This window comes from Hoeflea sp. AS60, from assembly GCF_038900115.1.
Taxonomy (GTDB): Bacteria; Pseudomonadota; Alphaproteobacteria; order Rhizobiales; family Rhizobiaceae; genus Hoeflea.
Map to the genome: position 1 here is coordinate 57672 of NZ_JBBMQP010000005.1, position 57671 is coordinate 115342.

The window sequence follows — 57671 nt, forward strand, 5'->3', positions numbered from 1 at the left end:
TGGGCCAGCGTCGCCAGTGCGTTCAGGGTGTTGAAATCGCCCTGGACTGCGCCGAAATCGGTCTCCAGTCCCCAGAATGCGGTGATGACGGCGGCAGGGACGCCGTACTCGGCCTCGGCGCGGGCGAAGGTGTTGGCGTATTGCTTGATCTTCTTGGCACCGACCTGCATGCGGTTGGAGCTGACCGAGCGCTTGGAGAACTCCAGAAATGTCTGGCGGAACACGCCCTGTGCCCGGTCGCGCGAGAGCACCTTGTTATCAATCGAAGCGTTGCGTAACGCGCGGGTTGCGACATCACCGCTGACGCCCAGAGCCATTGCCTCGGCTCTCACACCTTCGAGGAACTGGGCAAAATTGCCGCCGCAAGCGGGCGCCTGGGCCATGGCCGGGGTTGCCGCGAGGCTTGCGAGAAGGATGGCGAGGGGAAGCTTCGATGTCATGGTGGCGTTTACTCCTGATGGGGTGGTGAACGAACCGCAGATTTGTGGCGATGATGAGGTGATTCCGGGGATGCGCCAAGTGCAGCGCAGTTTTCGGGCAATCGTGCATTGTGTAACAGGGAGTCCGCTGAGAAGGATTTGAAACTGATCCGTCCACAACCGGCAGGTTGACCATGTCCGGCGACCTTCACCAAACCAATAGCTTCAGGCCTCTGCAGATCAGCGCGCGTATTTCCTCAGCCACTCCTGCCATTGGGCCTTGGAGCCGGCGAAGGCGTTGATGTCGGTGTCGCCCTTGATGCCGGCCATCATGCCGGTGCCGGTATACTGCCAGAAGCTCCACGGATGGTCGGGATAGATCTCCTGCGGATGGGCGGCGACCGAGCGGAGCCAGAACTGGTAGTTCTGGAAATGGCCATCGAGGTTTTCGCGGTGGAAATCGACTGGCGTGTAGATGATCGGGCGCTTGCCGTAATGGCGGCCGACAATGTCCATCCAGACCTTCATTTCCGCGCGTACTGTTTCCGGGTCGGGGCGCGTGGTGCAGGTCCTTGATGCGTGGTTCCATTCGACATCGAGAACTGGAGGCATCTGTACGGACTCGCGCGGGACATTGGCGATGAACCATTCGGCCTGTTCGCGGGCCGGGCGGCAGAAATAGTAGAAGTGATACGGTGCGTGCGGGATGCCCGCGGCACGGGCGCCGCGCCAGTAATTCGCATAGCGGTTGTCATTGTGGTCGCCGCCTTCAGTCGCCTTCATGAAGACGAAGGCGATGCCTGCCTTGCGGACTTCGCTCCAGTCTATGTCGCCCTGCCATTTGGACACATCGATGCCGTGCACCGGATAGCGGTCAGGGTGATACTTGCCGAAATCCACCGGTTTGCGGTCGCCGTAGCGGCCTTTGCCGGGAGGGTCGAGCTTCTTGACGTCCGGACGGACCGATGCGCCCGACTGTTTAGCGTTGCCGATTGGCTGGAGGCTGTCTTCCAGGCTGGTCGAGCTGCAGCCGGAGAGACCCGTAGCAGTTATCAGAAGCAAAGCCGCAAGCGAGATCTGCCGGTTTTTCGCGCGAATTGATTCCGGCCTCGCCCACAGATGCCGCAACGAGAAACTAAGCGTTGATAGCGTTAATACTGTGTTACGGAGGGGCATCGGGTTGCCTTTTGGCGAATTAGTGTTTGGAAACATTGGCTTAAGCGATCTGGGCATAAGCTCGATTTCCGACTGGAGCATGGCCTGGACGGAATTTTCCATCTTCTTATCGGTAAAAGCTTAAAATTTGAAGAATCCCTGTAATTCAGCGTTTACCACATCATTTCCCCGGTCACTTTTTGTTAAGTCTTGGCTGTGCATCTGGTCTTCGGAACAGGAGATTTTGGCATGATGCTAAATTCGTATGTACCAAACGCATGCAAGCGATATGCAATCGCTGGTTTGGTTATCGCAATAGTTACGCCATTGGCGGCTGTTGCTTATGAAATGCTTTTTGGCGCTGGAATGGCGCATGCGGGCTATGAATTTCTGACCAGCCCGTTCGGGATGGCTGCAGTTGCAGCACCTTTGGGAATCACCGCTCTTGTGGCGAGGTTGGGCCATCGTCACGATCGCCTGGCGCGACAGATCCGCAGCGAGCGGGCAGCGACCGAGCAGCTTCGCCAAGCCGCCTACCATGACAATCTGACCGGGTTGCGCAACCGCCACGCGTTGAGCGAGGATGTCGAGCGGATCATTCGCTGCAAGACCAGACAGTCAGCGCCGATGGCGTTGCTGCTGTTTGATCTGGACCGCTTCAAATACATCAACGATACGATGGGTCACGCCGCCGGCGACCTGGTGCTGAAGCAGCTTGCAGAGCGACTGCAGGCCTATTGCAAGCCGGGGCAACGCGTCTACCGGCTGGGCGGCGACGAGTTCGTTCTTCTGTGGGAAAGCGCACCCGGCACCAAGACAATTTCAAGCTTCTGCGATGGTCTCGCAGCCTTCGTGTTTCGCCCGATCGAGAGCCTTGGCGTCATGATCGATACTGCCGGCAGTATCGGCTTTGCGGTGACAGATGAGAACGTCACCGCACTTTCGGACCTTCTCAAGCGCGCCGATCTTGCCCTCTACCATGCCAAGGAGATGCAGGGTTCAAGCCATAGCTTCTTTACCGACGAGATGGACAGGGATCACAGGCAGCGCCAGCAGCTGGCAGCGGACATGCGCGCCGGGATCGCCGGTGGCGCGTTTCATATCGACTATCTGCCTGTGGTGAAGGCCTCTACGATGTCCGTGTCCGGATTTACCGTGCGGCTGCGCTGGATCCAATCCGAGGCTGACGACCTCTCCGAGGGGGAGCTGATGGCGATGGCTGAAGCCAGCGGTCTGATGTTGCCACTTGGGCACTGGATGCTGGAGCGGGCCCTCAAGGATGCAAGCGGTTGGCTCGAAAAGGCTGAAATCACCTTGCCTGTCGCGGCGGTTCAGCTTCGTGATCAGGCCTTTGCCGGCTCCGTTATCGCGGCCCTCGACAAGAGCGGACTTGAGCCCGAGCGCCTGGTCCTCGACGTCGATCCTCATGCGAGCAGACATGAAGGCGCGATCGTGCTGGGCAATCTCGAGCGTTTGCGGGAAAAGGGCGTCAAGATTTCGGTCAGCGAACTTGCAGCCAGCATTGCCGGTCTTTCGATGGCGCGGTCCTTTCCGGTGGACCGGGTTCGTCTGGATCTCGCCAGCATCAGGTCGATTGCCGGTGAAAAGCGGCTGCTTCAGATGCTGACACTGTTTCTGCAGCTCGCCTCCACCGTCGATACGCCCGTCACACTGACAGGCGTCGACAGTTCAGAAGACCTCGAATGTGCTTGCGACGCGGGTGCGGAGCAGGTGCAGGGCGCTATTGCAGCAACGCGGCTTTGCGCGCTGCAGGCATCGCGGTTTCCCATGTCCATGGATGACCCGGAGTTCATTGACACTGCTGAGAAGCCTGCTCCAGCCAAGTCTGGTCAGCTGAAATTTGCCTGACAGAGGCCACGTCTGTCAGGCAGTTTTCTGAATTCAGCCGCGTCCTGCGCCACCCGCAGTCGGCGTTGTCACTATCACGGATTCGCCCGCTTCGAGTACGGTCTGGTCACAGGCCTTCAGGATCTCGATGCTGCCGTCGCGACGCCGCACCTCGGTCGTTCCAACCTGACCTTCGCCGCCACCATCAATGCCCAAAGGCGGGTGGTTGCGGTGTGAGGACAGGATCGCCAGATCCATCTTTTCCAGAAAACGTATCGTGCGTTTGGTGCCGTTGCCGGCGCTGAATTTTCCCTTGCCGCCGGAGCCGTCGCGGATATGGAAATCCTCAAGCTGCACAGGAAAGCGCATTTCCAGGATTTCCGGGTCGGTCAGGCGTGAGTTGGTCATGTGGGTGTGGACGCCCGAGGTGCCCTCGAAGCCGCGGCCGGAATTCTCATAGCCTGCCGGCGAGCCCGAACAGATGGTCTCGTAGTACTGGTATTTTTCATTGCCGAAGGTGAGGTTGTTCATCGTGCCCTGGCTGTTGGCGAGTGCACCGAGTGCGCCGAAGATGGCGTTGGTCACATGCTGCGAGGTCTCGACATTGCCCGCAACAACGGCGCGCGGATAGGCGGGCTTCAGCATCGAGCCTTCGGGGATGACGATCCGAATGGGGCGCAGACAGCCGGCGTTCATCGGGATCGGTTTTTCGACCATCACCCGGAAGCAGTAGAGCACGGCTGCGCGGGCGACCGGTTCGGGGGCGTTGAAGTTGTTCTCCATCGCGTCCGAGGTTCCAGTGAAATCGACTGTTGCCTCTCGCTTTTCGCGGTCAACCGAGATCTTCACCTTGATCACCTGGCCGGTGTCGGTCGGGTATTCATATTCGCAATCGGACAGCGTTTCGATGACGCGGGCAACGCTTTCGGCGGCGTTGTCCTGGACGTGGCCCATATAGGCCTCGACCACATCGAGCCCGAAGTCGGTGACCATCTTTCTCAGATCCGCCACGCCCTTTTCGTTGGCGGCGATCTGGGCCTTCAGGTCGGCGACGTTCTGGGTGACGTTGCGGACCGGGTAGGGGTGATCGGTCAATAGCTCGACCAGTTCCTTCTCCTGGAAGTGGCCGCGCTCGACGATGCGGAAATTGTCGATCAGCACGCCTTCCTCGTCCACCGTGGTGGCGAGGGGAGTCATCGAGCCGGGGGCTGAGCCGCCGACATCTGCGTGGTGGCCACGCGAGGCCGCCCAGAACAGGATCTCGCTGCCGTCATCGGAGAAAACCGGGGTGACGACTGTAATATCCGGCAGGTGGGTGCCGCCGTTGTAGGGGGCGTTGAGCGCAAACACGTCGCCCGGATTGATGTCGCCTTCGTTGAGCCGGATCACGGTTTCGACTGAACGGTCCATGGATCCCAGATGCACCGGCATGTGCGGCGCGTTGGCGACGAGCGCTCCGGTGCGGTCGAACACGGCGCAGGAGAAGTCGAGGCGTTCCTTGATGTTGACCGAATAGGCGGTGTTCTGCAGCGTCACGCCCATCTGTTCGGCGATCGACATGAACAGGTTGTTGAACACTTCGAGCATGATCGGGTCGGCCTGGTCGGCGCCGATGGCGAGCGCCCGGTCGAGCTTTTCGTAGCGGGTCAGCACAACGTGATCGAGGACGTTGATGCGGGCTTCCCAGCCGGGTTCGATGACGATGGTCTGGTTTGGCTCGATGACCAGCGCCGGACCGGCGATCCGGTGACCCGGGCGCAGGCGGTCGCGGCGGATCACAAGCGCATCGTGCCATTCTCCGTTCGCATAGATCTGGCGGGTTTCGCCGCCGTCTGCTTCGCCGGTGGTCATCTCGTGTTCGGGCTCGACGCGGCCATCCTTGCGGTCATCGATGCCTTCGACAGAAATTGCTTCGATGATCACGGTCTTGTTCTGATAGACGAAGCCGAACTGGGCCTTGTGCGCCTTTTCGAACTCCGTGCGGGCAGCATCGAAATCGAAGTCGGAGAAGGCCACGGGAATGGTGGTGTCGGTGCCGTCGTAGCGCAGCTGCAGAAGTGGGCGCCAGCTGATCGCGTCATCCGGCACGCCCTGGAGTTTCAGTTCCTCGAAGACACCCTTGCAGAGCTGATCAATCAGCAATTTGACGTCAACGCGGCTTTCCTCTGCGAGCGGTTTGATGATCGCCTGCTGGCGGCTGGCAAAGACGCTTGCGAGGCCAATGCCGTAGGCTGAGAGAAGGCCCGAGAAGGGGTGGATCAGGATAGATTCCATGCCCAGCGCATCAGCCACCAGACAGGCATGCTGGCCGCCGGCGCCGCCGAAGCAGTTGAGCAGATAGCGGGTGACATCGTAGCCGCGCTGCACCGAGATCTTCTTGATGGCGTTGGCCATGTTCTCGACTGCAATGGTGATGAAGCCTTCAGCGATCTCCTCGGCGGACTTGCCGGGCTGGTCTTTCGCCAGGCCCTCAAACGCCTCACGCACCGTGTCGACGTCGAGTGGCTGGTCCTGCGCCGGGCCGAAGATGGCAGGGAAGAAGTCGGATTGCAGTTTCCCGAGCATGACATTGGCGTCGGTGACAGTCAGCGGACCGCCGCGGCGATAGCAGGCAGGGCCGGGATTGGCGCCGGCGGAATCGGGGCCTGCGCGAAAACGGCCTTCACCCGAATGCAGGATAGAGCCGCCACCTGCGGCAACAGTGTGAATGCGCATCATCGGTGCGCGGATGCGGACGCCTGCGACTTCGGTGTCAAAGGCGCGTTCATAGTCGCCATGAAAATGGGCGACGTCGGTGGAGGTGCCGCCCATGTCAAAGCCGATGACCTTGTCGAAGCCGGCCAGCTTTGCTGTCTCGACCATGCCGACGACGCCGCCGGCAGGGCCTGACAAGATGGCATCCTTGCCACGGAACATGTCGGCTGCGGTTAGGCCACCTGACGACATCATGAACTGCAGTGTGGGGCCGGGTTCGCCCGAAGGCGTGGCGCCAAGAACGCCTGCAACGCGGTCGACATAGCGTCTGAGGATCGGCGAGAGATAGGCGTCAACCACGGTGGTGTCGCCGCGACCGACCAGCTTGGCAAGCGGGGAGACCTGGCTGCTCACCGAGATCTGGGCAAAGCCCGTGCGCTCGCAGGCGCCTTCGACAATGATCTCGTGGATCGGGTTCTGCCAGGAATGCATCAGCACGATGGCGACGGAATCGATGCCGTCGGCGCGGGCCTTGGCCAGTTCTGGCTCCAACGTCTCGAGGTTGGGGCCGCGCACTGCCTTGCCGTCGGCCATGACGCGCTCGTCGACTTCGATCACCCGCTCATAAAGCTGTTCGGGCAGGATGATTTCCTTAGCGAAAATATCCGGCCGGGCCTGGTAGGCGATGCGCAGCGCATCTCGGAAACCCTTGGTAATGACCAGCAGTGTACGGTCGCCCTTACGCTCCAGCAGCGCATTGGTGGCAACTGTGGTGCCCATCTTGACGTGACCGACGCGCTCCGGCGGGATCGCGGTATCCTGATCGATCTCGAGCAGATCGCGGATGCCCTGGATGGCGGCATCGGGATAGGCTTCCGGGTTTTCGGACAGGAGTTTGCGCTGGTGCAAGGTGCCATCGGGCGCACGTCCAACCACATCGGTGAAGGTGCCGCCGCGGTCGATCCAGAAATCCCAAAACTCCGAGCTTGTCATTGGTGTCTCCCTGCACACAGAATTTGCGGTCCGAATATTCCTGTTGATCTTTTCACAAAACGCTGACAAATTGTCAACGTAACTTTTACATCAAGTTGGCTTGCAGGCGCAGGGTCCAGATAAAAGGGTCCGCTCTGCAACGCAGCCAGAGAGGAACAAACATGAACAAGACCATCGGTTTGACGATCGCCGCAGGCATGCTTGCCGCGACACTGACAAATTCCGCGTATGCCACAGACTGGGATATGCCAACGCCTTACCCGGATGCCACATTCCACACCGCCAACATTGTTCAATTTGCTGATGACATCAAGGCAGCAACGAATGGCGGCCTGAACATCACGGTTCATTCGGCCGGTTCGCTGATCAAGCATGGCGAGATCAAGAATGCGGTTCGCGGCGGACAGGTGCCAATCGGCGAGTTTTTCCTGTCCTTGCTGACAAACGAAGACGCAGCCTATGGCGTGGATTCACAGCCATTCATCGCCACCAGCTATGAAGATGCGAAAAAGCTCTGGGACGCCCAGAAACCGGTCATCACCGAACTGCTGGCCAAGCAGAAGCTGATGCCGCTCTATGCTGTGGCATGGCCGCCGCAGGGGCTTTACACGACCAAGGAAATCAAGACTGTTGCCGATCTCAAAGGCCTGAAGTTCCGGTCCTACAATGCCGCGCTTGAGAAGTTTGCGAGCCTTGCAGGCGCTGCACCGACCCAGGTGGAAGTTCCTGACATTCCGCAGGCATTCTCGACCGGTCAGGTCGAAGCCATGATCACCTCGCCTTCGACAGGTGCGAACGGCAAGGCATGGGATTATGTGTCCTATTACACTCCGATAAACGCCTGGGTGCCGAAGAACATCGTGGTCGTCAACAAGGCTGCCTTTGACGCTCTTGACGAAGCGACCCAAACTGCCGTGCTCGAAGCTGCCGCCGCTGCCGAAACCCGCGGCTGGGAGATGAGCATGAAGGAAACTGATACACAGACCGCGGTGCTGAAGGAAAACGGCATGACGATTGTCGAGCCAAGCGCCGAACTGCTTCAGGGTCTGATGGATATCGGCGCACAGATGCAGGCCGAGTGGCAGGAAACTGCCTCCGATGAAGCCAAGTCGATCATGGCTACTTTCTCGCAATAACATCTCTGACCACTGGCGGATTTACCGCCAGTGGTCACGGCAACTGCAGCTTGCTCCACTGGATGCGAGGCGCGGTTCAGGGTGGCTGATTGCAAAGGAGGGTAGTTTGCGCAAGTTGCTCGACGGTATCTATGATGTGAGCGGACTGATTTCAGCCCTGTTGATCGCCGGCATCTGCCTGCTGGTGACCACCCAGGTGATGCTGAACCTGATCACCAAGACCGGCCTGACTGACATGAACCTGACGATCCCGTCCTACGCGGATTTTGCCGGTTACATGCTCGCGGCTTCGTCTTTTCTGGCGCTTGCCTACACCCTCGTTCGAGGTGGGCACATAAGGGTCAATCTGGTGCTGAGGGTTCTGCCAGCCAAGCTTCGGCTTGCGGCGGAAGTGGTGGCCCATATGCTGGGCGCCGGTGTCGCGGGATATGCGACCTTCTACATGTACCGGCTCACGCTCGAATCCTATGAATTCGGTGATATGTCCTCGGGCATCGTCGCCATTCCCCTCTACATCCCGCAATCAACGCTGCTGACGGGCCTGGTGGTTCTCACGGTTGCGATGATCGATCTCACCGTTCAGATCATCCGTTCCGGCGAGCCGGTGGGTGTCGAACAGATGAACACCGAGTGAGGCGCCCGGTATGAGCGATATTGTCACGATCATACTGCTTTTCGTCACTTTGCTGGTGCTTCTTGGAGCCGGCGTCTGGGTGGCGTTTTCGCTGATGCTGACCGGTGCCTTGGGCATGCTGCTGCTTTCCAATGCGCCGATCGGCCCCATTCTGGCAACGACATTCTGGGGGCACAGTACCTCGTGGGCGCTGGCGGCATTGCCGATGTTCATCCTGATGGGCGAAATCCTGCTGCGGTCAAGGCTGTCCCAAGACATGTTTACCGGCCTTTCGCCCTGGTTGAAACGGCTGCCGGGGCGGCTGTTGCACGTCAACATCTTCGGCTGCGCCATCTTCGCCGCCGTGTCCGGATCGTCAGCCGCGACGGCTGCGACGATCGGCAAGATGTCGGTGCCCGAACTCACCGAGCGCGGTTATCCGACAAACATGGTGCTGGGCACGCTGGCAGGATCCGCCACTCTGGGTCTGCTGATCCCGCCGAGCATCATTCTCATTGTCTATGGAGTGGCGACCGAACAATCGATCGCGCGCCTGTTTGTGGCGGGTGTGTTGCCCGGGCTGATGCTGGTGGCGCTGTTTGCGAGCTATGTGATTATCTATGCCTTGCTCAATCCGTCACGAATTCCCCAGGATGACGATGATGACATGCCGTTTCTCGACAAGCTCAGGGCAACCGGGCGGCTGATCCCGGTGCTTTTGCTGATCGCGGGCGTCATTGGCTCGATCTATATCGGCATTGCCTCGCCGACCGATGCTGCGGCTGTGGGGGTCGTCCTGTCGGTGCTGCTCTCATGGGCCAACAAATCCCTGTCCTGGTCCATGCTTAGGGACAGCCTGATGGGCGCCACCGTGACATCGTGCATGATTGCTTTCATCCTTGTTGGAGCGGCCTTCCTGTCGGTGTCGATGGGCTTTACCGGAATCCCGCGCCATCTGGCGGCGTGGATCGCCGACATGGGGCTGTCGCCCTACGCCTTGCTGGCGGCACTGACCGTGCTGTTTGTGGTTCTGGGATGTTTCCTCGACGGCATCTCGGTTGTGGTTCTGACAACCTCGATCATCATGCCGATGATCCTGGAGGCAGGCATCGATCCGCTGTGGTTCGGCATCTATCTGGTCATCGTTGTCGAGATGTCGCAGATCACGCCGCCGGTCGGTTTCAACCTGTTTGTTATCCAGGGACTGACCGGCATCGATATCTTGCGGATCGCCATGGCGGCGCTGCCGTTTTTCCTGCTGTTGCTTCTGGCAGTGGCGCTGATCACGCTGTTTCCCGGCATCGCGACCTATCTGCCCTCGCTTATGGACGGCTGATCTCGCACGCGGTGTGTTTCGGCGCGGTGTCCGCGCCGAGCGCTCGCTTACAGCGAAGTGGCGGCGCGCGATGCCTGGTCGTAAAGGCCTGAGAGCGTGCGCAGGAAGGCTGCGGTCTCGCGCAGGTCCTCTGGACGGTTTTCAATGTGCTTGAGGTTTTCCACCAGGCATTGCTCCCGGATCTCGCGATACTTTTCGCAGAGCAATTCGCCTTCGCTGGTGACGCTGTAGAACAACTCCTTGCCCATCTTGTCACCCTGGATCAGCTTGGCCTTCTGCAGCTTCTTCAGGGCATAATTGACCGTATGGGTGTCTTCGATATTGAGCAGGAAGCAGATGTCGGAAAGCCTTTTCCTGCGGCCGCGGTGATTGGTGTGATGCAGCACCAGGATTTCCAGCGTCGTCAGGCTATCGTGCCCGGCGGCGACCATGCACCTCCCGATCCAGCGGGCAAATCCGTTGTAGGCGAGGATCAGCCCATATTCGAACTCGGACGACTGCCAGCCGTCTTCGGTCGCCAGATGGCGGGAGGAAACGATCATCCCTTGAGGTTTTGCCGACGTCTTTTGGGGCGTTTCGTTTTCATCCATGATCATAACCTCTCCATTACACTGCCAATTCATAGACAAAACCCAAATGAAATCCAACCTTGTTGCGGGGTTTTGGACGGCGTTTCGCAATCGGCCACCCATTCCGGGACACAGCGGCAAGCTTTGGGCTGCCCCAGCTATTGACCGCTCTCTCGCTCACTGCCTATCGTCGCGTCTCATTCAGTGCATCGTGAGGGGAGTAGGCGCATGGATTATGTCCGGTTGGGGAAAACGGGTCTGAATGTGTCGCAGCTTTGCCTCGGTTGCATGAGTTTCGGCACGCCGGGCGGTCCGACCCACCCCTGGGTTATCACCGAGGAGGAAGCGCAGCCCTTCTTCCGCATGGCGGTGGAGAAGGGTATCAACTTCTTCGACACGGCGAACCATTACAATTACGGGGATTCCGAGACGATCACCGGCAAGGCGCTAAAGCAATATGCCCGGCGCGACGAGATCGTAGTGGCGACCAAGGTCGGTTTGCGCATGAGTGACGGTCGGCCCAATGACCGCGGGCTGTCGCGCAAGCACATTTTCGACCAGATTGACCAGTCGCTCACGCGCCTCGATATGGACTATGTCGATCTTTTGTATATCCACCGCCTCGACCCCGACACGGAATTTGACGAGATGCTCGATGCGCTGGAAGCCGTCATCCAGGCGGGCAAGGTGCGCTATATCGCTGCGTCCTCGATGTGGGCATGGCAGTTTGCCAAGCTGCGCGAGATGCAGAAGGCTAGGGGTTACCAGCCCTTCGTCGCCATGCAGAACTTCTACAATCTGGCCTACCGCGAAGAAGAGCGCGAGATGATGCCCTATTGCGCCTCAGAAGGTGTCGGCGTCGTGCCGTGGTCGCCGATCGCGCGCGGGTTTCTCGCTGGCAACCGGCCCAAGGACGGGCAGGCGACCAACCGTGCCAACACCGACAAGATGGCCCTGGGCTATTTCGGATCGCCGCAGGATTACGCGATCCTGTTGCGGGTGGAGAAGGTGGCCGCAAAGCTCGGCGTCAAGCCGGCGCAGGTGGCCTATACCTGGGTGATGTCGAAGCCGTTCGTGACCGCGCCAATCATTGGCGCCACCAAGATCGGTCAGCTTGAAGAGGCTATCGGCGCGCTTGATGTGAAGCTCGACGCTGCCTCGATCCGCCTGCTGGAGGCAGCCTACAAACCGCGCGAGGTGGCGGGGCACAGCTAAGGGGCTAACCCACCTTGGCCTTCCGGCCGCACCAGACGACGAAACCCACTGCGAGTGCGAAGCCGAGCATCACCGGGGTGACGGCTTCTCCGAGCAGCAGGGCGGACAGGCCTAGCGTGACGAAGCTCTGCATGAGCTGCACCTGGCCGACGCGGGCGATGCCGCCGATCGCCATGCCCCAGTTCCAGAAGATGAAGCCGGCGAACATTGAGCCGAGCGACAGATAGGCGAGCGCCATCAATGCGTGGCTGTCAGGCTGGTGAATGCCGGTTTCGAAGGTCAGGAACGTGCCTGCCATTGACAGCGGCGACACCACCACTAGCGCCCAGCTAATGACTTCCCAGCCGGGCCGGGTGCGCGCGAGCTTGCCGGAAATGACATAGCCACAGGCAGCAGACAGCGCGGCGCAGGCCAGAAACAGATCGCCAATGCCTGGCTCGATGTCGGCGCCCGACAGCGAGAAGATCATCACCAGAGCGGCACCTGCAATGCTCCAGGCCCAGAACGCGAGACCGGGGCGTTCGCCGCCAAACAGGGCGGCAAAGGTGGCGGTCATCAGCGGCAGCACGCCGAGCACAACCCCGCCGTGGGAGGCGGGCACGGTCTGCATGGCGACACTTGAAAACGCCGGGAAGCCATAGACCAGCAGAATTCCGGCGGCGAAGAGTGACATGGCATGCTCGCGGGGAAATCGCTTTCCAAGCAGCAACAGTGTCGTGCCTGCGACCACTGCTGCAATGACCGCACGCGCAAACGTGATGAAAGCGGGGGAAAAGCCTTCGAGCGCAAGCCGCGTGGCGGGCAGGGTGGCGCCAAAAATGACGATGCCGATAAAGCCGATCGCCATGCCGGCGAGCGGGCGTAAGGGAGCCGCGGAAACGGGAGGATTGGGTGTGCCGGTCATGCGATCGGCAGTACGGCGCAACATGGCCGGGGTCCAACGAATTCCCGCGATGGATCTGATTGCTGACGCTGATGGATCGTTCACCGATTGTGCGCCGTGCGATACTCGATTTTTGTGACCAAATCGCGTAATAACAAATCATGTCTTTGTTCAGCCGCCTGTTTGACGTCATCGGCGTAACCGCTTCCACCGCCTTTTCAGGCGTTATGGAAGCCGTGCGCACTGCGTTTGCCGGTGATCCGGAAACGCGGCGCAAGGTGGCTTTTTCGGTCGCGGTGATTGCGCTGTCTGCGAAGATGGCCAAGGCTGACGGCATTGTCGCCCCGGAAGAGGTACAGGCTTTCCAGGAAATATTCGCCATTCCGCAAGCCGAAGCCCAGAATGTGGCGCGGCTCTATAATCTCGCCAAGCAGGATGTGGCCGGATACGAGGCCTATGCCCAGAGGGTCGCCGGCATGTGCGGTTCGGGTGAGGCCAACTGCGCCATGCTCGAGGACGTTCTCGACGGGCTGTTCCATATCGCCAAGGCCGATGGCGTCATCCATCACAAGGAACTCGAGTTCATCGCCAATGTGGCCGATATCTTCAACATCGATGAAGCCTATTTTGACCGCATCATGGCGCGCCATGTCCATCCGGACGGCATCAATCCATATGCTGTCCTCGGACTGGCCGAGACGACGCCGTTCCATGAAGTCAAGAAACGCTACCGGGCACTGGCTTCCGAAAGCCATCCCGACCGCCTTCGGGCCCGCGGCGTGCCTGAAGAATTCCTTACCATTGCCAATGACCGCATGGCAGCCCTCAATGACGCCTTCGCGGTGATCGAGAAAGCCCGTGCCGCCGCATGAGTGAGTTTAAGCCTGATTTCAAGTCCGCTCATGTGCGTTCTTCGCCCAATTATGGCGAACGCAAGGATGGTCGCAAGCCGGATATGCTGATCCTGCATTATACCGGGATGTCCACGGCACAGGCAGCACTTGACTGGCTGTGCACGGAAGAAAGCCAGGTTTCGTCACACTACTTTGTCGATGAGGCGGGGCTCGTGACCCAAATTCTGCCCGAGAGCGTGCGAGGCTGGCATGCCGGACAAAGCTGCTGGAAGGGCGAGACGGACATCAATTCCGCCTCCATCGGTATCGAGATCGCCAATCCGGGGCATGAAGCGGGGTCGCCGCCATTCGAGGATGCGCAGATCAAGTCTGTGGTAGCGCTCTGCCGTGACATTATTGATCGCAATGGAATTGCCGCCGAACGGGTGCTGGCACATTCCGACATTGCTCCGATGCGCAAGCAGGATCCGGGCGAGAGATTTCCCTGGGGCCTGCTCAACGGCGAAGGTATTGGCCATTGGGTCGAGCCTCTGCCGGTCGGCGGCGGGCGGTTTTTCCAGGAAGGTGATGCGGGGCAACCGGTTGAGGCGCTGCAGACGATGCTGGCGCTCTACGGCTATGCCTTGCAGGTTGACGGTATTTACAACGCCGAGACGGCTGCGGCTGTTCGAGCCTTTCAGCGACATTTCCGTCCCGCGCGTGTCGACGGCATCGCCGATGCCTCGACCATCGGGACGTTGCATCAGCTGCTTTCATCGCTGCCGACGGTCGCGTGATTTCGACGTTGTCTGACGAGATCAAACGGCGTTTGTCATGCCCAATGTTACACTCTGACATCTAAATTTATTGCGATGCAGCATTATTCGGGTTGCCTGGCCTTAAATTCGCCAGCCTGCGCCTTGATTGAGTTGGCTTCCACGTACGGAGCGAGCGACGGCAAAAGCCTTCCGCGGTTCCGGGCTGACAAGCAACGCGCCAGGGGTATGTCCCGTCCTCGTCTATGAACGGTTGGGCATGGCGCCATCGGAGTGATTTTACAATATGCGTCTTTTTTTCACGGCTGCCGCGGCGGCCTTGCTCTCTGTTGCGCTTTCGGGCTGCGAAACCAGCGGAACCTCGAAGATGACAACGGGTTCCATTTCGACAAGCAACATCAAAACCGCCGGCATGAGCTTCGGATACTCGACGCGGCCCTATGGAAAATTGATCTCCACCTATGCCAAGACCAACGGTGTTCCCGAAGCTCTGGCCCATGCGGTGATTTCGGTGGAAAGCAATTACCGGCCCAACGCACGCGGATCGGCAGGGGAAATCGGACTTATGCAGATCAAGCCGGCGACTGCACGGATGATGGGCTACCGCGGCTCCGCCAAAGGGCTCTACAATCCCGAGACCAATATCAAATACGGCATGCTGTATCTCGCCAAGGCGCACCAGCTGGGTGGTGGCACGACCTGCGGCACCATCCTGAAATACAATGCCGGACATGCTGCCAAACGGATGAACCCGGTGTCAAAGAGCTACTGCGGCAAGGTGGCCCGCTTGATGAAGTAATCCGGTTTCAGCCTGATCTGGCACTGCCTGACGTTCGAGTATCCAACCCTCAACGTCAGGCAAGCCATTTTGTTCCAGACAATTTTCAAAAAGTTCAGCGAACCAGACGGACGACGCCTCCGGCACCGCCAGAACTGCCAGCGCCGCCTCCATCATAGGGCGACAGTTTCCAGTTTGCCGAGTTCATGATCAGGGTGTTGACGACAAGGGAGATCTTGTTGGTCTGGTTGGTGGTGGAATTGTAGACCGCATCGCGGTTGGGCAAATGCATGATGCCGGTCAGATTTTCGCCCTGCGACCCGTTGAAGACATATTGCTGCTTCTGGGCATTGTTGGCGGCATCGGATGTCTTCTCAAACATCAGAATTCCGGCGTAGGCGCCCGATGTTGGGGCTGATGCGGTGAATTTAAGACCGCCGTTTGCGCGGATTTCGCTGTAAACGTCAGGGAAATAGAAGGTTACGCCTTCGGCCGTAACCGTGGATCCGGAGTTGAGGATCATGCGGCCCTTGATGATGTGCAGGCCTGGCTTGAAGGTGACGTTCGGGCTCCCATTGAAGGTCGTATTGCAATGGACGCCGGGATTGAGCGAGAAGGTGCTGCCGCTCATTGCGCCCTGGGTGACGCAGGCGGAAGGAACGCTGGGCTCAGCGATCTTGCCGGCGTAAGGGTCGTCCGCGGCCTCGCATTTGACCTTGAGGTTGGTCAAGGTACCGCCATTCTTGATGTAATTTGTTCCCTTGACGCAGAATTTTGCGGTTTCAATGGTCGAGCCGCCGTTCATGATGAAGGCAGGGGACGAGGTGGAGTGAACGTGAACCTCGCATTCCTTTGCATCGAGATTGGCGCCGCTGTTGATCAGCACGGCCTGGCTCTTGTTTCCAAGCACGTAGATGCAACCTGCCGCAGCCGGGCTTGCGCCGCCGGTTTTTATGGCCGTCGAGGTGACACTAATGGGAATATTGTCGAGATTGATGATGCTGAGGAAGGCGGTCGGATGCGGCATCCGCAGCGTCCCAGTGAGGCTCCCGTCACTGTTCTTTTTGACGACAAGCGACATGCCGGCTTCGGCCATCTCGATGTCTGAAAGCCCGGACTCCGAAAATTCGGTTATGTAGGTTTGTGCTCTGTTGAGTTGCGCCTCGCTTGTCGTCTCGTGCACAGCCGCCAGAATGGCTGCATCCAATTCATCCTGAAAGCGGGTTTTCTGACCAAGAGCATTGACGATGTCCACCATACCTCCGGCGACCAGGATCAAAAGCGGGATCAGCAAAGTGATTATAATGCCGAAGTTGCCTTGCTGGTTTTCAGAAAAGGTGTTGAATTTCTTGACGAGCTTGGAACACAATTTGTCAAATAGCATTTTGGAAACGCTCTCCTGAAATAAAAATTGTTACCTAAAAATTTATTGTTTCGTACCTACCTCATTGGATGCAAAATTCGATTAAGTTGATGTTGCAAATATAATTGATTTCATTGACTAAATTTTTAGAACTTGGCCGCTGCGGCTTTGGTTGACCAGCCTTTGCCGGCGGCACCCGATGCGGGGCGCCGCCGATTGCTTGGGCCGTTATGTCAGACGCCGTTTTCGAGCAGGCCCCATCGCTTGCCGACGCTCCTGCTCCGGTGCCACAGGACAATTACGGTCAGTGTGAGTACCAGCAATTCAGCTAACATGCCCGCGTACCAGATTCCGGGTTCGCCGAACCAGAACGGCAGCACAAAGGTCAAAGGCAGCGCGAACAGATAGGTCCGGGAGAGGCCGACAAGTCCGGCGCGCGGTGCATCGCCAATCGCCTGAAAGTAGGAACCGATCATCATCAGCGGTCCGAAGAGAACCATCGTGATGACTGTATAGGGCAGGATCCGGCCGATCTCGCCGATGATGGCCCGGTCCTCTACAAAGATGGACCCGATCTCGGAGCGCGTGGTCAGAAAGATCAGTTCAACGATTGCGCAATAGATCAGCGCCAGCCCAAGCGCCAGGATGATGCTTCTGTCGGTTCGATTTGCCAATCTGGCGCCGTAATTGTTGCCGGCGATGGTCTGGAAGGCCATGCTCATGCCCAACAGAGGCAAGAAGCTGAAAGTAATCAGCCGGGTGATGATGCCGAACGCGCCGGCAGTTGCGGCGTAGCTGTCTCCAGCCCAAAGCTGAAGGCAAAACAGCGTCAATCCGGCTGAGAGCGCCAAGCCGATGTAACCCAGGCTCGATGGCGCCCCGAGTGCCAGGAGTTCGCCCCAGTGGTTGGTTCCAGACCAAAGTGGTGCTCGTTCGGAAGTGCGTCCCGGCTTGCGTGTCCGCCGGAAGAGGACCACCGCCGACATGGCGCAGAGTTGCGCCAGCACCGTTCCGTAAGCCGAGCCTGCGACGCCTGCGCCAAATTCGACAATGAACAGGTAATCGAAGGCGATGTTGAGTAGCGCCGACATCAGCGTGATCGCTGCCATTGCGGTTAGCAAGCCTTCGCTGCGCAGGGCTGCGATGTTGATGGCCAGCACAAAGACCAGCGGCGAACACAGGACCAGGATGGAAATATAGGTGTGGCCCATGCCTGCAAGTGCGGCATCACCGTTGGCAGCCATGAGACCAAGCGTCCTGCCAAGGATCAGGAACAGTGCGATCAGCACCGCACAGACGACCAGGGCCAGTTGGACGGCCTGTGTAAAAACAGTGCGCGCCAGATAGCCCTCGCCACCGCCGAGCAGCCGGGCAAAGACGCTGGCAAAGCCATTCGACACCAGTGTCGAAAGCGCCACCAGCAACATGTAGAGCGGGAACATCAGCGTGACCGCCGTGAGCGCGTCGGCCCCGACATAGGCGCCGAGAAAATAGGCGTCGACCACGGTGAACAGGCCATTGACGCCCATGACGACAATGATCGGTGTAGCGGTCTTGGCGAAAAGTGCCGGCAGCGGGCCGGCAAGGTAGATGTTGTCTTGGGGTGTAGACAATCCTGTCATCACAAACCTCTTTCAGTGTCTGGATGCGGATAAAGAAGGGTGCTCGCGTTGCCATCAGACCGCATTCAACTGAAATCGGTGGATGAAAAATAATGCGAAGGACTTCACCATGGACGAGCCAGCGAGCGGCAGGGGCCTTCACCCTGTCGCCCAGTTATTTCCACGGCTGTGGTTTGTCAATCACAAAGCAATGCGCAGTCCAGTCCCCGGGAAATGATCCGTCCCTCAGCGCCGTCGCCATTTGTCAGGCGCTGATGGCCACTTCCAACTTGGGCCCCAGGGACATTTCGAGAGCTGCAGACAGTCCTGCCGGCTTGCCGAGCAGGTAACCTTGGCCGAAAGGCACGCCCAGCAGGTTCAGAGTGGCCATTTCGGCCTCGGTCTCAATGCCTTCGGCAATGATGACGCTGTTGGTCTCGCGGGAGAAGAAAAGCAGCGCTGAAGCCAGCGCACGCCGAGCCGCGTCACTGTCGATGTCGCGGGTCAGGGTCATGTCCAGCTTGATGGCATCGGGCGCAAGCGAGAGAATGTGGTGCATGCTGGCGTAGCCTGCGCCCGCGTCATCAATTGCCAGTCGAACACCCAGCTTTCGCAGAGGCGCCAGGGCTTCACTGAGTGTTTGGTAGTTTGACACCGCGTCATGCTCGGTGACTTCGAGAACAAGACGCGACCCGGTTGCCTTGTCAATGAATGCCTCGATGCCGCCTTTGATGATGGTGGATGGCGAGGCATTCACCGACAGATAGACGTCGTTCGGTAGCTGATCGAGCGCCCCGAGAGCCGTCTTGATGACTGCCAGCTCCAACCGGCTTCCAAGGCCTGCAGCGTGTGCGTCGGCGAACCATTTGTCGGGTGAAACATAGGGTTCGGATGAAAACCGGCACAGAGATTCAAAACCAGTCACGCGTCTCGTCGAAAGATTGACGATCGGCTGAAAAACACAGCGGTAGGATTCCTCGTCAAGCACGGCTTCAATCAGCGCACGATTGTGCTCGAGCCGCCGGTCATTCTTGACTTCCGAAATGATCTGAGAGCCGACCAGATCGGCGAACACGTGCATGATCTCGAGATCGCGCTGATTGAGAGTTGGTTGGGCGCCTTGGCTGAGGCAGCAAAACATACCCAGCGTTTCGCCGGACGCGGAGGTGATAGGAACGCCGATATGGGCGCCAACAGGCGCGAGCCGGCTTATGGGGATGGACATTGCCAGTCCGTAGTCCGCCGTGTCGGGTATAAGTTCCGGCAGGCGCCCTGCGAGAATATGACCGCAGTAGATATCGTTGAGGTTCATAAAAACCCCAGGCCTTATTGGCGTGGCTGGGTCCGCGGCATCAACGGCCTCAAACACCGCTGTATCTCCCTCTATCCGGGCGACGTAAGCGACTTCCATGTTGAGGTGTTTCCGGATTGCTTCAAGCGCGGTCTGGATCGCCTGTGGAGAATCAATACCGCCGGTAAAGAAATTTTTGAGCACGTTCTGGAACCTCTGATGACTATTCGAAGCCTGCCTCGAACGATCCTGATTTGTATATCTTATAGATTAAAGGGCAATTAAGGTTGTTATGTCGGTTCGGATCAACCAATTGGTGAATTTATGCTGTTGTCGTTCAAAAACGGGCGGCTTAGCCTCTTGAAGCTTGCCGGGCACCCAAGTTTTCTCGTGGCAAGTTTGGCTTTTTCGATTGCTGTACTGCAGATCAGGACTTCCAGCTGAACTAACAACGTCTGGCTGGTCATATGGTTCCCGGTGGTCTAAGGAGAGCGCGCCAGTCGGCCGGGCAGCCGCTCCTTGCAACGTCGAAAGACAGCAGGGGGAGGAAAGTCCGGGCTCCACGGATAAACGGTGCCGGATAACGTCCGGCGGGGGCGACCCCAGGGAAAGTGCCACAGAAAGTAAACCGCCCCGCCTTTTGGTTGCCGGCGCCTGATTGCAGGTTTGGCCGGCGATGAGATGGCGGGGTAAGGGTGAAAGGGTGGGGTAAGAGCCCACCGCGCGACCGGCAACGGAAGCGGCACGGTAAACCCCACCGGGAGCAAGACCGAATAGGGATGACGCAGGGCGCAAGCCCGGCCCTTTTCCGGGGTTGATCATCCGGGTAGGTTGCTTGAGGTGCGCAGTAATGCGTATCCCAGAGGAATGGCTGCCACGTTTTGGCTCGCAAGGGTCAAGGCCATACAGAACCCGGCTTACAGGCCGACTGGCGATTTTTCTTTCAATATCGGAACTTCGGAGCTGGCCGAGTGCCCGCCGGGGAACGGCTCTCCGGATCAGTCGCCTTCCGTGATCTTCACCTTATCGGGCCAGAACGCAAAGTGTCCGGCGAGTTGTTTGGAACCCTCAAGCGGCCGGTCGTAGGTCCAGGCGATTTCGTCGCCGTTGAAAGTGACGTAACTAGCGTCGCCCTTCAGCGGGCAGTGGGTTGATTTGTCGACAGGTTCGAGACTGCCTACCACGTCTGATGCAGGGATGTAGACGGCGGGGTCATAGAGGGATTTGCCCATCTCCATGACGCGGAGTGCGTTTTGGGTCTGTGCAATCAGGGCATCGCCGACATGGACCCTGACTGTGCGCTTGATCGGGCGGATGACCATAAGGTGGTTCGGGTTGGAGGGGTTTCGAATGGCACCTTCCAGCGATGGGAAGTTGCTGTCTTTTGAAGCTGATGTTTGCATCTTGTCACGCGTCTTTCCTGCTGGTGCCGCACGGCGGCGTGGGCTCAGAGTAACAGTAAATCCGGTGTCTTGATATGCTGGCCTCGCCCGGTGATGGTTCTGTTCCTGAGCTGTTGTCAGCGTACAGCGGAACCCGTGTTGAATGCCCCGGCCTTGCTGCCGGGGCGGATTTTCAAGGCGAGATATTCTCAGGCGAAATCGACGAATTTGCTGAACGGCATTTCCCTCAGCCGCGTGCCTGTCGCGGCGAATATGGCGCCTGCAAGTGCCGCCGCTGCGGGCGGTACCGGCGGTTCGCCGATACCATAGACATGTTCGCCGTTTTCCAGCCCGCGGACCTCGATCTGAGGGCATTGATACATCCGCATGCCCTGATAGCTGTCGAAATTGCTCTGGTCGGCAATGCCGTCGGTATAGGTGATTTCGCAATTCATGGCGTGGCCGAGCGCGAAGACAACGCCGCCCTTGACCAGATTGTCGAAATTGACCGGATCGACAACGGTGCCCACTTCGGCGGCGACATAGGCCTTGTCAATCTTCATGCCGTATTCGGTGCTGGTGACCTCGATCACCTCGGCGCAGTGAACACCGAAGGACTGGGTCAGCGCCACGCCGCGGCCGCGACCATTGCCGAGAACGCCGTCCCATCCGCACATTTCCGCTACAGCCTCGAGCACCTTGCGTGCGTCGGGATTGTTGCAGAGCCGAAGTCGCTCCTCGAGGGGATCTGCTCCAGCGGCATGGATCAGTTCATCGAGGCCTGCATTGTAGAAAAAGCCGTTCGATGAGGCGCCGACCGAGCGCCAGGAGCTGATTGGCGCGAGTTCGGGCGCGCGGTAGCCGGTGACGCGGTGATTGGGGATGGCAAAAGGCTGGTCCCATGCGCCCGATACAATCTGGCTGTCGGGGCCGGGCACAGACAGGCCCTGACGGCCCATCTGGGAGACCACGACCGACGGCATGGCGATGCCCAAATCATAGGTCTCGACCTTGCCGTCCCTAACCACGCCGCGCATCCGCGCCATCGCGATCTGGCGGGTGAAGTCATGACCCATGTCCTGTTCGCGTGAATAGGTGAGCTTGACCGGTGTTCCCTTCATCTGGACGGCGATCTCGGCGGCCTGCTTGACCACCTCATCCTCCAGCCGATGGCCGAAGCTGCCGCCCATGTAGAGCGCATGCACCTTGACCTTTTCAGGCTCGATACCGGCAATCTTGCCGACATTGTTCTGGATGAAGCGCGGGATCTGGGTGCCAGTCCAGACTTCCGCACCGTCATCATCAATCCGCACGATGGCGTTGATCGGCTCCAGCGGTGCGTGGGCCAGATAGGGGGCGCGGTATTCTGCGCTGACGAGATTACCGGTTTCGGCGATTGAGATCTCGACGTCGCCGTCGTCACGCTTGCGGCTGTCCTGCGACTCCTCACTGAAGCTCGCTGACAGCGCAGCCCAGTGTTCGTCCATCGTGGCCGGAAACGGCGCCGGGCCCCATTCCGCCTCAACCATCTCGGCTGCCTGAAACGCGCGCCAGGTGTTGTCGGCAATGACCGCAACGCCGCCGGTTATCTGAACCACCTTGCTGACGCCACGCATTTTCAGCGCTTCGCTGGCATCAAAACTGATGATCGGGCCGATCTGGGCGGGATTGAGCTTGATCGCCGCATGCACCATGCCGTCGACCTTGTGGTCGATGCCGTAATCGAGCGTGCCGGTGGATTTGGCAATGATGTCGACACGCTGCATCGGCTTGCCGATCAGCCGCCATTCGGACGGCGCGCGCAAGGCGACTTCTTGCGGCGGTTCGATGCCAGCTGCCAGCGGCGCCAGCTCGGCATAGGACAGCGATGATCCGTCGGGCAGCAGGACCATGCCGGCCCTTGTTTTCATCTCCGCCACCGCAACGCCTGATTTTTGCGACGCGGCCAGTTTGAAGGTTTCACGCGCCACGGCACCGGCCTGGCGAAGCTTGACGAAACCGTCGGGCACCGTTGTCGATCCACCGGTGATCTGCATGCCGATGAGCTTCATGACTGCCGAGAGAAAGCCGTAGGCGGCGTGATTGCCGATGCCGTCGCCCGGAACCATGAATCCGGCCGCTTCATCAGCCAGCGCCGTGTTCCAGTAGGCAGGCGAGGGCGGGCCGGGATCGATCTTCACCTGATCCAGCTCGACATCAAGCTCTTCGGCAATCAGCGCTGCCTGCACCGAGTAGGCGCCCTGGCCCTTGTCGGCGCGCGGGGTGATCAGGGTGACGCCGTCGGCATCAATGCGAACGTAAGGCGTGATGGCTGCTTGCCCGTCGCCCAGATCCGCCAGCAGCGGATTGTCATGCGGGCGCTTGACCATATAGGCGCCGAAGGCGACGCCGCCCGCGACAGCCACGGATCCGATCAGGAAGGCGCGGCGGGTGAATGTTTTCAAACGGCCCATATCAAGCGCTCCGGATTGTTTTGGCGGCGGTCTTCACGGCTTCTCGAATACGCGGATAGGTGCCGCACCGGCACAGGTTGCCACTCATGGCGTCGTCGATGTCCTCGTCGCTCGGGTCGCTGTTGTCCGACAGAAGGGCGGCGGCTGACATCATCTGGCCGGATTGGCAGTAGCCGCACTGGGCGACCTGATGTTCGATCCAGGCAGCCTGAACCGCGTGCAAGGCGTCAGGTGTGCCAAGGCCTTCGATTGTCGTGACCTCGCCCTCGAGATCGCCGACCGGCTGCTGGCAGGAGCGGATGGCAACGCCATCAACATGGACTGTGCAGGCGCCGCACTGGGCGATGCCGCAACCGTATTTTACACCGGTGATACCGAGTTCGTCGCGCAACACCCACAAAAGCGGCATCTCGGGTTCGACATCGACCTCACGGACTTTTCCGTCTACGGTCAGCTTCATCGGCTTGCCTCCATCAGCAGCAATCGTCGATACATAAGAATGCAGTCCAGCCGGGATCGCGGAAACGACGAGCGCAAACCATGATCCCTGTCAGGTCTGAGAAAAACATTTTACAATTATACAATAAATGTCAAGTTGTTTGATATGAATGATCGTGATCAAAAAATTCTGGATGCCGCCATCGAGGTCTGTGCGCGCTATGGCGTGCGCAAGGCAACAATGGGTGATATTGCCGAGCGTGCGGGCATTTCAAGGCCGACCCTTTATGCGCGGTACGCCAACAAGGAGGAGATCGTGGCGTCTGCGATGATGCTCATTTCCCAGCGGGTGGTCAGCGAAGTGACCGATGCCTGGCGTTCTGCGACAACGATCAGTGAGCGTATAGACATCTTTCTCGACTGCGCCATTGTCAGATTTTTCGACCAGATCAAGCAGATGCCGGATGCCAGAGATCTGATGGCCGGTTACTGGAATCCGGAAACGGCGACCCAGCACCAGGTCGAACAGGGCAAGATCGATTTGCTGGCAGTACTGTTTGAAGAGCGCAGGGAGGTACTTGTTGCCCACGGTACCAGCCCGGCGGATCTTGCCGAATTCTTCTATGCCAGCTCTTCGAGTTTCAAGTTCACTGCCCGCAACGCCGCGCAGCTTGAAAACCTGCTTGCCACACTCAAACGCGGCACCATGGTGCTTTTGGGGGAAGAGTGAAGGTGAAGCGCGTATCTGTCTGACTTGAAATGAACAAATTCACGCTGGGCTATGCCCTCAGGCACCGATAGCTGGTCGCCGCGGCTGGCGTCTGCCCATAGAAAACTGCCGAATGGATGGTGCGGCAAGGGCCGACGGAACGCCTGTTTTTGCAAATTGCGATCAGGCTCCTTTCATGCGAAGACGAGGTTTCAGGATCACATTCTGAATTCAAACGCTTGTTGGGAGAAAAGCAATTGAAGAACAAGACAGTCATTCTTGCACTCGGCCTCTGCGCCAGCCTCGTCACATCAGCCGCGTTCGCTGAAACGCGCATCACCTACAAATCCGCCAAGACCGGGTCATCCTATTACCAGATGGGCGTACAGCTCGCCGAAGCGATGAAAAACGGCACCAATGGTGATGTCATCGTCACGGTTGAGGAAAGCCAGGGTTCGGTTCAGAACGTGATGGAAGTCAAGGCGCGGGGCGGCGACTATGTCTTCACCACACCGCCCGCACTCGTCGGTCTCGCCCAAGGCGGCAAGGCCATGTTCGAGGGCAAGGGCGATCCGAAATTTGACGAGATCCGGGCGCTGTTTCCGATCCCGTCGCTGACCATGCATTTCGTCATGTCGGCTGCCAGTGGTGCCACTGACTTTGCCGGCATGGAAGGCAAGACCATCCTGCTGGGCAAGGGCTCTTTTGGTGCCACCGAAGGCGAGAAATATCTCAAGCTGTTTGGTCTTGAAGGCAAGGTCACTCTGGCCGAGGTTGAGCTTTCAAACGCCGTGCCTGCATTGAAGAATGGCCAGATCGACGGCTTTGTGACCGCAGGCTCATGGCCGGCTCCCAACGTGATCGAAGCTGCTGCTTCCGCCGACGTGGTGGTGCTCTCGCTCAGCGATGAGCAGATTGCCGAGACAAAGCGCTCCAAGCTGGTTATCCCGGCCGGGACCTATGCCGGCCAGACTGCCGATATTGCGACCACATCGCTTCCGGTTGCAGCGTTTACCACCACTCAGATGAGTGACGATGCTGCCTATGAGCTGACCAAGACATTCTGGGAAAGCAAGACTGCGATGGCCGAAGGTGCGCCATGGTGGAATGGCGTTGACAAGACCCTGATGGCCAACATCACCACCAAGCTTCATCCTGGTGCGATCCGGTATTACACCGAAGCCGGTTTTGAGCTTTCGGCGGATCAGCAGTAATCAGATTGCACATTCCCCGGTCGTTGCGGCCGGGGAATGTCGTGTCTGCTGACCCCTGCAAAGAATGCAATCACCAATCGGGAACTGTCTGATGCGGAAGGCGATGATTGTCAGCGCTGTGTGCCTGGTGGTGTTTCATTTGGGGCTGATTTTCTGGGGACTGGTCCCCAATCTTGTCAGCAGGCCGCTGCATCTCGCCTTTGCCTTGCCGTGGATCTTCCTCTTTGCCGAGGGCGGAAGGTTTTCAAAGCTGAGCGGCGCGGTTCTGTGCACGCTCGGAATGGCCGCGAGCATCTGGGTTGCCTGGCAGCACTCGATGCTCGGCGATCAGTACGGGTTCCTGGAAGGCAATTATCAGGTCGCAATCGCGGTCACTCTGCTGGTGGTGGTGCTTGAGGCCGCGCGCCGGGCGATCAGCTGGCCATTGCCGCTGGTGGCGCTGATTGCGCTTATGTATGGGCTGTTCGGCCAATATATTCCCGGCGAATTCGGTCACTCCGGAACGCCGCTTGCGAGTTTTCTTGGCACGCTGACCATCGCCGAGGGCGGTATCTGGGGCAGCCTTGCTGGCGTTTCAGTCAGTGTCGTGGCGATCTTCGTGATTTTCGGCGCAGTTCTCAATGCCGGCGAGGCGGGCCAGGGCTTCATGAACATCGCGTCTGCCGCAGCCGGCCAGCTCAAGGGCGGGGCAGCAAAAGTGTCGGTGATTTCGTCGGCGCTGTTTGGCTCCATCTCAGGCTCTGCGTCGGCCAATGTGGCCTCGACCGGCGCGATCACTTTGCCTGCGATGACAAAGCTTGGGTATCCCAAAAGGCTTGCGGCTGCGGTTGAAGCGGTGGCGTCGTCGGGCGGGCAGATCATGCCGCCGCTGATGGGGGCGGGCGCCTATGTCATGGTCGAACTCACCGGCGTTTCCTACACCGCGATCATGGCCGCGGCGATCCTGCCGGCGTTCCTGTATTTCTTCGCCGTCTGGGTCGGGATCAATGCCTATGCCGGGCGCTATGATCTGGCAGGCCTCGCCGTCGAAGACCGGCCGTCCCCAAGTGCGGTGATCATCACTTCGGCCTTCTTTGCCATTCCGTTCGCGGTGCTGATGTGGGGCATTTTCGTAGCCCAGCATACCCCGCAATATGCTGCCTGCCTGGCGATCCTGGTCGGTTTCGTCATGCTGTTCTTCCATGCGGATGGCAGCTTCGATCTCGGCCGAACACTGGGGCGGCTTGAAAACGCGGTGATCAATGCGGCGAGGCAGGTCTCGATGATCGCCGCCATCATCCTGTGCGCCTCGATCATCATCGGCGTGCTGTCGATCACCGGGCTCGGGGTCAAGATCACCTCGCTGATCCTGTCGGCTTCAGGTGGGCTGCTTTGGCCGTCGCTGCTGCTGACCGCTCTTGCCTGCCTGGTGCTGGGGATGGAAATTCCAACCACCGCGGCTTACGTGATCTGCGTCTCGGTTGCAGGGCCGGCGCTGACCAAGCTGGGGCTGGAACCGCTGCAGGCGCATCTGTTCGTGTTCTGGTTTGCGCTCTTGTCGACCATCACGCCGCCAGTCTGCGGCGCAGTGTTTATTGCCGCGGGCATGATCGGTGAGAACTGGCTTAAGGTGGCGGTCACCGCCATGAGCCTCGGCGTGGGGCTCTACATCATTCCTCTGACGATGATTGCCAATCCGTCAATCATGGCGATTGCCACCGATCCGGTCTCGGCTCTCGTGGCGCTAGTGCAGATCGGGCTGGGCCTGGCGTTGATTTCCTATGCCCTGATTGGCGCCTTCACACCTTTGCGCCGCTTGGGCATGGGGGTGGCGGGATTTGCGGTTCTGTTCGGGCCGGTGATGATCGGCTGAAGCGCGGCAGGCCCAGGCCACATGGTATGCGACCGGGGTTGAGCCAATCAGGATGTGCGCCGCCATGAAGATGCGGGCACTGGACTGAGACTTCCAAGGGGTGCTTATCAGGATGGCAGTCAGCTTCCCTCAAGTGGACAGCGACGCCTCGATGACTACCCACCGTTGAGAATGAATATCATGGCATTTTGCGCGCCATTATCTCTTTGGGTCGACCCCGGGACGCCCATTCACACTCCGTCCATCATTCCTAACCATTCGTTAATATTGACAGGATATTAATGGGTCAAACGCGTGCGCCTGATGGGGGTGGTTCCCATTGACGCCCATGGTGGCCCATGTTATCCCAAAAGCCCAAGATCAGCAGGCGGATATCCGCCGTTTCATCCAAATCAGGACTGTGGTTCCAGGCGGGGACCGCGCAGGCGGTTTTCGCCGCCTTTGAAGTCCTGTTTGCGGACAAACGGTGCAAAACCGGGGGATCGATGGAGTGGGGCCAGATAGCGGAAGCGGCGGTACAGAGTCATGAACCGGTTCCTGTCGAATGCGACAAACAGGATCGACGCGAAGGGGCGGGTTTCCGTTCCATCGATGTTCCGTGCTGTGCTGGCGCGCTCGGCGGTCGAAGAGCTCTACGCGTGGCAGGATTTCGTGTTTCCGGCGGTCTCGATGGCTGGTCCGGAAGTGCTCGAACGCTTCGAGCGGATGATCGGATCGCAGGATCCGTTCTCGGCGGAAGCCAACAAGATGTCGCTGCTTATTCATGGCGGCGGTGTGTTCATGAAGCTCGACGGCGAGGGTCGGCTTCTGGTGACGGATTTCATCCGCGATTTCACGGGCATCACCGATCGGGTGACGTTTGCGGGGCGGGGGGATCATTTTCAGCTCTGGGAACCGGCAGCATTCGAGGAAATGCAGTCGCGGGCCCGGAAAGAACGGACGGCCATTTCCTGACCGTCCGCAACGGATGGAGAAACGGAATGGCGGCGGACATGGGCGACGGTGAAACTGACGTCCAAGGCGGACCTGTCCGCCACATTCCGGTTCTTCTCCAGGAGGTTCTGGCAGCCCTTGCGCCGGCACCCGGCGAGACCATCGTCGACGGCACCTTTGGCGCTGGCGGTTATACGGCTGCCATTCTTGAGGCCGGCGCGCAAGTGATTGCCTTTGACCGCGACCCGGACGCGATTGCTGCTGGTGCCGCCATGGTTGATGCCTCGGGCGGCAAGCTCAATCTCATTCATGCCAAGTTCTCCGAGCTTCTCGATCATGTCGAGGACGCCAGCCTTGACGGGGTGGTGCTCGATATCGGCGTTTCCTCGATGCAGATCGACGAGGCGGAGCGCGGTTTCTCCTTCATGCGCAACGGGCCGCTCGACATGCGGATGGGCCAATCGGGGGTGAGTGCCGCCGATGTGGTCAACCGCGCCAAGGTGTCTGACATGATCCGGATCTTCGGGATCCTGGGTGAAGAGCGTCATGCCGGGCGGATCGCGCGGGCGGTTGAGTCCGAGCGGCAGAAGGCGCCGTTCGAGACCACGCGGCAGCTCGCGGGCCTGATCGAGAAGGTTTCGCCGCGGCGGCCACAGGACAAGATCCATCCGGCGACGCGGGTGTTCCAGGCGCTTCGGACCTACGTCAATGACGAGCTTGGCGAACTGGCGGACACGCTGTTTGCCGCAGAAAAAGCGCTCAAGCCCGGCGGGCGGCTGGTGGTGGTCAGCTTCCATTCGCTCGAAGACCGCATCGTCAAACGCTTCTTTCAGGACCGCGCCGGCAAGGCGTCCGGCTCGCGCCATCTGCCGATGGTGGTCGAAAAGCAATCCACGTTCACGCTGATCGGCAAGCAGCCGGTGACGGCGGGCGATGATGAATGCGCGATCAATCCGCGCTCCCGGTCAGCCAAATTGCGCGCTGGTCTGCGCACCTCTGCACCTGCCGGCAAAGCCGACGCCGATATCCTTCCTGTCCCCAACCTGGCCGCGCTTGCGGCACTCGGAGGCTGAGCCATGTTGCGAACTCTCGACCTGGTGCTTGTCGGCGCGATGATCGCCGCCGCCACTCTCACCTACCAGATCAAGCACGGAGCGGAAGAGAAGCTGTCCCAGGTTCAGGCGCTTCAGGCAGAGATCAAGCTGCAGGAAGAAACCATCGATCTGCTTGAGGCCGACTGGAGCCTGCTTAACCAGCCCTCGAGGCTGCAGCGTCTGTCGACAGCCTTCGAGGCTGAACTTGGACTTAAACCTATCACGCCTGAACAAATGGCTCAGCCGGACGAGTTACCCGGACGGGCCAGCGACTTTGAGCCGCAAGTGGCGGATGGCGCAACCGATGCGGAATTGACGACGGGGTCTGTGCAACAATGACAAAACTTCGGACCATCCTTTCCGGGCTCAGGCCAGCAGGCAACGCTGCCGACGGCCGCGGCCGCACACAGTTCGAATTCGAGGGCGTGCGCAAGGCGCAAGGCGCGCAGGCCAAGAACCGCATCATTATCGCCATCGCCTGCTTCGGGGTGTTTTACGCGGTGATCGGAGGGCGACTGGTGCAATACGGTTTGCGCTCGCCCGAGACGGTCTCCTCGATTGCTCGCGCTGACCAGTTGCTGATCTCGCGGCCCGACCTGCTCGACCGCAATGGCGAAGTGCTCGCCACCGACATTCGCACTGTGTCTCTGTTTGCCGAGCCCAACAAAATTGTCGATCCGGATGAGGCGGTCGAACTGCTCGCCACCGTTCTGCCCGATCTCGACATGCGCGGCATTCACCGCAAGCTGTCTTCCAATTCCCGGTTCCAGTGGCTGAGGCGCCAGCTCACCCCCAAGCAGCAAAGCCAGATCCTTTCGCTTGGCATTCCGGGCATCGGGTTCCGGCCTGAAACGCGGCGTTTTTACCCCGGCGGGCCGACGGCCTCGCATGTTGTCGGTCACGTCAACATCGACAACAAGGGCATCGCCGGGATGGAGAAATACGTCGACGGGCAAGGGCTCGGCGATCTGGCGGCGGCGGGTCTGACGGTCAATGAGGACATGAAACCGGTGCGGTTGTCGCTCGATCTGCGGGTCCAGCACGTGCTGCGCGACGAGCTTGCCGCAGCGATGGACCGATACAAGGCAATCGCCGCTGCCGGCGTGGTGCTCAATGTCCATACTGGCGAAGTCATTGGCATGTCGTCACTGCCGGACTACGATCCGAACAATCCGGTGGAAGCGCTGCAGAAGGACCGGCTCAACCGCATGTCGGCAGGCACCTATGAAATGGGCTCCACCTTCAAGGCCTTCACCACGGCGATGGCGCTTGATTCAGGCCTGGTGAAGATGTCGGATTCGTTCGACGCGCGCGGTTCGATCCGCATCGGCGGTTTCACCATCAGGGATTTTCACGGCAAGAACCGCGTGCTGAGCGTGCCCGAAATCTTCATCTATTCCTCCAACATCGGCACTGCCCGGATGGCCGATCTTGTCGGCATTGATGGACACAGGGAATTCCTCACCCGCCTGGGGCTGCTGACCCGGATGGAAACGGAGTTGCCGGAGGTGGCGATGCCGCACCAGCCTTCGGAATGGAAGAAGATCAATTCGATCACCATTTCTTTTGGCCACGGCGTTTCAACGACGCCGTTGCAGACAGCGGTGGCTGCGGCTGCGCTGATGAACGGCGGCAAGCTGATCGAGCCGACCTTTCTTCCACGCACAGCTGAGGCGGCGGACAAGGTTGCCGTTCAGGTGATCAAGCCGTCGACCAGCGATGGTATGCGCTACCTGATGGAGATGAATGTCGCCAAAGGCTCGGGACGGCGCGCCGAAGTCGAAGGCTTCCATGTCGGGGGCAAGACCGGTACTGCGGAAAAAGTGGTCAACGGGCGCTATTCGTCGGCGGTTCGTTTCAACGCCTTCCTTTCGGCTTTCCCCATCGATAACCCCGACTATGTGGTACTGGTGGTTATTGACGAACCGAAGCCCGAAGAGGGGCAACACTCGGCAACAGCCGGTTTGAATGCTGCCCCCACCGTCAGCGCCATCATTGGCCGGTCGGCGGGCTTCCTCGGGGTCAAACCGCGTTTTGGAAACGACATGCAAGCGATGTCGCTGTCATACTGAAAACACAACTGGCGGGCAGGGCATCACTGATATTAAGTGAATCGCCTTTTGCCACAGCAACGAAAGACCAGAGCATTTCATGAAACTGTCCACGTTGATCGCCTCCCTGACAACTGGATCCATTAACGCTCCGAATTCAGCCGCTATGGACCTTCCCGTTACCGGGCTGACTGCCGACAGCCGGGTGGTCGAGCCAGGAAATCTGTTCTTCGCTCTTGCTGGCGTGAAGACCGATGGAGCGCGGTTTGCCGCACAGGCCGCCACCAGCGGCGCTATCGCCATTGTCGCCAGTCATGATGCCGATCTGTCCGAGATTGCAATTCCGGTTTTGCGGGCAGATGACCCCAGACAGGCGCTGGCGCGAATGGCGGCAGCATTCTTCGGACCACAGCCACGGGTCACGGCGGCGGTCACGGGAACAGCTGGCAAGACCTCTGTTGCTTCGTTTTTGCGGCAAATCTGGGCCCATTCCGGAGAGCAGGCGGCTATGCTTGGCACGACCGGGGTCGTAGCGCCGGGACGCGTCGAATACGGCACGCTGACGACGCCGGATCCGGTAGCGCTGCACAGACTGCTGGCTGATCTTGCCAGCGAGGGCGTGACCCATGCTGCTATGGAAGCGTCCAGCCATGGACTTGATCAGCGGCGGCTTGATGGTGTGGCGCTCAGCGTTGCAGGCTTTACCAATCTGGGCCGCGACCACATGGACTATCACCCGACCATGGAAGACTACATGGCGGCCAAGATGCGACTGTTCGATGCGCTTCTGCCAAAGGGTGCGCCGGCGGTGATATTTGCCGATGATCCGTGGTCCGAACGGGCTGTCGAAGTGGCCGAGCGTGCCGGAGCTCGGGTGCTGACTGTTGGCCGCAAGGGCGGCTTTCTTTGCCTCAAGCGGGTCGAGCATCTGCGCGACAAGCAGATTGCGGAGGTCCACATGGATGGACGGATCTTCGAGGTGCATCTGCCGCTGGCCGGAGATTTCCAGGTTTCAAACGCGCTTGTGGCAGCCGGCATGGCGATTGCCAGCGGCACCTCGGCAGATCATGCAATGGCGGCACTTGAGCATCTCGTCGGCGCATCTGGCCGGCTCGAGCTGATTGGCTCGACACCCGATGGCGCGCCTGCCTATGTTGACTATGCCCACAAGCCCGAAGCGCTTGAAAACGTGCTCGATGCAGTGCGACCGTTTACCACCGGTCGGGTGATAGTCGTGTTCGGCTGCGGCGGTGACCGGGATCGCGGCAAACGTCCGATCATGGGGGAAATCGCAACGCGGCTTGCCGATGTTGTGATCGTCACCGATGACAATCCGCGCTCGGAAGATCCCGCTGCGATCCGCGCGGAAATCATGACCGCAGCAACCCAGGCGACCGAGATCGGCGACCGGGCCGATGCGATCAGGCAAGCGGTCGGAATGCTCAAAGCCGGTGATACGCTGATTGTCGCGGGCAAGGGGCACGAAGAGGGACAGACGGTGGGCGACAAGGTGCTGCCGTTCTCCGATCACACCGAAATTCGCAAGGCACTGGAGGACCTCAAGACATGAGCCTGCTCTGGACCTCAAAAGACATGATCGAAGCCATGGACGGGCGTCCGGTCGGCACTATCCCGGACGGCGTCACCGGCATCTCCATCGACAGCCGCACAGTCGGCGAAGGCGACGCCTTCTTCGCGATCAAGGGCGACCGGTTTGACGGCCATGATTTTGCCAGCGTTGCTGTTGCCAACGGGGCAAGCCTGCTGGTGGTGGCGGAGTCGAAATTGCCTGCGCTGGGCCGCGTCACGGCGCCGATGATCGTCGTCAACGACGTGCTGGCTGCACTTGAGGACCTCGGACGCGCGTCACGGGCGCGGACGGACGCCAAGATCATTGCAGTGACTGGCTCGGTGGGCAAAACCTCGAGCAAGGAAATGCTGCGTCAGGTGCTTGAGCCGAGTGGCGAGGTACATGCGTCAGCAGCATCGTTCAACAATCATTGGGGTGTGCCGCTGACGCTGGCGCGGATGCCGGCAAGCGCTGCCTATGGCGTGTTCGAGATCGGCATGAACCATCCCGACGAGATCCGCCCCCTGGTCAAGATGGTGAAACCGCATATCGCGATCATCACCACGGTCGCCGCAGCGCACATGGGCAATTTCAAGAACCTGACGGAAATTGCAGCTGCAAAATCCGAGATCATGGAAGGCCTCGTCGAGGGCGGCCACCTGCTTCTCAACCGCGATAACGAGAAATATGCCTGGCTGAAAAAACGCGCTGGAGACATCGGCGTCAGCAATCTGCATAGCTTTGGTGAAAATGCCAAGGCCGACTATCGCCTGCTCAAATTCAAGCTCTTGCCGGACTGCTCGACCATCACAGCCCGGATCGGTCAGGATGAAGTCGCGGTCAAGATCGGTGCGCCGGGACGTCATCAGATTCAGAACGCGCTTGCCGTGCTGGGAGCCGTGCAGCTTGCCGGCGCGAACCTTGCCAAGGCCACTCATGCGCTCGCCGGGCTTTCGGCTGAAAAAGGCCGTGGCGCCCGGCACACGCTCAAGATTGATGGCGGCAGCTTCATCCTGATCGATGAAAGCTACAATGCCAATCCTGCCTCGATGCGTGCCGCACTCGAGTTGTTGCGTGATACGCCGGTGCGGCTCAGGGGGCGCCGGATCGCGGTGCTCGGCGACATGCTGGAAATGGGCCGCTTCTCGGAGCAGGTGCACCGTGATCTGGCAGGGCCGGTGGGGGAAGCCGGTGCCGATCTGGTCTGTCTGGCTGGTCCGGAAATGCGGGCCCTGCGTGATGAATTGGGAACAAACATCGAAACTGTCTATTGTGAAGAAGCCAGCGAACTTGCCGACCATCTCAAGACAGTTCTGAGAGATGGCGATGTTGTTATGGTCAAGTCTTCACTGGGCATCGGCTTTGGCCGGATCGTCAAGGCGTTGCTTGACAAGTATCCGGCGCTGCCTGACAGCAGCACACAAGATTAAAGGGATCGGGGACCGAACTCATGCTCATCTGGTTGGTGGATCTCGCGGACAAGGTCCAGTTTTTCAATCTTTTCAGGTACATCACCTTCCGGACCGGCGCCTCGATGTTTACCGCGGCGCTGATCGTGTTTCTGTTCGGACCTCGAATCATCGCCTCGCTGAAGGTGCGGCAGGGCCGTGGACAGCCGATCCGTGCGGACGGACCGCAAACCCATTTCCTGAAAGCAGGAACGCCGACCATGGGCGGGCTGATGATCCTTGCAGGCATCGTCGGCTCGTCTCTGTTGTGGGCCGATCTGTCGAGCGTCTACGTGGTGACGACGCTTCTGGTGACGCTCGGTTTCGGCGCCATCGGTTTTTATGATGACTATCTCAAGGTCACCAAGCAGACCGACAAGGGTTTTTCGGGCAAGGCCCGGCTTGGGCTCGAGTTCATCATTGCCGGTCTGGCGGTATTTTTCATCATGCAGGCCTCGATGGCGGCGGCGACCATCAACGGGTCAACATTCGGCTCCTCCATCGCGTTTCCGTTCTTCAAGGACCTGCTGCTGGATCTGGGCTGGTTCTTCATCGCCTTTGGCGCGTTCGTCATCGTGTCGGCCGGCAATGCCGTCAACCTGACTGACGGGCTCGACGGGCTGGCGATCGTGCCGGTGATGATCGCTGCCGCCTCTTTCGGGGCGATTGCCTATCTGGCCGGCAACGCGGTGTTTGCAAATTATCTGCAGATCCATTTCGTGCCCGGCACCGGCGAACTGGCGGTTATCCTTGGCGCGGTGATAGGTGCGGGTCTTGGCTTCCTCTGGTTCAACGCGCCGCCGGCGGCGATCTTCATGGGCGACACCGGCTCGCTGGCTCTGGGCGGCCTGATCGGCACGGTTGCGGTTGCCACAAAGCACGAAATTGTCATGGCTATTATCGGTGGCCTGTTCGTCATGGAAGCGCTGTCGGTGATCATCCAGGTGACATCGTTCAAGCTCACCGGCAAGCGGGTGTTCCTGATGGCACCAATCCATCACCATTTTGAAAAACTCGGCTGGACCGAAAGCCAGGTCGTTGTGCGGTTCTGGATCATTGCGGTCGGGCTGGCGATGCTCGGCCTTGCGACACTGAAACTGAGGTAGTCGATGATCGCGGCGTCTACATTTCGCGGCAAGCGCGTGGCGCTCTTCGGACTGGGCGGCTCGGGGCTGGCCACAGCAAAGTCGCTGGCTGCGGGCGGGGCTGACGTCTCTGCATGGGACGACAATCCGGCTCAGGTTGAAGCGGCGAGTGCTGCGGGGATTCCGGTTGCGGACCTGCACGGTCTGGACTGGGCATCAATCGAAACGCTGGTGCTTGCGCCTGGCGTACCATTGACCCATCCGAAGCCGCACTGGACAGCGGAACTGGCAAACAGCCATGGCGTCGAGATCATCGGCGATGTCGAAATCTTCGTACGGGAAAGGAAGGCGCATGCGGCCGGAAGCCCGTTCATCGCGATCACCGGCACCAACGGCAAATCCACCACCACGGCGCTGATCGCACACCTGATCGCGCACAGCGGCCGAGATGCGCAGCTGGGCGGCAATATTGGCACGGCGGTACTGACACTTGCGCCGCCGTCGCCGGACAGTGTTCACGTCGTCGAGTGCTCCTCCTACCAGATTGATCTCGCGCCTTCGCTCGACCCGAGTGCCGGCTTGCTTCTCAATCTGACGCCGGATCACCTCGACCGGCACGGGTCGATGCAGCACTATGCCGACGTCAAGGAGCGGCTAGTGGCGCAAAGCGATGTCGCGATCATTGGCGTTGATGATGACTGGTGCCGCGGCATTGCAGACCGGCTGGAAGGCCAGGGGCGGACGGTAGAACGGATTTCCAAGGACCATTCGCTGACCAATGGGCTGTTTGCCGAAGGGTCGATGATCCGTCAGGCCAAGGGTGGCGAGGTTCATGATCTTGCTGACCTGAACGGTATCGCCACCTTGCGTGGCGCCCACAATGCCCAGAACGCAGCTGCGGCGATTGCCGCCTGTATGGCCGTCGGGCTGAGCGAGGGAGAGATCCGCGCCGGTCTGGCCGTTTTTCCCGGCCTCAAGCACCGGATGCAGCCTGTGGCGCGGCGTGGACGCGTTGTCTTCGTCAACGATTCCAAGGCCACCAATGCGGAAGCTGCAGCACCTGCGTTACAAAGCTTCGAGCACATTTACTGGATTGCCGGCGGGCTGCCTAAAGAGGGCGGAATAACCGCTCTCGAGCCATTCTTTCCGCGCATTGCCAAGGCCTATCTTATCGGTGAAGCCGCTGCCGGGTTTGCAGCCAGCATCGGCGCACATGCACCCTTCGAGATTTCGGGCACGCTCGACAATGCCGTGACGGCGGCTGCGCGCGATGCGGCTTCTGATTCAGCCGAGATGCCTGCGGTCTTGCTGTCGCCTGCCTGTGCCAGTTTTGATCAGTACCGCAATTTCGAGGTCCGGGGCGACGCTTTCGTCAGCCTCGTGTCTGGCTTGAGTGATACGCAAATGCTCATCGATGTTGAAAACAGTGGAGAACGTCATGGTTAGCCGCGTCGAACGTGGACTGGTTGCAGACTGGTTCTGGACCATCGACCGCCTTTTCCTGGCGGTTTTCATTGGGCTGATGGGAATCGGTCTGATGTTGTCATTTGCTGCCAGCCCGGCTGTGGCCGAGCGGCTGGGGCTCGACAGTTTCCATTTCGTGGAACGACATGGCGTGTTCCTGATACCGGCCCTGATCGTGATGGTCGGGGTGTCGTTCATGAGCCCGCGGCAGGTGCGCCGTGTGGCAGTGCTGTTGCTGATGGCTTCCATTCTGATGATGATTCTGGCCTTGTTTTTCGGTGTCGAGATCAAGGGGTCGCGGCGCTGGGTTTCTATTCTCGGGATCTCGATCCAGCCGTCCGAGTTCATGAAACCTGCCTTTGTGGTCATCTGCGCATGGCTGTTCTCCGAGCGGTCGCGGCATCCTGAAATCCCGGGCAACCTGTTTGCCATCATCCTGTTCGGCATTGTTGCTGCCCTTCTGGTGGCCCAGCCCGATCTGGGTCAGACCATGCTGACAACGGCCGTTTGGGGCGGCATGTTCTTCATGGCCGGCATGTCCTGGTTCTGGATCATGCTTCTGGGAAGTTTTGCGATTGGCGGCTTCATCTCCGCCTACTTCATGTTCCCGCACGTGGCCGACCGTATCAACGGCTTTCTCTTCAACGAGGGTGACAGCTTCCAGGTCGACACGGCACGCGAGGCGATCATCCGTGGCGACTGGCTCGGCCAGGGACCGGGCGAGGGCACGATCAAGCGTATTCTGCCTGACAGTCATACCGACTTTGTCTTCTCGGTTGCGGCTGAAGAATTTGGCATCATCTTCTGCATGGTACTGGTGGCGTTGTTCGGCTTCGTGGTCATTCGCGGGCTCATTCGCGCCGGCCAGGAACAGGATGACTTTACCCGGCTGGCGGTTGCTGGCCTGTCGCTGCTGATCGGCTTCCAGTCGTTCATCAATATCGGCGTCAATCTCGAACTGCTTCCGGCCAAGGGCATGACATTGCCGCTGATTTCCTACGGCGGTTCCTCGATGATCGCCGTCTCGATCACCGCCGGTTTTGTGCTGGCGCTCACCCGCCGCAGGCCCGAAAGCCGAGCGCAACCGCGGGCCGTCTATCGGCCGGTGGCGAGCGTGGCAGCGGAATAGAGCCATGACAGAGAGCAAGCTTTTCCTTCTGTCTGCCGGAGGCACCGGCGGACATCTGTTCCCGGCTGAAGCGCTGGCGCACGAATTGACGGAGCGCGGGCACCGGGTGAATCTGGTGACCGACAGCCGTGCCGAGCGGTTTTCGGGTAAATTCCCGGCATCCGAAATCCATGTCGTGCGCTCGGCCACCATCGGCTCGAGAAATCCTATCAAGGTGATCAGATCGCTTTGGACGCTGTTCAAGGGTGTCAGGGAAGCTGGTGCCCTGATCCGCAAGATCCGTCCCGACGCAGTGATCGGCTTCGGCGGCTACCCGACCATTCCGCCGCTATTGGCAGCATCGAATGCCGGCTTGCCGACGATGCTGCATGAGCAGAACGCGGTGATGGGCCGGGCCAACAAGGCACTCGCCTCGCGGGTCAAAGCCATTGCCGGAGGGTTCCTGCCTGAAGGCCAGGGGCGATATGCCGACAAGACCGTGATCACCGGCAACCCGGTGCGTCCGGAAGTGATTTCGGCGGCGTCCATTCCCTATGTTCCTTCGCTCGAGGGCGAACCCTTCCGGCTCGTGGTGTTTGGCGGAAGCCAGGGCGCGCAGTTCTTCTCTGACGCGATCCCGTCGGCAATCGGACTATTGCCAGATCCGCTGAGGGCGCGGCTCACGTTGACGCAGCAGGCGCGGCCCGAGGATGAGGCGCACGTTCGGGGGCGGCTTGAAGACATGGGTGTTGAGGCCGAGGTGTCACCGTTCTTTACCGACATGGCGGCGCGCATCGGCGCGGCCCATCTGGTGATTTCGCGCTCCGGCGCTTCGACCGTTTCCGAAATCGCCGTCATTGGCCGCTCGGCCATTCTGGTGCCATACCCCTACGCGCTTGACCATGATCAGGCGGCCAACGCGGCAGCCTTGATGGCCAAGGGTGGAGCCAGCGTCGTCAAGCAATCGGAGCTGAGCGCTCAACTTCTCTCGGACATGATCGCCGACCGGATGAATGATCCGGCAGGTCTCGCAGCGACTGCAGCCGCCGCCCAGGCCACGGGAAAACCCGACGCCGCGCGCTTGCTTGCCAATCTTGCAGAAGCTATTGCGGAGGGCGTCAGTCTGGAACAATTTAGGAGTTCGCCCGCATGAAGATGCCACAAACCATAGGTCTGGTGCATTTTATCGGCATTGGCGGCATCGGCATGAGTGGTATCGCCGAGGTCTTGAACAATCTCGGCTACAAGGTTCAGGGTTCGGATCAGTCCGAAAGCGCCAATGTGCAGCGGCTGCGCGACAAGGGCATCGAGGTCCATATCGGTCATTCAGCCGCAAACCTTGGTGACGCCGAAGTCGTGGTGGTTTCGACCGCGATCAAGAAGACCAATCCCGAACTGATGGCCGCGCGCGAGCGCCTGCTTCCGGTGGTGCGCCGGGCAGAAATGCTGGCAGAGCTGATGCGTTTTCGCAATGCTATCGCCATTGGCGGTACCCACGGCAAGACCACCACTACCTCGATGGTGGCAACGCTTCTCGAAGCCGGTGGGCTTGATCCGACCGTGATCAATGGCGGTATCATCAACGCCTACGGCACCAATGCCCGGATGGGCGAGGGCGAGTGGATGGTGGTGGAGGCCGACGAGAGCGACGGCACGTTCCTCAAGCTGCCCGCTGATATCGCCGTCATCACCAATATCGATCCCGAACATCTTGATCACTACGGCACCTTTGACGCGGTGCGCGCGGCATTCCGCTCCTTTGTCGAGAATGTTCCGTTCTATGGCTTCGGCGTGATGTGCCTGGACCATCCCGAAGTCCAGGCCCTGGTCAGCCGCATCGAGGACCGCCGGGTTATCACCTATGGCGAGAACCCGCAGTCCGATGTCCGCTTTTCCAACCACCATATGGATGGAGCGGTTTCGGTGTTCGACGTGGTGATCAACAGCCGCAAGACCGGCGAGACGGTCGAGCTCAAGGATCTGCGACTGCCGATGCCGGGCAAGCACAATGTGTCCAATGCGGTGGCGGCAATTGCAGTTGCATCCGAGCTTGGGCTGACGCCTGAGCAGATCAAGAAAGGTCTGGGGCAATTCGGCGGCGTCAAGCGGCGCTTCACCAACACCGGCAACTGGAACGGCGTTGAAGTGTTTGACGATTACGGCCACCATCCGGTCGAGATCAAGGCCGTACTGTCGGCTGCCCGTGACGCCTGTCAGGGCCGGGTGATTGCTGTCGCCCAGCCGCATCGCTACACGCGGCTTGAAAGTCTGTTTGATGATTTTTCCGCCTGCTTCAACGATGCCAACACGGTGATCATGGCGCCGGTCTATGCGGCTGGCGAAGATCCGATCGAAGGTATTGATTCTGCACATCTGGTCATGAGCATGAAAGCGGGCGGTCACCGTGACGCGCGTCTGATCGATGTACCTGCAGCACTTGCTCCGTTGATCGCCGAGATCGCCAAGCCGGGCGATTATGTCGTCTGCCTTGGCGCCGGAACGATCACGCAGTGGGCCAACCAGTTGCCCAAGGAACTCCATGCGCTGAAGCCGGTTGCAGGTGACAGCGCATGAAGGTTCTGCAGGACGATGGTGACAAGCTGCTGGCATCTCTAAGCGGCAAACTGTCTGATATACGGGGTCGGCTGACGCCAAATGCGGACATGTCGAAGGTGACCTGGTTCCGCACTGGCGGTCCGGCGGAACTCTTGTTCCAGCCGCTTGATGAGGACGATCTGTCGACGTTTCTGGCAGCGCTGCCTGAAGAGATCCCGGTGCTGCCGGTCGGCATCGGTTCAAACCTCCTGGTGCGCGACGGCGGAATCCCGGGCGTCGTGATCCGGCTCTCGGCCAAGGGCTTCGGACGGGCCGAGCACGTGTCTGATACACGTCTTGCTGCGGGCGCTGTCTGTCCCGACAAGCATCTGGCCGCCTTGGCACTCGAAACCGGGCTTGGCGGCTTTCACTTCTATCACGGCATTCCTGGCGCCATCGGTGGCGCGCTTCGAATGAACGCCGGCGCCAATGGTGTTGAAACCCGCGAGCGGGTTGTCGAGGTGCACGCCCTCGACCGCAAGGGCGAGCGGCATGTGCTCTCCAACGCAGACATGGGCTATGCCTACCGCCACTCGTCTGCGCCGAAGGACCTGATCTTCACCCGCGCGATATTCGAGGGCACTCCTGCGGCCAAGGAGCAGATCCGCGCCGACATGGATGCCGTGCAGCATCATCGTGAGACGGTGCAGCCGATCCGCGAGAAGACCGGCGGTTCTACCTTCAAGAATCCGGAAGGCCATTCGGCCTGGAAGGTGATCGACGAAGCCGGCTGTCGCGGCCTGACCGTTGGCGGAGCCCAGATGTCGCCGATGCATTGCAACTTCATGATCAACACCGGCACGGCTTCGGGCTATGAGCTCGAAAATCTCGGCGAAACCGTTCGCGCCCGCGTGCTGGAAACGTCGGGCATCAGGCTCGAATGGGAAATCAAGCGGCTTGGTCTGTTCGAACAGGGTCAGGTGGTGCAGGAGTTTCTGGGGCAGTTGGTGTAATCCACCCGGTTTCACACACCGCACGAGCAGTCCTGTTTACGCGAAATTTACCAAGCAATTCGTTTCAGGTTTAAATCATCCGTTTCATGGGTGGCCGCGGGACGCAACGGCTGGTTTGCAGGACATCTTTAACGTGCGGAACCTAAGACGTGGCTCGTGAATTGGAGAGCGTTTATGGTCGGTGCGACCCGGAAATGGATTGTCAAACAGTTGTTGCTCGGGGAGTTCAGCTCGGAGCGCGATGTATGGCGCAAGGCGCCCTGGGTTGGCCTCAAGGTCTCAATGCTCGCCTACGCTCTCAATCTGGCAGCTCATTTTCTGATCTATGGGTTTGGCCTGCTGCCCTATGATCTGGGAGCTGCGTTGGTTCTTGCAACGCTTCTGACCCCGCCGATTACGTTCATTCTGGCGGTCGGGGCTTATCTTGCCGTCGGACTTGCAATCCATGACCTTGGTGTGTCGAGCGCCGAGCTGGAGCGCCTGAGCCGCACCGACATGCTTTCGGGGCTGGCCAACCGGCGGGCATTCCAGCAAACTTTCGATGAGTGTTTGAGCGACAAGACCCTGGCAGTTTTTGACATCGATTGCTTCAAGAAAATAAATGACACGCACGGCCATTCTGCTGGTGACGCGGTAATTGCCGAGGTCGCACGAACGTTGTCGGCAGTCTTTGGAGAGCAAGGCGAGTGTGCCCGCATCGGTGGTGAGGAATTTGCCGTTTTCAGCAGCGACGTGTCGTTCAGTGAATTTGCAGAGCTATGCGAGATGGCCCGTATCCGGATTGCCGCGATGAGGATCGACTCCGAAATGAGGAAGCTCTCGGTTAGCGTGTCGGGTGGCGTTGCCAGGGCGCTGCCAGGTGAGACATTCGGTCTGGTCTTTACGCGCGCGGACAAGGCGCTCTACGCTGCCAAAACTGGTGGGCGGAACCGGATTGTCCATTTCGGCGATGCAGATGGGCAGGTTATTGAAGCCGAAAATGCGAAGCCGGCCGCGCTTACCACTGCGGCTTGAGCAGCCGGCCTGATCCGGACGGCACTTCTATTTCTGAACCGTCAATCCCAAAGCCCGTTTTACTGCCTCGTGCGGTAGCGCCGGCACGAAATTTCTGTCCCGTCCGGTCATGCCTTCATTTGCGATCATGGAATTGAGGATGGCTTCTTCGGTGGCCTGCACCACGGCCTCAAAGAACGGATCGATGTCTTCGTCGGGCACAAAGCGGACGGTGCGGATGGCGCCGGCGCCAAGATCCGATGCGGCGGTCGAGAAAGCCAGGAACAGATCGCCCGAGCCGTGCGTGGCCATGCCGCCGGTCTTGCCGATGCCGAAGGTTGCGCGCCTGGCGAGGCGCTTCAGTTGGTGCGGCAGGAAGGGCGCGTCAGTGGCGATAATGGCAATAATCGAACTGAGCTCGGTGTCCTTGGTGTTGGTCAGCATTGGCGGCAGGTCCGGGTCGGCGCCGATGGTGTAGCCAAGTACGGTGAGGTGTCGGCGGGTGCCGAAATTGGCCTGTACGAAGACGCCGACGGTAAATGCTTCCCCACCATAATCGACCAGCCGTGAGGATGTGCCGGAGCCGGCCTTGAAGCCGAAACACTTCATGCCGGTGCCGCCGCCGACGCTGCCTTCCTCGATCGCTCCGCCTTGCGCCGCGTCAATCGCCTGGGCAACGTGCCGGGCCTCGACGTGGAACCCGTTGATGTCGTTCAAAAACCCGTCATAGGTTTCGGCGGCTACCGGCAGGGCGAAATCATCATGGTAGCGCTCGGCCAGAAACTCGACGGCCCATCGGATTGTCGCATCGCGGGCTATGCCGCAGGAATGGGTGTTGGTGATGGTGATCGGCAGCGCCATCTTGCCGGTCTCCTCGATATAGTGAGTGCCGCTCAGTTCTCCATTGCCATTGAGACTGAAGAAGCCGGCAAACAGCGGTTGATCGATTTCGGCAAGTGGACGCGGCACGATCGCGGTCACGCCGGTGCGCACTGGACCCTGACCTGTCACCAAGGGGCCGTCACCTGTAACGATCGTCGAATAGCCAACCGTGACGCCAGGCACATCGGTGATGGCGTTGAATGGGCCGCTTACGCCTTCGAACGGCAGCCCCAGCCCCTTGCCGCGCAGTTTGCCCGAGGGTGTGGCTTTCCATTCCGGTTTCATGGCGGTTCTCCTTGGCCGAGATCTTGTTGGGACAAATGGGTGGCGGCGATGCAGGTGACATGGATCTGCACTGTTGCGCAAGGAAGAGGGGTGGCCAAATGTCGCTGTAAACCGCCGTTCGGCCCGCAATTGTCGCGCAGATTGGAGGCATTATGTTAACGCGCCGCACCTAAAATCCGCACCACTGAACCGGAGTGATTTTATGGTGGGTGTGACCCGCAACTGGATAGTCAGGCAACTGTCTCTCGGAGAGTTTGACTCGCACAGACAGGTCTGGCGCAGATCGACAGTGATGGCGTGCAAGATCGGGGTCCTTGCCTATGTCCTCGATATTGCCTCGCACATTATCCTCGATGCGTTCGGCCTGCTGCCTTACAGCCTGGCCTCTTCGTTGATCATTGCCACAGTCCTGACCCCGGCTCTTGGCTTCTTTCTGGCCCTGACGTCCTATCTGGTGATCGGATTTGCAATCCACGATCTTGGTGTGTCGCGCAATGAACTCGAGCGGCTGAGCCGTACCGACACGCTTTCAGGGCTGGCCAACCGGCGGGCTTTTCTCGACCAGTTCGACCGCTGTGAGCGGAAAAAGGCAATGCTGGTCTTTGACATAGACCGGTTCAAATCAGTCAATGATACACACGGTCATCTGGTCGGTGATGAGGTTATCAGCAGGGTTGCGGACGTGCTCTCGACAGTGTTCTGCGACCGGTGTGTGTGTGCCCGGATTGGCGGAGAGGAATTTACCGTCTTCTGCCACGACATGCCTTTTGCCGAGTTCGCAGCACTTGGCGAGATTGCCCGTGTCAGGATCGCGGGAATGCAGATCGAAACGGAAAACAGCGGATTTTCCGTCACTTTATCGGGCGGCTTGGCAAGGGCGTTGCCGAACGAGCAATTTGGCGAAGTCTTTTCACGTGCGGACAAGGCGCTCTACGCGGCCAAGTCGGGCGGGCGCAATCAGATCGTGCTTTGCTATGATGCGAGCAGCACAGTCCAGAGGCAAGACGGCCCCATTCAAGACGCCGTCTGACCTCCTGACATGCCATGAGAACCGAACTGATCCCTGTTTCAGGCTAAGGCTTGGGAGGCTGTGGAAACATGGAAAGGGACGTCAAAGGTTTGAGCTATCAGCCCTGACAGCCGCTGGATTTGATTTGTCCTTTGCCTAAACGGACGACTGTGAACCGACAGCGGGAACTGACGACGGGGGGAACTGACGACGGGGGGAACTGACGACGGGGGGAACTGACGACAGCAATGCAAACGGTTCTCCACGGCACCTCTTTCGCAAACACGCAGGCAGCTTTCGGCAAGCTTGGCTGGCGCGGAACCTCACGCGGAATGGGCGGCGTGTTCTCTGATGACAGGGTTTCCATCCTGCTCGAGGATCATCCGAATGGCATCTTTAGCGGCCATCGGCCTGCCGTACAGGTATCCCTGGATCAGGTCGGGCTCAAGTTTGGACAGCACGTCCATCTCCGGCTCGGTCTCGACACCTTCGAGAACACAACGCAAGTCAAGCTTGCGGCACAGGCCAATGACACCGGCAACAATTTCCTTGGATGTCGTGCTGTGGGGAACTTTGCGGATGAAACTCCTGTCGATCTTGACCTTGTCCAGCGGCAACTGATCGAGATATTCGAAACTGGAATAGCCGGATCCGAAGTCATCAAGTGCGATCTTGCAACCGCTCGCCCGCAATTGCTCAAGAAGCGTGCGCGAGTTTTCCAGATCCGACATCACGGCTGTCTCGGTAATCTCGAATTCAAGACGGCTCGGCGAAATGCCGGACTCCATGACCTGCCCGAGCAAGGACAGGATGAAGGTCTGGTTCGAGATGTCCTGGGCGGACAGGTTGAATGAGAGACTGATGTCCTGCGGCCACGCAGCCAGTTCGGCGAGACTTTTCTTGAACAGGATGTCGGTCACCCTGCGAATGTGACCGGCGCGTTCCGCCGCGCGGATGAAGAGGTCCGGGCGGACCAGTCCAAGCTTCGGGCTCTGCCAGCGTGCCAGTGCTTCGAAGCTGACAACACGCTTCTGCGTGGGCGAGTATTGTGGCTGAAACAGAAGGAAGAGTTCGCTGTCGAGATCGCCTTCGCGCAATTCGCGCTCGATCTCGATTGCCTGTTTCATTTCCTGATCTTCAGCCGTATCAAACAGCACACATTGGCCGCGATAATGGGTTTTGGCCTTGTAGAGCGCGAAGTCGGCTTTCTCGTAGAGCTGGGCGCCTGAATGGCCCATGCTGGGGAAATGCGAGAACCCGGCGGAGGCACCGACAGTGAGTTGCAGGAGGTCGATCGGGTAGGGGCTGCTGATCGTTTCTATGGCCCGTTTGCCAAGATCTTCAATCTCCGCTCCCGTCAGGCTTCCCGGCAGAATTGCGATGAATTCATCACCGCCAATACGCCCGAACGTCGCGCCTTCGAAATCAATTCTCTCGGCACGGTCTACGATGGCGCAGAGCAGGCGGTCACCGACCATATGGCCATATACGTCATTGATGGCCTTGAAGCCGTCGAGGTCGAAAATACCCATCCAGAACGGTCTGCGCTGTTCGACCAGGTAATCGATTCTTTGAAAAATGGCGCGGCGGTTGGGAATGCCGGTCAGCATGTCGGTGTCGGCCAGGCGCTTCGCCTTGGCAGCGAGCTTGTCGGCGAGCAGGCGCGCATCGATTTGCTGAAGGATTGCTTTGCGCAGGAGCAAGGCCATGGAGAAAGAGGCGAACGCGGTGGCGACGCCGATCGAAACATACTGGGTAAAGATCTCGTGCGAAAGAGAGGAGGCGAACCAGTAAAGTGTCGCAAGGGAAGCAAATACGCTGAACAGAATACCCCTCAGGGTTACCCCGGTCGTCGAGAAAATGACCGCCATCAGAGCGAAGTAGACGAGCTTGGACTGTTCAAAGTGTATTGTGAGGTAAGTCAATACATTCAGATACATCAACGCGCTCATGACCACGCCCATCAGCTCGAGCCGCTGCAGCGAGATGGTTGCTCCCGTAACCGCATACTTTCTGATCAGGTAGTAGCACAGGGCCGTGATGGCACTGAGGGAGGCCAATATGGCAAGATCCAGGCCGGTTTCGTCCTGCCAATGGCTCCATGTGATGAAAACGTAATAGGCGCAGCCGGGGACCAGAATGGCACGAATGATAGGTGCATAGGCATTTGCCATGGCTTGCCTTTGCGCCGGATCGATCGCTGCGTTGATATTGGCAAGCGGATTATCAAATCTCATTGAAAACCTTCTTTCGGGCTCTGACCTTCCGAAATTTGGACCCGTCAACGACATTGCAAGGAAAACAAATGTGTCCGTGCTTCGCAGAAACTCTGCGCTTGCCGGGCAGCCTTCGTCGATGTGAGAGCACTCTCTTCATATGAATTATTTGCCAAACAGTTTTCTCAAAACGTCTGAGTGTACTAATAAAGCAAAACATTAAACCATTGCTTTACAGGTGAATGGGAATTCCCCGTTTGTGTTCAACCTGAGGGCGCGCCCGGCAAGGCGGTGTTGCGTCTGATTTCGGTCGGCACTTGTGGGATGAACTCAATCAGGTTCTTTACCGTCATGACTGTTGTACGATCCAGGACGTCCGCATCAACTGCGTCCGGCTCCTCCTCGCAGTGCCCCCACTTGCTTTCGCTCCGCCGCTCTGATTCTTAGAGCCTGATGAATCGCGTCCGGTGATCAGGTGGCTGAGGGCGCGATCGCGCCGAATGCCCGATGTTGGGACGGTTTCGGGCAACCTTCATTCGGTATTCTGGCCTGTAACGCGCCGAACGAACGGGATCTTTGCAGTTGGCCTGATGAGGGAATGGAATGATCGCTGACAAATCGAAAAAGCATGTGGCCGTACTGATGGGCGGATTTTCCTCCGAGCGGCCGGTCAGTCTGGCCTCGGGCAAGCCCTGCGCCGAAGCGCTGGAGGCAGCCGGATACAAGGTCACCCGTGTGGACGTCGGTTCGGACGTGGCCTCGGTGCTGGCGGAGCTTAAGCCGGACGTCTGCTTCAATGCGCTGCACGGACCCTATGGCGAAGATGGCACCATTCAGGGCGTGCTCGAATATCTGGGTATTCCCTACACCCATTCCGGTGTGACCGCGTCGGCGCTCGCCATGGACAAGCGGCTGTCGAAAATCGTTGCCAAGGCGGTGGGCATTCCGGTGGCTGAATCCAAGGTGATGAACCGGCACGAGTTTACCTCGGCGCATCCGATGCAGCCGCCTTATGTGGTCAAACCGGTCAACGAGGGGTCAAGCTTTGGCGTCGTCATTGTCAGCGAGGGTCAGTCGCATCCGCCGCAGGTGATCACCTCTAAAGAGTGGAAATATGGCGACACGGTCATGGTCGAGCGCTACGTGCCCGGCCGCGAATTGACCTGCACCATCATGGGCGATGTGGCGCTTGCGGTCACCGAGATAGTGCCGCAAGGACACAGCTTTTACGATTATGACTCTAAATACGTCGCCGGAGGCTCCAAACACGTTTGTCCGGCGGAAATTTCACCAATTGTTTACCAAAAAATACGTAGGTTGAGTTTGAAGGCGCATCAAGCGATCGGCTGCCGCGGCGTAAGCAGGTCCGATTTTCGGTATGATGACCGTTTCTCCGCAGAAGGAGAGGTCATCTGGCTCGAAATCAACACCCAGCCCGGCATGACACCGACATCCTTGGCGCCAGAAATGGCCCTGCAGGCGGGTCATTCGTTTGAAGAATTTGTCAGCTGGATGGTGGAGGACGCTTCGTGTCGTCGATAACAGGAAACAAAGGCAGAGCCGTTCACGCGGCAAACGCTCCGGGACGTGACACGTTCTCCGGCGCGTTCGTGCTGCCTCGTTTCCTGCGCCGTCCGGTGCGCTACACCATGGCACTCGCCACCGGTCGGGTCGGCATTCGTCCGCACACCGGTTCTGTCGCGGCATTTGCGTTTCTCGCGGCCACCGGACTTTACGGAATGACGCTGGGTGGTCACACCCATATGGTCACACAGGCCGTGACCACGAGCGCCGGATTTGCGCTTGAGGATGTGCATGTCAGTGGCAATGCCGAGACCTCCGACATCGATATCCTGCAGCAGCTCGGGCTCGACGGGTCGACGTCTGTGGTGGCGATCAATGCCCATGCAGCGCGTGAAAAGCTGATCGAACTGCCCTGGGTCACCGATGCTCATGTCCAGAAGATTTACCCTCGCGGCCTTTCTGTCCGGCTGACTGAACGCAAGCCGGTGGGTATCTGGCAGCATGGCGACATGCTTTCATTGATTGACGCGCGTGGTGATGTGATCGCACCGCTCAGCGGCGCCCGCCATGCAGAGCTTCCGCTCTATGTTGGCCTGGGCGCTGATGTCCATGCTGACGAGCTTGAAGCGCGACTGCTGTTCTATCCCGAGCTGCGCGCCCGGGTGAAAGCCGCTATCCGCATAGCTGACCGTCGCTGGGATCTGAGGCTCGACAATGGCGTGACGCTGAGCCTGCCTGCCGACAATGTCGGTGCCGCTCTCGAACGCTTCGCCGAATTTGATGCAGGCCGTGATGTGCTCTCGCGCGATATCACCGTTGTTGATCTGCGTCTCGCAGACCGGGTGACGCTGCGGTTGACCGAAGCCTCTTTCGAACGTCGCAACGAAGCGCTTGAAGCCCGCGCTAAACTTATCAAGGCGGGCAAAAAATCGTGAGCCTGTTCCGCCCCTCTTCCATGTTGCCCCGGCTCAAGCCGCTGTCCTCCAAGCGTGTCAGCATCGTCACGGTGCTTGATATCGGCTCGTCGAAGGTGGTTTGCATGATCGGTCGTCTGACGCCGGTCGAGGCCGCAGAAGTGCTGTCGGGACGGACCCACAGCATCGAAATCCTTGGCATCGGTCATCAGAAGTCACGCGGGATCAAGGCCGGCGTTATTTCCGACATGGATGCGGTCGAGAGTTCGGTCCGGCTCGCCGTCGATTCTGCCGAGCGGATGGCCGGCGTGACGGTTGAAAGCCTGATCGTCAACGTGACTGCCGGGCGGCTCAATAGCGAGACCCATTCGGCTTCGGTCAATCTTGGTGGTCATGAAATCGCCTCGGGTGACCTTGCCAAGGTGGTCAATGCCGCCACACGGCAAAGCCAGCTCAACGAGCGCGCCATCCTGCATTCGCTGCCATCGAGCTACACACTTGATGGCGAGCGCGGAATCCGGGATCCGGCCGGCATGTATGGCGATCTTCTGGGCGTCGACATGCATGTGCTGACCGCTGACCGGGCGCCCTTGAAAAACCTTGAGCTGTCGATCAACCGGGCCCACCTGACCGTAGAGGCAATGGTGGCGACACCTTATGCTTCCGGGCTTGCAGCACTTGTTTCCGATGAGGCTGAAATGGGCTGTGCCGCCATTGACATGGGCGCCGGCACCACGACAATCTCGGTGTTTTCCGAGGGCAAGCTGGTCTACGCCGACGCAATTGCGCTCGGTGGCCAGCATGTGACCATGGATCTGGCGCGTGGACTGTCGACGCGTCTTGAAGATGCCGAGCGCATCAAGGTTGTACATGGTTCGGCGCTGCCTCAGGCGGGCGAAGACCGTGACGTGATTTCGATCCCGCCATTTGGCGAGGACGAGCGTGATCTGCCGACCCATGTGCCGCGCGGGCTTGTCTCACGCATCGTGCGCGCCCGGGTCGAGGAAACACTGGAAATGCTGCGCGACCGGATCCAGCAGTCGGGCTATGGCTCGCTTGTCGGCAAGCGCGTCGTGCTCACCGGCGGCGCCAGCCAGATGACCGGACTGTCTGAATCTGCCCGGCGGATTCTGGCGCGCAACGTCCGCATCGGACGGCCGCTGGGGGTTTCCGGACTTCCGACTTCGGCGAAGGGTCCGACATTTTCGACTGCGGTTGGCCTGATGATCTATCCACAGGTCGCCCATCTTGAATCCCACGGTGCAGGCGAGGGCGGCTTTGCCGCCATGGCCGGCGCTGGCGGCCGCCTGTCCCGCATGGGGCAGTGGCTTAAAGAGAGTTTTTGAATTCACAGAATTGGCCGACGCGGCGGTGCGGCCATGCCAAAGGAAGGAACGGGTGCCATGACCATCAATTTGCAGAAGCCGGACATCACCGAGCTGAAGCCCCGCATCACGGTGTTCGGGGTCGGCGGCGGCGGCGGAAACGCTGTTAACAACATGATCAATGCAGGGCTGCAGGGCGTCGACTTTGTCGTTGCCAACACTGATGCCCAGGCGCTGACCATGTCAAAGGCTGAACGGATCATCCAGCTCGGTGCAGCCGTGACCGAAGGTCTGGGCGCCGGATCGCAGCCGGAAGTCGGTCGCGCAGCCGCTGAAGAATGCATTGACGAGATCCTGGATCACCTCAATGGCACCCACATGTGCTTCGTCACCGCAGGCATGGGCGGCGGCACCGGTACGGGTGCTGCTCCTGTCGTAGCCCAGGCCGCCCGGAACAAGGGCATCCTGACAGTTGGTGTTGTTACCAAGCCGTTCCACTTCGAAGGACAGCGCCGCATGCGTCTGGCGGAATCAGGTATCGAGGAATTGCAGAAATGCGTCGATACCCTGATCGTCATCCCGAACCAGAACCTTTTCCGCATTGCCAATGACAAGACCACCTTCGCCGACGCCTTCGCGATGGCCGACCAGGTGCTTTACTCGGGCGTTGCCTGCATCACCGATCTGATGGTCAAGGAAGGCCTGATCAACCTCGACTTCGCCGACGTCCGTTCGGTGATGCGCGAGATGGGCCGCGCCATGATGGGCACTGGTGAAGCATCAGGTGAAGGCCGTGCAATGGCTGCAGCCGAAGCTGCGATCGCCAATCCGCTGCTTGACGAGACCACAATGAAGGGCGCACAGGGCCTGCTGATCTCGATCACCGGCGGTCGTGACATGACCCTGTTTGAAGTTGACGAAGCCGCGACCCGCATCCGCGAGGAAGTCGACGCCGACGCCAACATCATTCTGGGCGCAACGTTTGACGAGGCACTCGAAGGCCTTATCCGCGTCTCCGTGGTTGCCACAGGCATTGACCGGGTCGAAGGCGCTGAACAGCGTCCGGTCCAGTCGGCTTCGCGTCCGGCACCTCGGCCAGCTGTCAGCGCTCAGCCGCAGGCCGCTCGCCCGGCAGCTCCGGTATCGCAGCCGGCACCAGCCGCAGCATCCGTTGATCCGGTGGCTGACACCATCATGTCGGCGGAAGTCGATCTTGAGCGTGAACTCGACATTGCCAGCCAGATCGAGATGGCAGCGCAGAGCCAGGCAGCCAAGACTGCGCCAGCCGCACAGCCTGGTTTCCAGCCGAACAGCCGGATTTTTGCAGGTCAGGTTGATTCGGGTGCTGCACCACAGCAGCCAGTCATGTCCGCGCCGCAACGTCCGGCCATGGCTGCGCCCCAGGCCGCCCCGCAGCAGCCTGCAGCACAGCCCATGCAGGCGGCACCCGAGACCCGCATGGAGCCGCATACAACGCGGATGCCCCGCGTCGAGGATTTCCCTCCGGTGGTAAAGGCCGAGATGGAACACCGCGCAGCACCGCAGGGTCATGCCGATGAGCGCGGCCCCATGGGTCTGCTCAAGCGGATCTCGAGCACGCTGGGTCGTCGCGAAGAGGATGAAGTCGCTCACGCCGCTCCTGCAGCCCAGGCGCCGCAGGCTCGGCGTCCGCTTTCAGCCGAGGCGAGCATCTATGCGCCGCGCCGCGGCCAGCTCGACGATCAGGGCAGAATGACGCCTCAGGCGCGTTCGGCTCAGGAAGACGAACAGCTCGAAATTCCTGCATTCCTTCGCCGTCAGGCCAAGTAGGCAGGTAACTGTCTGTTACGAGACATGCGCATGGCGGCCATCTGGCCGCCATGTCTTTTTTAACTCTTTGTTAAGTTAAAGTTTTTGAAATTGCCTCAGTGTTACGACTTCGTAACAGATGGAAAAAAAGCGTGATTTGGAAACTTGGGTCCATCGCCGTATCTTGCAAATCAACGAAATGGGGCTGGGGTAGTCGACCGCACTGGGGAAGCGCGGGATTGCTCCTGACAATTGGGGACATCATGATCTTTGCGGATCATGCCAGATATTGCGGGAAACGGCGAAACATATGAGTAGTGATGTAGTAGGACTGCAGACCACAATTTCGCGGTCGATCTCCCTTTCTGGCATCGGAGTGCATTCCGGTGAAAACGTCTCGATTTCCTTCCACCCGGCAGATCCCGACAGTGGCATCGTCTTCAACCGACAGCTCCCATCCGGCGACGTGGTCAGCGTTCGTGCGGTGTCGTCGCAGGTAGGCTCCACCGATCTTTGCACGCTGCTTGGCAAGGCGCCTGACCGCTCGATCGCGACTGTCGAGCACCTGATGGCTGCGCTCTACGCGCTCGGTGTCGACAATATCAGCATTGATCTTGATGGCAGTGAAGTGCCGATCATGGACGGCAGTGCCGCTGTGTTCATCGAGGCACTCGATACCGCAGGCCTCGTCAATCATTCCGTCAAGCGCCGCTACATCCGCGTGGTCAAGCCGGTGCGAATCGAGATGGGCGGATCATGGGCAGAGTTCATTCCGCACAACGGTACCCGGTTCGAGATTGATATCGATTTTGAAACACCTCTGATCGGCCGCCAGTCGTGGAAGGGCGAGGTCACCGCCGACACGTTCCGTCGTGAACTCGCTCGCGCTCGCACATTTGGTTTCATGCGTGATGTCGAACGGCTTTGGGCTTCGGGCCATGCGCTTGGCTCATCGCTCGAGAATTCGGTTGTGATCGGTGATGACGACAAGGTCATCAATGTTGAGGGACTTCGCTACGGCGACGAGTTTGCCCGTCACAAGACACTTGATGCCGTGGGTGATCTGGCACTGGCAGGCGCTCAGTTCATCGGTTGCTACCGGAGCTACCGCGGCGGCCACAAGCTCAACGCTCTGGCACTTCGTGCCTTGCTGGCTGATCAGTCGGCCTATGAGGTGGTTGAAGCGCCGGCTCGCAGGGATACGGTTCGCCATGGTGAACTGGTGGCGGTCAATGCCGCGCTGTTCGCTCCATGGGCACTTTAACTGGCTGAACACGTTTACCTGTCACCTTCAGACGCTAAATACGTGATATTGAAGAGGATCATTGCCACAAAATTGCGGCAAAGCGTCTTCATGACGTTGCGAAGTTCGGTCATTTCCGGATAGAAACGCTGGTCTGGTTCCGCTGAACACATGTTTCCGCGGCTGTTGAGAGGTTTGCAGGATGGTTACTTCGGTCAAGGGTAGGCGCGGGCGCGTGTTTGAAATTGCGCTCATTGTCGCCGGGATGGCTGGCGTTTCGTCCGTTGTCAGCGGCTGTCAATCCGATCCCGACATCGACATCGCCAACTATGCCCAGTCTGTCGAGCCGGCCGATGTGCTCTACAATCAGGGCCTTGCCAACCTGCAGGCTGGTCAGTTGACCGAGGCGGGCCGCAAGTTCGACGCCGTCGACAAGCAGCATCCCTATTCCGAGTTCGCCCGCAAGGCGATGGTGATGAGCGCTTTTACGAATTACCGCCAGGCCCAGTATTCCGAAGCGATCAATACCGCGTCGCGCTATCTCAGCCTCTATCCCAATGATGAAGATGCGGCTTATGCGCAATATATTGTGGGGCTTGCCTATTATCGGCAAATTCCCGAGGTGACGCGTGACCAGCGTACATCGGCGCGTGCCATTGCTGCATTCACTGAAGTGATCGAGCGGTATCCTGATTCTGAATATGTCGAGGACAGCCAGGCGAAACTGCGCTATGCGCGCGATCAGCTGGCCGGCAAGGAAATGCAGGTCGGGCGCTACTACCAGGAGCGCAAGGAATATGTGGCTGCGGCCAACCGGTATCGCCTGGTGGTCGAGCAGTATCCCAACACACGTCAGGTCGAAGAGGCGCTGGCGCGTCTGGTCGAGACCTACTACGCGATGGGACTGGAAAGCGAAGCACAGACGGCAGCGGCCGTACTCGGGCACAATTACCCCGACAGCCAGTGGTATGCGGATTCCTACAAGCTCCTGAAGACGCGTGGCCTTGAGCCGCGTGAAAACAAGGGCTCCTGGATTTCTCGCGCCGGGGCCGCCCTCGTCGGCTCCTGAAACGGACGGCGATGCTTGTCCAGCTGTCGATCCGCGATATCGTTCTGATCGAGAAGCTAGATCTCGAGTTTGACGCAGGTCTGTCGGTTCTCACCGGCGAAACCGGTGCCGGTAAATCCATCCTTCTCGACAGCCTCTCGCTGGCGCTTGGCGGCCGCGGCGATGGAAGTCTTGTGCGCCATGGCGCTGACAAGGGTCAGGTGACGGCCGTCTTTGATGTCGCCGCCGATCATCCCGCGCGCCTGCTGTTGCGGTCCAATGACATTGATGATGATGGTGACCTGGTATTCCGCCGGGTGCAGTCGGGCGATGGCCGCACGCGGGTGTTCATCAATGACCAGCCGGCGAGTGTGGCGCTGATGCGCGAGGCTGGTTCGCTGCTGGTGGAAATCCACGGTCAGCATGATGACCGGGCGCTGATCGATACCGATGCGCACCGGACCCTGCTTGATGTCTTCGGAGATCTCTCGGAGCGGACTGCGGATGTGGGGCGTCTGCATGAAGGCTGGCGTGAGGCCGAGCGGGCGCTGAAAACTCACCGCGCCAAGGTCGAGGCGGCGCGCCGTGAGGCCGACTGGCTGCGCTCCTCTGTTGATGAGCTTGAAAAGCTCCACCCCGTCGAAGGCGAAGAAGAAGACCTTGCCGTTCGCCGCGCTCTGATGATGAAATCTGAAAAGATGGCGAGCGACATTAACGAGGCCAATGAGGTGCTCAGCGGTCAGGGTTCGCCGGTGCCTGTGATCAGCGGGTTGGTGCGGCGGCTCGAGCGCAAGGCGCAGGAAGCGCCCGAACTGCTCAATGATACGGTGGCTGCTCTTGATGCGGCGCTCAATGCGCTTGCCGATGCGCAGACTGCGGTGGAAACTGCGCTCCGGATGGCTGATTTCAATCCGCGCGACCTCGAAGAGACCGAGGAGCGTCTGTTTGCGATCAGGGCTGCAGCGCGCAAATACAACGTGACGGTTGAGTCCTTGCCGGAACTTGCGGCCCGTATGATTGCGGACCTGTCGGATCTTGATGCCGGCGAAGAGCGGCTTGGCGCGATGGAGACCCGGGTTCGCGAATCAAAGGCCGCGTTCCTGCATGCGGCAGAACAACTCTCCGAGCGGCGGCACAAGACCGGAGAGGCGCTGGCTGCTGCGGTGATGGCCGAATTGCCGGCGCTGAAACTCGAGCGTGCCGAGTTCATCGTCGAGATTGCCAGCGACCTCACACATGCGGGACCGTCGGGCATCGACGCAATCGCCTTCCACGTGCGCACCAACCCCGGATCCCGCGCTGGCCCAATCATGAAGGTCGCATCGGGGGGCGAACTGTCGCGTTTCCTGCTGGCACTCAAGGTGGCGCTTGCCGACCGTGGTTCGGCACCGACACTGGTGTTTGACGAGATCGACACCGGCGTGGGCGGCGCAGTCGCTGATGCAATCGGAAAGCGGCTGAAGCGGCTCGCAGCAGGCGTTCAGGTGCTTTCGGTCACCCATGCGCCGCAGGTTGCGGCAAGGGCGGCCACGCATCTGCTGATCGCCAAGGGACCATCGGAAGCGGGTTCAACAACGGTTTCGACGCGGGTCAGTACCATGGGTGCTGACGAACGGCGCGAGGAAATTGCCCGCATGCTGGCGGGCGAGCACGTGACCGCCGAGGCTCGGGCTGCAGCGGCGCGGTTGATTGAGGGCAGTGTCTGAACACGCTGGCGTTGATTGCTACCAGTAAAAAGCCTTGGACACCGTTCCGCTTTTCAGGCTGGCCATCAAATCCATGATTCCTGACGCATTGGTTCGGGCGCTGGTGGTAAACGCGTTGGCGCCGTCGGTGGCAGTGAGCTTGTCTTTTGCGCTGTCGGCAATGCTTGCGATCTGTTCTGCGGCGCTGGTGAAGCTGTCTATGGTTTCGAGATCCGATCGATCAAGCACAGGGGTGCTGACCACCGGTGCGTCATCGATATCGAGATAGGCCTGTTGCGCCAGCGAAAACCCGGTTTCGGCAGGTTGCCTGAATTCGGCTAGTGCCCTGAACGAACCGGCAAATTCACTTGCCGCAGACTTGAGTTCCTTGGCGAGCTGGGCTGACTGGCCGGCCAGTGCGCCCGGCGCCATGTCAAACAGCATCAGCTTGTTCATCTGCTCTTTGAGCTGCTTCAAGCGTTCTTCGGCGAATGCCTTGCGGCTTTGGGCCGCGGATTCGGCAAGGTTACCCAGGCGGTCCAGCGCTTGCGATGGGGCATCGTCAGGCTGCCGGTCTGCCGGGACGGTGCTCTGCTTGGTCGGTTCTGGCGCTATGGTCTGGGTTGCTCCGACGATCATTCGTCCGTTGTCCCTGATTGCCGTATCGAGACGGTCATGTATCGTCCCGTATGATAGCAGCAGAGTCTTAACTGCTGATTGACCGCGCGCGAGCGCCGCCACCGCCTTTTCATTCGCGCCATATCCGCTAAAACGAAATTCGATTCCGGAGTGCGGCAGATGACCCAAGAAACCCAGCCCGTTGACGCCCTGACCGAGGTGGAGGCGAAAGCCGAACTTGAACGGCTGGCAGCCGAGCTCGCGCGTCATGACGCGGCCTATCACGGCC

At 59.6% G+C, this 57671-nt stretch carries 47 protein-coding genes and 1 other RNA gene (2 of these 48 cut by a window edge); 34 read left to right on the top strand and 14 right to left on the bottom strand.

Annotated features, from left to right (window positions below):
- On the bottom strand, positions 1–383 hold the beginning of the coding sequence (locus WNZ14_RS21560; protein ID WP_342870822.1) for a lytic murein transglycosylase. The gene continues 748 nt to the left of window position 1, outside the view; the window shows 383 of its 1131 coding nt (coding positions 1–383); the start codon lies at positions 381–383; its stop codon lies off the left edge, out of view.
- Positions 384–659: 276 nt separating this feature from the next.
- Positions 660–1481: a GH25 family lysozyme gene (locus WNZ14_RS21565; RefSeq protein WP_342870755.1), complete on the bottom strand. Its 822-nt coding sequence runs from the start codon at positions 1479–1481 to the stop codon at positions 660–662.
- Positions 1482–1940: 459 nt separating this feature from the next.
- Here WNZ14_RS21565 and WNZ14_RS21570 point away from each other — a divergent pair, with 459 nt between their 5' ends.
- Positions 1941–3443: a diguanylate cyclase gene (locus WNZ14_RS21570; protein WP_342870756.1), complete on the top strand. Its 1503-nt coding sequence runs from the start codon at positions 1941–1943 to the stop codon at positions 3441–3443.
- A 33-nt stretch (positions 3444–3476) separates the two neighbouring features.
- Here WNZ14_RS21570 and WNZ14_RS21575 read toward each other — a convergent pair whose 3' ends face one another.
- A complete protein-coding gene (locus WNZ14_RS21575; protein ID WP_342870757.1) occupies positions 3477–7109 on the bottom strand; it encodes a hydantoinase B/oxoprolinase family protein in 3633 nt (1210 codons plus the stop codon).
- Between the two features lie 161 nt (positions 7110–7270).
- On the opposite strand from WNZ14_RS21575, the gene WNZ14_RS21580 reads away from it, so the two are divergent.
- The 3 genes from WNZ14_RS21580 to WNZ14_RS21590 all read left to right on the top strand — a co-directional run bounded on the left by WNZ14_RS21580 (position 7271) and on the right by WNZ14_RS21590 (position 10194).
- On the top strand, positions 7271–8245 hold the full coding sequence (locus WNZ14_RS21580) for a TRAP transporter substrate-binding protein (RefSeq protein ID WP_342870758.1): 975 nt from the start codon (positions 7271–7273) through the stop codon (positions 8243–8245).
- Between the two features lie 106 nt (positions 8246–8351).
- A complete protein-coding gene (locus WNZ14_RS21585; RefSeq protein ID WP_342870759.1) occupies positions 8352–8879 on the top strand; it encodes a TRAP transporter small permease in 528 nt (175 codons plus the stop codon).
- Between the two features lie 10 nt (positions 8880–8889).
- Positions 8890–10194, top strand: coding sequence for a TRAP transporter large permease subunit (locus tag WNZ14_RS21590; RefSeq protein ID WP_342870760.1), 1305 nt, complete (start codon positions 8890–8892; stop codon positions 10192–10194).
- A gap of 47 nt (positions 10195–10241) precedes the next feature.
- Here WNZ14_RS21590 and WNZ14_RS21595 read toward each other — a convergent pair whose 3' ends face one another.
- The gene (locus WNZ14_RS21595) at positions 10242–10784 is read right to left on the bottom strand and encodes a winged helix DNA-binding protein (protein ID WP_342870761.1); all 543 of its coding nucleotides are present in this window, start codon (positions 10782–10784) and stop codon (positions 10242–10244) included.
- Positions 10785–10991: 207 nt separating this feature from the next.
- Between WNZ14_RS21595 and WNZ14_RS21600 the strand changes: the two genes are divergently transcribed.
- Positions 10992–11978, top strand: a complete 987-nt coding sequence (locus WNZ14_RS21600; RefSeq protein WP_342870762.1) for an aldo/keto reductase — start codon at positions 10992–10994, stop codon at positions 11976–11978.
- Positions 11979–11982: 4 nt separating this feature from the next.
- Here WNZ14_RS21600 and WNZ14_RS21605 read toward each other — a convergent pair whose 3' ends face one another.
- Complete coding sequence (locus tag WNZ14_RS21605; RefSeq protein WP_342870763.1) at positions 11983–12906, bottom strand: DMT family transporter; 924 nt, start codon at positions 12904–12906, stop codon at positions 11983–11985.
- Positions 12907–13022: 116 nt separating this feature from the next.
- Here WNZ14_RS21605 and WNZ14_RS21610 point away from each other — a divergent pair, with 116 nt between their 5' ends.
- From WNZ14_RS21610 to WNZ14_RS21620, 3 genes are all read left to right on the top strand, one after another.
- The gene (locus WNZ14_RS21610; RefSeq protein ID WP_342870764.1) at positions 13023–13733 is read left to right on the top strand and encodes a DnaJ family molecular chaperone; all 711 of its coding nucleotides are present in this window, start codon (positions 13023–13025) and stop codon (positions 13731–13733) included.
- Entirely contained in the window at positions 13730–14491 is a 762-nt protein-coding gene (locus WNZ14_RS21615; RefSeq protein WP_342870765.1) for an N-acetylmuramoyl-L-alanine amidase, read from the top strand. Before WNZ14_RS21610 ends, WNZ14_RS21615 begins: the two co-directional genes overlap by 4 nt.
- A gap of 265 nt (positions 14492–14756) precedes the next feature.
- A complete protein-coding gene (locus WNZ14_RS21620) occupies positions 14757–15269 on the top strand; it encodes a transglycosylase SLT domain-containing protein (RefSeq protein ID WP_342870766.1) in 513 nt (170 codons plus the stop codon).
- Between the two features lie 94 nt (positions 15270–15363).
- Here WNZ14_RS21620 and WNZ14_RS21625 read toward each other — a convergent pair whose 3' ends face one another.
- The 3 genes from WNZ14_RS21625 to WNZ14_RS21635 all read right to left on the bottom strand — a co-directional run bounded on the left by WNZ14_RS21625 (position 15364) and on the right by WNZ14_RS21635 (position 19707).
- Positions 15364–16632 carry a pilus assembly protein TadG-related protein gene (locus tag WNZ14_RS21625; RefSeq protein WP_342870767.1) on the bottom strand — a complete coding sequence of 423 codons (1269 nt, stop codon included), beginning with the start codon at positions 16630–16632 and terminating at the stop codon, positions 15364–15366.
- 212 nt (positions 16633–16844) lie between these two features.
- Complete coding sequence (locus WNZ14_RS21630) at positions 16845–18233, bottom strand: MATE family efflux transporter (protein ID WP_342870768.1); 1389 nt, start codon at positions 18231–18233, stop codon at positions 16845–16847.
- A gap of 244 nt (positions 18234–18477) precedes the next feature.
- Positions 18478–19707, bottom strand: coding sequence for an EAL domain-containing protein (locus WNZ14_RS21635; protein ID WP_342870769.1), 1230 nt, complete (start codon positions 19705–19707; stop codon positions 18478–18480).
- A gap of 292 nt (positions 19708–19999) precedes the next feature.
- Here WNZ14_RS21635 and rnpB point away from each other — a divergent pair.
- Positions 20000–20439: RNase P RNA component class A (rnpB, locus tag WNZ14_RS21640), an RNA gene on the top strand.
- A gap of 62 nt (positions 20440–20501) precedes the next feature.
- Here rnpB and WNZ14_RS21645 read toward each other — a convergent pair.
- The 3 genes from WNZ14_RS21645 to WNZ14_RS21655 form a co-directional block, all read right to left on the bottom strand.
- Positions 20502–20906 carry a DUF427 domain-containing protein gene (locus tag WNZ14_RS21645; RefSeq protein ID WP_342870770.1) on the bottom strand — a complete coding sequence of 135 codons (405 nt, stop codon included), beginning with the start codon at positions 20904–20906 and terminating at the stop codon, positions 20502–20504.
- A 188-nt stretch (positions 20907–21094) separates the two neighbouring features.
- Positions 21095–23338, bottom strand: a complete 2244-nt coding sequence (locus WNZ14_RS21650) for a molybdopterin cofactor-binding domain-containing protein (RefSeq protein WP_342870771.1) — start codon at positions 23336–23338, stop codon at positions 21095–21097.
- 1 nt (position 23339) lies between these two features.
- Positions 23340–23798 carry a (2Fe-2S)-binding protein gene (locus WNZ14_RS21655; protein ID WP_342870772.1) on the bottom strand — a complete coding sequence of 153 codons (459 nt, stop codon included), beginning with the start codon at positions 23796–23798 and terminating at the stop codon, positions 23340–23342.
- Positions 23799–23942: 144 nt separating this feature from the next.
- On the opposite strand from WNZ14_RS21655, the gene WNZ14_RS21660 reads away from it, so the two are divergent.
- From WNZ14_RS21660 to WNZ14_RS21735, 16 genes are all read left to right on the top strand, one after another.
- Entirely contained in the window at positions 23943–24506 is a 564-nt protein-coding gene (locus WNZ14_RS21660; protein ID WP_342870773.1) for a helix-turn-helix domain-containing protein, read from the top strand.
- Between the two features lie 236 nt (positions 24507–24742).
- Positions 24743–25699, top strand: a complete 957-nt coding sequence (locus WNZ14_RS21665) for a TAXI family TRAP transporter solute-binding subunit (RefSeq protein ID WP_342870774.1) — start codon at positions 24743–24745, stop codon at positions 25697–25699.
- Positions 25700–25790: 91 nt separating this feature from the next.
- Positions 25791–27551 carry a TRAP transporter fused permease subunit gene (locus tag WNZ14_RS21670; protein ID WP_342870775.1) on the top strand — a complete coding sequence of 587 codons (1761 nt, stop codon included), beginning with the start codon at positions 25791–25793 and terminating at the stop codon, positions 27549–27551.
- A gap of 525 nt (positions 27552–28076) precedes the next feature.
- A complete protein-coding gene (gene mraZ, locus WNZ14_RS21675) occupies positions 28077–28505 on the top strand; it encodes a division/cell wall cluster transcriptional repressor MraZ (RefSeq protein WP_342870776.1) in 429 nt (142 codons plus the stop codon).
- A 26-nt stretch (positions 28506–28531) separates the two neighbouring features.
- On the top strand, positions 28532–29557 hold the full coding sequence (gene rsmH / locus WNZ14_RS21680; RefSeq protein WP_342870777.1) for a 16S rRNA (cytosine(1402)-N(4))-methyltransferase RsmH: 1026 nt from the start codon (positions 28532–28534) through the stop codon (positions 29555–29557).
- 3 nt (positions 29558–29560) lie between these two features.
- On the top strand, positions 29561–29917 hold the full coding sequence (locus WNZ14_RS21685) for a hypothetical protein (RefSeq protein ID WP_342870778.1): 357 nt from the start codon (positions 29561–29563) through the stop codon (positions 29915–29917).
- Entirely contained in the window at positions 29914–31650 is a 1737-nt protein-coding gene (locus WNZ14_RS21690; RefSeq protein ID WP_342870779.1) for a penicillin-binding protein 2, read from the top strand. The genes WNZ14_RS21685 and WNZ14_RS21690 overlap by 4 nt, the downstream gene beginning before the upstream one ends.
- Positions 31651–31795: 145 nt before the next feature.
- The gene (locus WNZ14_RS21695; RefSeq protein ID WP_342870823.1) at positions 31796–33199 is read left to right on the top strand and encodes a UDP-N-acetylmuramoyl-L-alanyl-D-glutamate--2,6-diaminopimelate ligase; all 1404 of its coding nucleotides are present in this window, start codon (positions 31796–31798) and stop codon (positions 33197–33199) included.
- The gene (locus WNZ14_RS21700) at positions 33196–34629 is read left to right on the top strand and encodes a UDP-N-acetylmuramoylalanyl-D-glutamyl-2,6-diaminopimelate--D-alanyl-D-alanine ligase (RefSeq protein ID WP_342870780.1); all 1434 of its coding nucleotides are present in this window, start codon (positions 33196–33198) and stop codon (positions 34627–34629) included. Before WNZ14_RS21695 ends, WNZ14_RS21700 begins: the two co-directional genes overlap by 4 nt.
- Positions 34630–34649: 20 nt before the next feature.
- Complete coding sequence (gene mraY / locus WNZ14_RS21705; protein ID WP_342870781.1) at positions 34650–35753, top strand: phospho-N-acetylmuramoyl-pentapeptide-transferase; 1104 nt, start codon at positions 34650–34652, stop codon at positions 35751–35753.
- Between the two features lie 3 nt (positions 35754–35756).
- Positions 35757–37178, top strand: coding sequence for a UDP-N-acetylmuramoyl-L-alanine--D-glutamate ligase (gene murD, locus WNZ14_RS21710; RefSeq protein ID WP_342870782.1), 1422 nt, complete (start codon positions 35757–35759; stop codon positions 37176–37178).
- Positions 37171–38325, top strand: coding sequence for a putative lipid II flippase FtsW (ftsW, locus tag WNZ14_RS21715; protein WP_342870783.1), 1155 nt, complete (start codon positions 37171–37173; stop codon positions 38323–38325). The genes murD and ftsW overlap by 8 nt, the downstream gene beginning before the upstream one ends.
- A 4-nt stretch (positions 38326–38329) precedes the next feature.
- Positions 38330–39457, top strand: coding sequence for an undecaprenyldiphospho-muramoylpentapeptide beta-N-acetylglucosaminyltransferase (gene murG, locus WNZ14_RS21720; protein WP_342870784.1), 1128 nt, complete (start codon positions 38330–38332; stop codon positions 39455–39457).
- Positions 39454–40878, top strand: coding sequence for a UDP-N-acetylmuramate--L-alanine ligase (gene murC, locus WNZ14_RS21725; RefSeq protein WP_342870785.1), 1425 nt, complete (start codon positions 39454–39456; stop codon positions 40876–40878). The genes murG and murC overlap by 4 nt, the downstream gene beginning before the upstream one ends.
- A 5-nt stretch (positions 40879–40883) precedes the next feature.
- Entirely contained in the window at positions 40884–41852 is a 969-nt protein-coding gene (gene murB, locus WNZ14_RS21730; protein WP_342870824.1) for a UDP-N-acetylmuramate dehydrogenase, read from the top strand.
- Between the two features lie 174 nt (positions 41853–42026).
- The gene (locus WNZ14_RS21735) at positions 42027–42866 is read left to right on the top strand and encodes a GGDEF domain-containing protein (RefSeq protein ID WP_342870786.1); all 840 of its coding nucleotides are present in this window, start codon (positions 42027–42029) and stop codon (positions 42864–42866) included.
- Between the two features lie 27 nt (positions 42867–42893).
- On the opposite strand, the gene WNZ14_RS21740 is transcribed toward WNZ14_RS21735, so the two are convergent.
- Positions 42894–44012, bottom strand: coding sequence for a P1 family peptidase (locus WNZ14_RS21740; protein ID WP_342870787.1), 1119 nt, complete (start codon positions 44010–44012; stop codon positions 42894–42896).
- Between the two features lie 202 nt (positions 44013–44214).
- On the opposite strand from WNZ14_RS21740, the gene WNZ14_RS21745 reads away from it, so the two are divergent.
- Positions 44215–45042, top strand: a complete 828-nt coding sequence (locus WNZ14_RS21745) for a GGDEF domain-containing protein (RefSeq protein WP_342870788.1) — start codon at positions 44215–44217, stop codon at positions 45040–45042.
- A gap of 302 nt (positions 45043–45344) precedes the next feature.
- Here the strand turns inward: WNZ14_RS21745 and WNZ14_RS21750 are convergent, their stop codons facing one another.
- Entirely contained in the window at positions 45345–47258 is a 1914-nt protein-coding gene (locus WNZ14_RS21750) for an EAL domain-containing protein (protein WP_342870789.1), read from the bottom strand.
- A 582-nt stretch (positions 47259–47840) separates the two neighbouring features.
- Between WNZ14_RS21750 and WNZ14_RS21755 the strand changes: the two genes are divergently transcribed.
- From WNZ14_RS21755 to recN, 7 genes are all read left to right on the top strand, one after another.
- Complete coding sequence (locus tag WNZ14_RS21755; protein ID WP_342870790.1) at positions 47841–48779, top strand: D-alanine--D-alanine ligase; 939 nt, start codon at positions 47841–47843, stop codon at positions 48777–48779.
- Positions 48767–49696: a cell division protein FtsQ/DivIB gene (locus tag WNZ14_RS21760; RefSeq protein WP_342870791.1), complete on the top strand. Its 930-nt coding sequence runs from the start codon at positions 48767–48769 to the stop codon at positions 49694–49696. The genes WNZ14_RS21755 and WNZ14_RS21760 overlap by 13 nt, the downstream gene beginning before the upstream one ends.
- On the top strand, positions 49693–51021 hold the full coding sequence (gene ftsA / locus WNZ14_RS21765) for a cell division protein FtsA (protein ID WP_342870792.1): 1329 nt from the start codon (positions 49693–49695) through the stop codon (positions 51019–51021). The genes WNZ14_RS21760 and ftsA overlap by 4 nt, the downstream gene beginning before the upstream one ends.
- A 57-nt stretch (positions 51022–51078) precedes the next feature.
- Positions 51079–52809, top strand: coding sequence for a cell division protein FtsZ (gene ftsZ, locus WNZ14_RS21770; RefSeq protein ID WP_342870793.1), 1731 nt, complete (start codon positions 51079–51081; stop codon positions 52807–52809).
- A gap of 289 nt (positions 52810–53098) precedes the next feature.
- A complete protein-coding gene (gene lpxC / locus WNZ14_RS21775) occupies positions 53099–54052 on the top strand; it encodes a UDP-3-O-acyl-N-acetylglucosamine deacetylase (RefSeq protein WP_342870794.1) in 954 nt (317 codons plus the stop codon).
- 244 nt (positions 54053–54296) lie between these two features.
- On the top strand, positions 54297–55100 hold the full coding sequence (locus WNZ14_RS21780; RefSeq protein ID WP_342870825.1) for an outer membrane protein assembly factor BamD: 804 nt from the start codon (positions 54297–54299) through the stop codon (positions 55098–55100).
- Positions 55101–55111: 11 nt separating this feature from the next.
- Positions 55112–56785 carry a DNA repair protein RecN gene (gene recN / locus WNZ14_RS21785; RefSeq protein WP_342870795.1) on the top strand — a complete coding sequence of 558 codons (1674 nt, stop codon included), beginning with the start codon at positions 55112–55114 and terminating at the stop codon, positions 56783–56785.
- 18 nt (positions 56786–56803) lie between these two features.
- Here the strand turns inward: recN and WNZ14_RS21790 are convergent, their stop codons facing one another.
- A complete protein-coding gene (locus WNZ14_RS21790) occupies positions 56804–57403 on the bottom strand; it encodes a hypothetical protein (protein WP_342870796.1) in 600 nt (199 codons plus the stop codon).
- 159 nt (positions 57404–57562) lie between these two features.
- Here WNZ14_RS21790 and ligA point away from each other — a divergent pair, with 159 nt between their 5' ends.
- Positions 57563–57671: the start of an NAD-dependent DNA ligase LigA gene (gene ligA / locus WNZ14_RS21795; RefSeq protein WP_342870797.1), read on the top strand. Its footprint extends 2012 nt past the window's final position; 109 of the gene's 2121 nt are visible here — the first part of the coding sequence; its start codon is at positions 57563–57565; its stop codon lies off the right edge, out of view.

Excerpts from the sequence above, each read along its gene's own strand:
- WNZ14_RS21595 (WP_342870761.1), bottom strand. The coding sequence starts at position 10,784 with ATGGATGAAAACGAAACGCCCCAAAAGACGTCGGCAAAACCTCAAGGG.
- WNZ14_RS21755 (WP_342870790.1), top strand. The coding sequence starts at position 47,841 with ATGATCGCTGACAAATCGAAAAAGCATGTGGCCGTACTGATGGGCGGA.
- rsmH (WP_342870777.1), top strand. The coding sequence starts at position 28,532 with ATGGCGGCGGACATGGGCGACGGTGAAACTGACGTCCAAGGCGGACCT.
- lpxC (WP_342870794.1), top strand. The coding sequence starts at position 53,099 with ATGAGTAGTGATGTAGTAGGACTGCAGACCACAATTTCGCGGTCGATC.
- murC (WP_342870785.1), top strand. The coding sequence starts at position 39,454 with ATGAAGATGCCACAAACCATAGGTCTGGTGCATTTTATCGGCATTGGC.
- WNZ14_RS21780 (WP_342870825.1), top strand. The coding sequence starts at position 54,297 with ATGGCTGGCGTTTCGTCCGTTGTCAGCGGCTGTCAATCCGATCCCGAC.
- WNZ14_RS21590 (WP_342870760.1), top strand. The coding sequence starts at position 8,890 with ATGAGCGATATTGTCACGATCATACTGCTTTTCGTCACTTTGCTGGTG.
- WNZ14_RS21740 (WP_342870787.1), bottom strand. The coding sequence starts at position 44,012 with ATGAAACCGGAATGGAAAGCCACACCCTCGGGCAAACTGCGCGGCAAG.
- WNZ14_RS21695 (WP_342870823.1), top strand. The coding sequence starts at position 31,796 with ATGGACCTTCCCGTTACCGGGCTGACTGCCGACAGCCGGGTGGTCGAG.
- murD (WP_342870782.1), top strand. The coding sequence starts at position 35,757 with ATGATCGCGGCGTCTACATTTCGCGGCAAGCGCGTGGCGCTCTTCGGA.
- WNZ14_RS21625 (WP_342870767.1), bottom strand. The coding sequence starts at position 16,632 with ATGCTATTTGACAAATTGTGTTCCAAGCTCGTCAAGAAATTCAACACC.
- WNZ14_RS21615 (WP_342870765.1), top strand. The coding sequence starts at position 13,730 with ATGAGTGAGTTTAAGCCTGATTTCAAGTCCGCTCATGTGCGTTCTTCG.
- WNZ14_RS21750 (WP_342870789.1), bottom strand. The coding sequence starts at position 47,258 with ATGAGATTTGATAATCCGCTTGCCAATATCAACGCAGCGATCGATCCG.
- WNZ14_RS21630 (WP_342870768.1), bottom strand. The coding sequence starts at position 18,233 with ATGACAGGATTGTCTACACCCCAAGACAACATCTACCTTGCCGGCCCG.
- WNZ14_RS21685 (WP_342870778.1), top strand. The coding sequence starts at position 29,561 with ATGTTGCGAACTCTCGACCTGGTGCTTGTCGGCGCGATGATCGCCGCC.
- WNZ14_RS21600 (WP_342870762.1), top strand. The coding sequence starts at position 10,992 with ATGGATTATGTCCGGTTGGGGAAAACGGGTCTGAATGTGTCGCAGCTT.
- WNZ14_RS21670 (WP_342870775.1), top strand. The coding sequence starts at position 25,791 with ATGCGGAAGGCGATGATTGTCAGCGCTGTGTGCCTGGTGGTGTTTCAT.
- WNZ14_RS21575 (WP_342870757.1), bottom strand. The coding sequence starts at position 7,109 with ATGACAAGCTCGGAGTTTTGGGATTTCTGGATCGACCGCGGCGGCACC.
- WNZ14_RS21610 (WP_342870764.1), top strand. The coding sequence starts at position 13,023 with ATGTCTTTGTTCAGCCGCCTGTTTGACGTCATCGGCGTAACCGCTTCC.
- WNZ14_RS21620 (WP_342870766.1), top strand. The coding sequence starts at position 14,757 with ATGCGTCTTTTTTTCACGGCTGCCGCGGCGGCCTTGCTCTCTGTTGCG.
- WNZ14_RS21570 (WP_342870756.1), top strand. The coding sequence starts at position 1,941 with ATGGCGCATGCGGGCTATGAATTTCTGACCAGCCCGTTCGGGATGGCT.
- murG (WP_342870784.1), top strand. The coding sequence starts at position 38,330 with ATGACAGAGAGCAAGCTTTTCCTTCTGTCTGCCGGAGGCACCGGCGGA.
- WNZ14_RS21790 (WP_342870796.1), bottom strand. The coding sequence starts at position 57,403 with ATGATCGTCGGAGCAACCCAGACCATAGCGCCAGAACCGACCAAGCAG.
- WNZ14_RS21660 (WP_342870773.1), top strand. The coding sequence starts at position 23,943 with ATGAATGATCGTGATCAAAAAATTCTGGATGCCGCCATCGAGGTCTGT.
- WNZ14_RS21580 (WP_342870758.1), top strand. The coding sequence starts at position 7,271 with ATGAACAAGACCATCGGTTTGACGATCGCCGCAGGCATGCTTGCCGCG.
- WNZ14_RS21645 (WP_342870770.1), bottom strand. The coding sequence starts at position 20,906 with ATGCAAACATCAGCTTCAAAAGACAGCAACTTCCCATCGCTGGAAGGT.
- ftsW (WP_342870783.1), top strand. The coding sequence starts at position 37,171 with ATGGTTAGCCGCGTCGAACGTGGACTGGTTGCAGACTGGTTCTGGACC.
- ftsZ (WP_342870793.1), top strand. The coding sequence starts at position 51,079 with ATGACCATCAATTTGCAGAAGCCGGACATCACCGAGCTGAAGCCCCGC.
- mraY (WP_342870781.1), top strand. The coding sequence starts at position 34,650 with ATGCTCATCTGGTTGGTGGATCTCGCGGACAAGGTCCAGTTTTTCAAT.
- WNZ14_RS21650 (WP_342870771.1), bottom strand. The coding sequence starts at position 23,338 with ATGGGCCGTTTGAAAACATTCACCCGCCGCGCCTTCCTGATCGGATCC.
- WNZ14_RS21655 (WP_342870772.1), bottom strand. The coding sequence starts at position 23,798 with ATGAAGCTGACCGTAGACGGAAAAGTCCGTGAGGTCGATGTCGAACCC.
- WNZ14_RS21745 (WP_342870788.1), top strand. The coding sequence starts at position 44,215 with ATGGTGGGTGTGACCCGCAACTGGATAGTCAGGCAACTGTCTCTCGGA.
- WNZ14_RS21700 (WP_342870780.1), top strand. The coding sequence starts at position 33,196 with ATGAGCCTGCTCTGGACCTCAAAAGACATGATCGAAGCCATGGACGGG.
- recN (WP_342870795.1), top strand. The coding sequence starts at position 55,112 with ATGCTTGTCCAGCTGTCGATCCGCGATATCGTTCTGATCGAGAAGCTA.
- WNZ14_RS21690 (WP_342870779.1), top strand. The coding sequence starts at position 29,914 with ATGACAAAACTTCGGACCATCCTTTCCGGGCTCAGGCCAGCAGGCAAC.
- WNZ14_RS21605 (WP_342870763.1), bottom strand. The coding sequence starts at position 12,906 with ATGTTGCGCCGTACTGCCGATCGCATGACCGGCACACCCAATCCTCCC.
- WNZ14_RS21735 (WP_342870786.1), top strand. The coding sequence starts at position 42,027 with ATGGTCGGTGCGACCCGGAAATGGATTGTCAAACAGTTGTTGCTCGGG.
- mraZ (WP_342870776.1), top strand. The coding sequence starts at position 28,077 with ATGAACCGGTTCCTGTCGAATGCGACAAACAGGATCGACGCGAAGGGG.